Annotated in this window: 53 protein-coding genes and 3 tRNA genes (2 of these 56 running past the window's edge); 35 read left to right on the top strand and 21 right to left on the bottom strand. The window is 60.8% G+C overall.

Features of this window, described 5'->3' with window-relative positions:
- Positions 1–987, bottom strand: partial view of an ABC transporter ATP-binding protein gene (locus tag M1E04_RS18830; RefSeq protein WP_065986746.1) — the 5' portion only. The gene continues 873 nt to the left of window position 1, outside the view; only the first 987 of its 1,860 coding nucleotides appear in the window; it begins with the start codon at positions 985–987; its stop codon lies off the left edge, out of view.
- Between the two features lie 259 nt (positions 988–1,246).
- Here M1E04_RS18830 and nadA point away from each other — a divergent pair, with 259 nt between their 5' ends.
- Positions 1,247–2,305 (top strand): quinolinate synthase NadA, encoded by a 1,059-nt coding sequence (gene nadA / locus M1E04_RS18825; protein WP_456291862.1) that lies wholly within the window; start codon positions 1,247–1,249, stop codon positions 2,303–2,305.
- 88 nt (positions 2,306–2,393) lie between these two features.
- Here the strand turns inward: nadA and M1E04_RS18820 are convergent, their stop codons facing one another.
- On the bottom strand, positions 2,394–3,830 hold the full coding sequence (locus M1E04_RS18820; protein WP_065986750.1) for a M48 family metalloprotease: 1,437 nt from the start codon (positions 3,828–3,830) through the stop codon (positions 2,394–2,396).
- 146 nt (positions 3,831–3,976) lie between these two features.
- On the opposite strand from M1E04_RS18820, the gene M1E04_RS18815 reads away from it, so the two are divergent.
- Together M1E04_RS18815 and M1E04_RS18810 are read left to right on the top strand one after the other, a co-directional pair.
- Positions 3,977–4,228, top strand: a complete 252-nt coding sequence (locus M1E04_RS18815; protein ID WP_065986752.1) for a sulfurtransferase TusA family protein — start codon at positions 3,977–3,979, stop codon at positions 4,226–4,228.
- 37 nt (positions 4,229–4,265) lie between these two features.
- On the top strand, positions 4,266–5,336 hold the full coding sequence (locus tag M1E04_RS18810; protein WP_065986753.1) for an AI-2E family transporter: 1,071 nt from the start codon (positions 4,266–4,268) through the stop codon (positions 5,334–5,336).
- 113 nt (positions 5,337–5,449) lie between these two features.
- On the opposite strand, the gene M1E04_RS18805 is transcribed toward M1E04_RS18810, so the two are convergent.
- Together M1E04_RS18805 and M1E04_RS18800 are read right to left on the bottom strand one after the other, a co-directional pair.
- The gene (locus tag M1E04_RS18805; protein WP_192132097.1) at positions 5,450–5,923 is read right to left on the bottom strand and encodes a peroxiredoxin; all 474 of its coding nucleotides are present in this window, start codon (positions 5,921–5,923) and stop codon (positions 5,450–5,452) included.
- A 10-nt stretch (positions 5,924–5,933) separates the two neighbouring features.
- On the bottom strand, positions 5,934–6,497 hold the full coding sequence (locus M1E04_RS18800; protein ID WP_037014004.1) for a glycine cleavage system protein R: 564 nt from the start codon (positions 6,495–6,497) through the stop codon (positions 5,934–5,936).
- A gap of 313 nt (positions 6,498–6,810) precedes the next feature.
- Between M1E04_RS18800 and dapA the strand changes: the two genes are divergently transcribed.
- From dapA to M1E04_RS18770, 6 genes are all read left to right on the top strand, one after another.
- Positions 6,811–7,689 (top strand): 4-hydroxy-tetrahydrodipicolinate synthase, encoded by an 879-nt coding sequence (gene dapA / locus M1E04_RS18795; protein ID WP_192132095.1) that lies wholly within the window; start codon positions 6,811–6,813, stop codon positions 7,687–7,689.
- A gap of 17 nt (positions 7,690–7,706) precedes the next feature.
- Positions 7,707–8,822, top strand: coding sequence for an outer membrane protein assembly factor BamC (bamC, locus tag M1E04_RS18790; RefSeq protein ID WP_296311001.1), 1,116 nt, complete (start codon positions 7,707–7,709; stop codon positions 8,820–8,822).
- A complete protein-coding gene (locus M1E04_RS18785) occupies positions 8,823–9,581 on the top strand; it encodes an MBL fold metallo-hydrolase (RefSeq protein ID WP_065986758.1) in 759 nt (252 codons plus the stop codon).
- Positions 9,582–9,642: 61 nt separating this feature from the next.
- Entirely contained in the window at positions 9,643–10,356 is a 714-nt protein-coding gene (gene purC / locus M1E04_RS18780) for a phosphoribosylaminoimidazolesuccinocarboxamide synthase (RefSeq protein ID WP_065986760.1), read from the top strand.
- Between the two features lie 104 nt (positions 10,357–10,460).
- Positions 10,461–10,550 (top strand) — tRNA-Ser (locus M1E04_RS18775).
- 204 nt (positions 10,551–10,754) lie between these two features.
- On the top strand, positions 10,755–11,432 hold the full coding sequence (locus M1E04_RS18770) for a class I SAM-dependent methyltransferase (RefSeq protein ID WP_456291861.1): 678 nt from the start codon (positions 10,755–10,757) through the stop codon (positions 11,430–11,432).
- 45 nt (positions 11,433–11,477) lie between these two features.
- Here M1E04_RS18770 and M1E04_RS18765 read toward each other — a convergent pair whose 3' ends face one another.
- The gene (locus tag M1E04_RS18765) at positions 11,478–11,708 is read right to left on the bottom strand and encodes a DUF6555 family protein (protein ID WP_065986976.1); all 231 of its coding nucleotides are present in this window, start codon (positions 11,706–11,708) and stop codon (positions 11,478–11,480) included.
- Between the two features lie 396 nt (positions 11,709–12,104).
- Here M1E04_RS18765 and M1E04_RS18760 point away from each other — a divergent pair, with 396 nt between their 5' ends.
- Both M1E04_RS18760 and M1E04_RS18755 read left to right on the top strand, forming a co-directional pair.
- Positions 12,105–13,793, top strand: coding sequence for an NAD-dependent malic enzyme (locus tag M1E04_RS18760; RefSeq protein WP_456291860.1), 1,689 nt, complete (start codon positions 12,105–12,107; stop codon positions 13,791–13,793).
- Between the two features lie 130 nt (positions 13,794–13,923).
- Positions 13,924–15,600 (top strand): GMC family oxidoreductase, encoded by a 1,677-nt coding sequence (locus M1E04_RS18755; protein WP_456291859.1) that lies wholly within the window; start codon positions 13,924–13,926, stop codon positions 15,598–15,600.
- A gap of 25 nt (positions 15,601–15,625) precedes the next feature.
- Here the strand turns inward: M1E04_RS18755 and M1E04_RS18750 are convergent, their stop codons facing one another.
- Together M1E04_RS18750 and M1E04_RS18745 are read right to left on the bottom strand one after the other, a co-directional pair.
- Entirely contained in the window at positions 15,626–15,943 is a 318-nt protein-coding gene (locus M1E04_RS18750) for a helix-turn-helix domain-containing protein (protein WP_456291858.1), read from the bottom strand.
- A complete protein-coding gene (locus M1E04_RS18745; RefSeq protein WP_192132083.1) occupies positions 15,940–16,284 on the bottom strand; it encodes a toxin in 345 nt (114 codons plus the stop codon). Before M1E04_RS18745 ends, M1E04_RS18750 begins: the two co-directional genes overlap by 4 nt.
- Positions 16,285–16,542: 258 nt before the next feature.
- On the opposite strand from M1E04_RS18745, the gene M1E04_RS18740 reads away from it, so the two are divergent.
- From M1E04_RS18740 to M1E04_RS18715, 6 genes are all read left to right on the top strand, one after another.
- A complete protein-coding gene (locus tag M1E04_RS18740) occupies positions 16,543–18,192 on the top strand; it encodes a phosphoethanolamine transferase (RefSeq protein WP_456293214.1) in 1,650 nt (549 codons plus the stop codon).
- Positions 18,185–18,844 carry a class I SAM-dependent methyltransferase gene (locus M1E04_RS18735; protein ID WP_456291857.1) on the top strand — a complete coding sequence of 220 codons (660 nt, stop codon included), beginning with the start codon at positions 18,185–18,187 and terminating at the stop codon, positions 18,842–18,844. The genes M1E04_RS18740 and M1E04_RS18735 overlap by 8 nt, the downstream gene beginning before the upstream one ends.
- Positions 18,845–18,984: 140 nt before the next feature.
- On the top strand, positions 18,985–20,118 hold the full coding sequence (gene rnd, locus M1E04_RS18730) for a ribonuclease D (protein ID WP_456291856.1): 1,134 nt from the start codon (positions 18,985–18,987) through the stop codon (positions 20,116–20,118).
- Positions 20,115–20,408 (top strand): YcgL domain-containing protein, encoded by a 294-nt coding sequence (locus M1E04_RS18725; RefSeq protein ID WP_065986773.1) that lies wholly within the window; start codon positions 20,115–20,117, stop codon positions 20,406–20,408. The genes rnd and M1E04_RS18725 overlap by 4 nt, the downstream gene beginning before the upstream one ends.
- 131 nt (positions 20,409–20,539) lie before the next feature.
- Entirely contained in the window at positions 20,540–21,472 is a 933-nt protein-coding gene (locus tag M1E04_RS18720; protein ID WP_065986775.1) for a D-2-hydroxyacid dehydrogenase, read from the top strand.
- 353 nt (positions 21,473–21,825) lie between these two features.
- A complete protein-coding gene (locus M1E04_RS18715; protein ID WP_065986776.1) occupies positions 21,826–22,275 on the top strand; it encodes a YcgN family cysteine cluster protein in 450 nt (149 codons plus the stop codon).
- Between the two features lie 62 nt (positions 22,276–22,337).
- Here the strand turns inward: M1E04_RS18715 and M1E04_RS18710 are convergent, their stop codons facing one another.
- The 4 genes from M1E04_RS18710 to M1E04_RS18695 all read right to left on the bottom strand — a co-directional run bounded on the left by M1E04_RS18710 (position 22,338) and on the right by M1E04_RS18695 (position 24,568).
- The gene (locus M1E04_RS18710) at positions 22,338–22,709 is read right to left on the bottom strand and encodes a YgaP family membrane protein (protein ID WP_065986777.1); all 372 of its coding nucleotides are present in this window, start codon (positions 22,707–22,709) and stop codon (positions 22,338–22,340) included.
- An 85-nt stretch (positions 22,710–22,794) separates the two neighbouring features.
- The gene (locus tag M1E04_RS18705) at positions 22,795–23,283 is read right to left on the bottom strand and encodes an RNA methyltransferase (RefSeq protein WP_065986778.1); all 489 of its coding nucleotides are present in this window, start codon (positions 23,281–23,283) and stop codon (positions 22,795–22,797) included.
- Between the two features lie 156 nt (positions 23,284–23,439).
- On the bottom strand, positions 23,440–23,811 hold the full coding sequence (locus tag M1E04_RS18700) for a YajD family HNH nuclease (RefSeq protein WP_065986779.1): 372 nt from the start codon (positions 23,809–23,811) through the stop codon (positions 23,440–23,442).
- 70 nt (positions 23,812–23,881) lie between these two features.
- Complete coding sequence (locus tag M1E04_RS18695) at positions 23,882–24,568, bottom strand: spermidine synthase (protein ID WP_192132076.1); 687 nt, start codon at positions 24,566–24,568, stop codon at positions 23,882–23,884.
- Positions 24,569–24,679: 111 nt separating this feature from the next.
- Here M1E04_RS18695 and M1E04_RS18690 point away from each other — a divergent pair, with 111 nt between their 5' ends.
- On the top strand, positions 24,680–24,967 hold the full coding sequence (locus M1E04_RS18690; RefSeq protein ID WP_065986782.1) for a hypothetical protein: 288 nt from the start codon (positions 24,680–24,682) through the stop codon (positions 24,965–24,967).
- A 16-nt stretch (positions 24,968–24,983) separates the two neighbouring features.
- Here M1E04_RS18690 and M1E04_RS18685 read toward each other — a convergent pair whose 3' ends face one another.
- Positions 24,984–25,451: a Crp/Fnr family transcriptional regulator gene (locus M1E04_RS18685; protein WP_369319715.1), complete on the bottom strand. Its 468-nt coding sequence runs from the start codon at positions 25,449–25,451 to the stop codon at positions 24,984–24,986.
- A gap of 118 nt (positions 25,452–25,569) precedes the next feature.
- Complete coding sequence (locus M1E04_RS18680; RefSeq protein WP_456291855.1) at positions 25,570–27,627, bottom strand: S9 family peptidase; 2,058 nt, start codon at positions 27,625–27,627, stop codon at positions 25,570–25,572.
- Positions 27,628–27,778: 151 nt separating this feature from the next.
- On the opposite strand from M1E04_RS18680, the gene M1E04_RS18675 reads away from it, so the two are divergent.
- The 7 genes from M1E04_RS18675 (at position 27,779) to M1E04_RS18645 (ending at position 33,037) form a co-directional block, all read left to right on the top strand.
- Positions 27,779–28,282 (top strand): MFS transporter, encoded by a 504-nt coding sequence (locus M1E04_RS18675; protein WP_410928044.1) that lies wholly within the window; start codon positions 27,779–27,781, stop codon positions 28,280–28,282.
- Positions 28,283–28,333: 51 nt separating this feature from the next.
- Positions 28,334–29,107 (top strand): class II glutamine amidotransferase, encoded by a 774-nt coding sequence (locus M1E04_RS18670; protein WP_065986787.1) that lies wholly within the window; start codon positions 28,334–28,336, stop codon positions 29,105–29,107.
- Positions 29,108–29,120: 13 nt separating this feature from the next.
- On the top strand, positions 29,121–29,645 hold the full coding sequence (locus M1E04_RS18665; protein WP_192132068.1) for a DUF2937 family protein: 525 nt from the start codon (positions 29,121–29,123) through the stop codon (positions 29,643–29,645).
- A 319-nt stretch (positions 29,646–29,964) separates the two neighbouring features.
- Positions 29,965–30,729, top strand: a complete 765-nt coding sequence (locus M1E04_RS18660; protein ID WP_456291854.1) for a 5-oxoprolinase subunit PxpA — start codon at positions 29,965–29,967, stop codon at positions 30,727–30,729.
- On the top strand, positions 30,726–31,430 hold the full coding sequence (locus M1E04_RS18655; RefSeq protein WP_192132064.1) for a 5-oxoprolinase subunit B family protein: 705 nt from the start codon (positions 30,726–30,728) through the stop codon (positions 31,428–31,430). Before M1E04_RS18660 ends, M1E04_RS18655 begins: the two co-directional genes overlap by 4 nt.
- Positions 31,427–32,341 carry a 5-oxoprolinase subunit C family protein gene (locus M1E04_RS18650; RefSeq protein ID WP_456291853.1) on the top strand — a complete coding sequence of 305 codons (915 nt, stop codon included), beginning with the start codon at positions 31,427–31,429 and terminating at the stop codon, positions 32,339–32,341. Before M1E04_RS18655 ends, M1E04_RS18650 begins: the two co-directional genes overlap by 4 nt.
- Positions 32,342–32,461: 120 nt before the next feature.
- Positions 32,462–33,037, top strand: a complete 576-nt coding sequence (locus tag M1E04_RS18645; RefSeq protein ID WP_456291852.1) for a hypothetical protein — start codon at positions 32,462–32,464, stop codon at positions 33,035–33,037.
- A 351-nt stretch (positions 33,038–33,388) separates the two neighbouring features.
- Here M1E04_RS18645 and M1E04_RS18640 read toward each other — a convergent pair whose 3' ends face one another.
- The gene (locus tag M1E04_RS18640; RefSeq protein WP_122537461.1) at positions 33,389–34,567 is read right to left on the bottom strand and encodes a vWA domain-containing protein; all 1,179 of its coding nucleotides are present in this window, start codon (positions 34,565–34,567) and stop codon (positions 33,389–33,391) included.
- Positions 34,568–34,613: 46 nt separating this feature from the next.
- Positions 34,614–35,459, bottom strand: coding sequence for an AAA family ATPase (locus M1E04_RS18635; RefSeq protein ID WP_074890636.1), 846 nt, complete (start codon positions 35,457–35,459; stop codon positions 34,614–34,616).
- A 207-nt stretch (positions 35,460–35,666) separates the two neighbouring features.
- Here M1E04_RS18635 and M1E04_RS18630 point away from each other — a divergent pair, with 207 nt between their 5' ends.
- Together M1E04_RS18630 and M1E04_RS18625 are read left to right on the top strand one after the other, a co-directional pair.
- Complete coding sequence (locus M1E04_RS18630) at positions 35,667–35,897, top strand: DUF4160 domain-containing protein (protein WP_172611112.1); 231 nt, start codon at positions 35,667–35,669, stop codon at positions 35,895–35,897.
- Complete coding sequence (locus tag M1E04_RS18625; protein WP_456291851.1) at positions 35,894–36,424, top strand: hypothetical protein; 531 nt, start codon at positions 35,894–35,896, stop codon at positions 36,422–36,424. The genes M1E04_RS18630 and M1E04_RS18625 overlap by 4 nt, the downstream gene beginning before the upstream one ends.
- Before the next feature lie 103 nt (positions 36,425–36,527).
- On the opposite strand, the gene M1E04_RS18620 is transcribed toward M1E04_RS18625, so the two are convergent.
- Positions 36,528–37,601, bottom strand: coding sequence for a DUF748 domain-containing protein (locus M1E04_RS18620; protein ID WP_456291850.1), 1,074 nt, complete (start codon positions 37,599–37,601; stop codon positions 36,528–36,530).
- A gap of 126 nt (positions 37,602–37,727) precedes the next feature.
- Here M1E04_RS18620 and cysK point away from each other — a divergent pair, with 126 nt between their 5' ends.
- The 3 genes from cysK to M1E04_RS18605 all read left to right on the top strand — a co-directional run bounded on the left by cysK (position 37,728) and on the right by M1E04_RS18605 (position 41,114).
- Entirely contained in the window at positions 37,728–38,702 is a 975-nt protein-coding gene (gene cysK / locus M1E04_RS18615) for a cysteine synthase A (RefSeq protein ID WP_065986807.1), read from the top strand.
- A gap of 158 nt (positions 38,703–38,860) precedes the next feature.
- Complete coding sequence (locus tag M1E04_RS18610) at positions 38,861–39,799, top strand: aspartyl/asparaginyl beta-hydroxylase domain-containing protein (protein WP_369319721.1); 939 nt, start codon at positions 38,861–38,863, stop codon at positions 39,797–39,799.
- 460 nt (positions 39,800–40,259) lie between these two features.
- Positions 40,260–41,114 (top strand): DMT family transporter, encoded by an 855-nt coding sequence (locus tag M1E04_RS18605; RefSeq protein ID WP_065986811.1) that lies wholly within the window; start codon positions 40,260–40,262, stop codon positions 41,112–41,114.
- Between the two features lie 29 nt (positions 41,115–41,143).
- Here the strand turns inward: M1E04_RS18605 and M1E04_RS18600 are convergent, their stop codons facing one another.
- The gene (locus tag M1E04_RS18600) at positions 41,144–44,617 is read right to left on the bottom strand and encodes a hybrid sensor histidine kinase/response regulator (RefSeq protein WP_192132055.1); all 3,474 of its coding nucleotides are present in this window, start codon (positions 44,615–44,617) and stop codon (positions 41,144–41,146) included.
- A gap of 245 nt (positions 44,618–44,862) precedes the next feature.
- Between M1E04_RS18600 and M1E04_RS18595 the strand changes: the two genes are divergently transcribed.
- On the top strand, positions 44,863–46,005 hold the full coding sequence (locus M1E04_RS18595; protein WP_296307024.1) for a TDT family transporter: 1,143 nt from the start codon (positions 44,863–44,865) through the stop codon (positions 46,003–46,005).
- Between the two features lie 142 nt (positions 46,006–46,147).
- The gene (locus M1E04_RS18590; RefSeq protein WP_456291849.1) at positions 46,148–48,019 is read left to right on the top strand and encodes an MFS transporter; all 1,872 of its coding nucleotides are present in this window, start codon (positions 46,148–46,150) and stop codon (positions 48,017–48,019) included.
- Positions 48,020–48,090: 71 nt separating this feature from the next.
- Here the strand turns inward: M1E04_RS18590 and M1E04_RS18585 are convergent, their stop codons facing one another.
- Together M1E04_RS18585 and rdgC are read right to left on the bottom strand one after the other, a co-directional pair.
- Entirely contained in the window at positions 48,091–49,053 is a 963-nt protein-coding gene (locus tag M1E04_RS18585; protein ID WP_456291848.1) for a bile acid:sodium symporter family protein, read from the bottom strand.
- Between the two features lie 81 nt (positions 49,054–49,134).
- On the bottom strand, positions 49,135–50,055 hold the full coding sequence (rdgC, locus tag M1E04_RS18580; protein WP_065986824.1) for a recombination-associated protein RdgC: 921 nt from the start codon (positions 50,053–50,055) through the stop codon (positions 49,135–49,137).
- Between the two features lie 159 nt (positions 50,056–50,214).
- On the opposite strand from rdgC, the gene M1E04_RS18575 reads away from it, so the two are divergent.
- Both M1E04_RS18575 and M1E04_RS18570 read left to right on the top strand, forming a co-directional pair.
- Positions 50,215–50,290: transfer RNA gene (locus tag M1E04_RS18575), tRNA-Val, on the top strand.
- 19 nt (positions 50,291–50,309) lie between these two features.
- Positions 50,310–50,386 (top strand) — tRNA-Asp (locus M1E04_RS18570).
- 665 nt (positions 50,387–51,051) lie between these two features.
- Here M1E04_RS18570 and nirD read toward each other — a convergent pair.
- Together nirD and nirB are read right to left on the bottom strand one after the other, a co-directional pair.
- A complete protein-coding gene (gene nirD / locus M1E04_RS18565; RefSeq protein WP_296307017.1) occupies positions 51,052–51,432 on the bottom strand; it encodes a nitrite reductase small subunit NirD in 381 nt (126 codons plus the stop codon).
- Positions 51,429–53,990, bottom strand: coding sequence for a nitrite reductase large subunit NirB (gene nirB / locus M1E04_RS18560; protein WP_456291847.1), 2,562 nt, complete (start codon positions 53,988–53,990; stop codon positions 51,429–51,431). Before nirB ends, nirD begins: the two co-directional genes overlap by 4 nt.
- Before the next feature lie 592 nt (positions 53,991–54,582).
- On the opposite strand from nirB, the gene M1E04_RS18555 reads away from it, so the two are divergent.
- A protein-coding gene (locus tag M1E04_RS18555) for a molybdopterin-dependent oxidoreductase (RefSeq protein ID WP_456291846.1) crosses the window boundary here: on the top strand, positions 54,583–56,344 show its 5' end (the start). The gene runs 2,045 nt beyond the window's last position; the window shows 1,762 of its 3,807 coding nt (coding positions 1–1,762); the start codon lies at positions 54,583–54,585; the stop codon falls past the right edge of the window.

The following is a 56,344-nucleotide window of genomic DNA, read 5'->3' as shown; positions in this document are numbered from 1 at the left end:
GATGTTCTCGAACAGCGAGGTCATCTGCCACATGATCCAGTGGGACATGCCGTTGATGCGCAGCGCCATCGCGGTAATCGCCGCCACCGCGCCAGTGCCGACGTCACCCTGATGCCACAGCCACAGGGCGTAACCGCCTGCGCCCAGAATCAACGCGACGACCAGTGCCTGATTGACGATTTCGAACTGGCTCACCAGACGCATCTGGCGAAAGCCCGTGTGCTTGAAGTCCTCCATCGCCGCGCGGGCAAACTGCGCTTCACGTTTGGAGTGGGAGAACAGCTTCACGGTGGTGATGTTGGTGTAGGCGTCGGAAATTCGCCCGGTCATCGACGACCGCGCGTTGGCCTGCTCCTGACCGACTTTGCCCAGGCGCGGCACGAAGTACAGCATCGCCAGGCCGAACAGCACGATCCAGGCAAGGAACGGCAGCATCAGCTTCAAGGCGAAACCGCCTGCCAGCGCGATGATCGCAATGAAATAAACACCGATGCCGGGCGCTATTTCAATCAGGGTGAACAGCACGTCCCGCACCGCCAGCGCGGTCTGCATGACCTTGGTGGTGACCCGGCCGGAGAATTCATCGGAAAAGAACGACAGGCTCTGCCGCAGCATCAGCCGGTGAAAGTCCCAGCGCAGCCGCAACGGCAGGTTGATCGCCAGCACCTGATGCTGAACCATCGTGCGCATGGCCACCAGCCCGACGCTGATCACCAGCACAATGCCGATGCCCCACAGCGCTCGGCTTTCTTCGCCTGCGGTGGCGCCGCCGTCCTTCCAGGTCGACAGCAGATCGACCACTTGGCCGAGAAACGAGAAAAGCCAGGCTTCGTAAATCGATACACAGGCGCTGAGCACTGCCAGGGCGAGGATGTAGCCACGCGCACCCCGGGTGCAGGCCCACAGAAAACGTACCAGACCCACAGGTGGCGGCGGCGCTTCGTCGGGTGGGAAGGGGTCGAGGCGTCGTTCAAATACGCGCAGCATGAGGGTCTCCAAAACTGTCCAGTGACGCAGATTCTGCCATTGAATGGCGGGCTTGAGGGTTTCGGTGCTTTTTTGACTGACTCGTTCCAACCATTGCGGACGTGTTTTTACGATGCCCTCGCTTGAGGCGATGGCGATGGCGCTAACATTGAGGGCGGGGACTGCCGGTAAGTGATCGCTCAACAGAACCCGTGCTAACTTCCCGGGCGTTTTCTACCCTGCGGACTTTTGCTCCGTACGCGCATTCAGGTTCATCGACATGACACACATCTCCGAACGTCTTCTGGTCCAAGCGCACCTGGACGCCAAACAGCCCAAAACCCTGAGCCCTGACGAGGAAGCGGAATACCGCCGCTTGATCGCCGCCGAGCTCAAGGCCCAGGACGCCGTGCTGGTCGCTCATTACTACTGCGATCCGGTGATTCAGGCACTGGCGGAAGAAACCGGCGGTTGCGTCTCGGATTCTCTGGAGATGGCGCGATTCGGCAAAAACCATCCGGCGAAAACCGTGCTGGTGGCCGGGGTGCGTTTCATGGGCGAAACCGCAAAAATTCTGACCCCTGAAAAACGCATCTTGATGCCGACCCTCGAAGCGACCTGCTCACTGGACCTCGGTTGCCCGGTCGATGAGTTTGCTGGGTTCTGCGATCAGCATCCCGAGCGCACTGTGGTGGTTTACGCCAATACGTCGGCCGCCGTAAAAGCCCGTGCCGACTGGGTGGTGACGTCCAGTTGCGCGCTGGAGATCGTCGAAAGCCTGATGGACAACGGCGAGAAAATCATCTGGGCGCCCGACAAGCACCTGGGCCGTTACATCCAGCGCGAAACCGGGGCGGACATGCTGTTGTGGGACGGCGCCTGCATCGTGCACGAGGAGTTCAAATCCCGGCAGTTGGAGGACATGAAGGCCTTGTACCCGGACGCGGCCATTCTGGTGCATCCGGAGTCGCCCGAGTCAGTCATCGACCTGGCCGATGCTGTGGGCTCTACCAGCCAGTTGATCAAAGCGGCGCAAACGCTGCCGAACAAAACCTTCATCGTCGCCACCGACCGCGGCATCTTCTACAAGATGCAGCAGCTGTGTCCGGACAAGGTATTCATTGAGGCACCGACCGCAGGTAACGGCGCCGCCTGCCGCAGTTGTGCTCATTGCCCGTGGATGGCGATGAACACCTTGGCACGCACGCTTCAATGCCTGCGTGAAGGCACTAACGAGATCTTCGTTGACCCGGCGGTCATCCCTCACGCCGTCCGGCCGTTGCAGCGCATGCTCGACTTCACCCAGGCGGCACGCATGAAAGCTTCGGGGAATGCTTGAATAAAAGCGGTTAGCTTCAAGCTTCAAGCGGAAAGCCGATTGGCTGCGTTTCAGCTTGCAGCTTATGGCTTGCCGCTTGTAGCTGACCTCAATTCATCATGTCCTTGACTGCCCGCTCCTGAGCGATGATTTCCTGCTGCCGCGCGTCGATGCGTGAGGCCAGCTGGAAGTTGTTGTTCGCCCGTCGCTTGGCAAATTCGAGCTGTTGAATCGCCTGCTTGAAATCGCCCATCAGCGCAAAATATTCCGCACGGGCCTGATGCAGGCCGATGGTGTTGCCGGACAGGCCGCGGGTGTCGGCCACCTGATTCCAGATGTCTGGATCGTCGGGGCGGCTCTTCAACAGAATCTCCAGAGACTTCAACGCCTCGGGCGCCTTGGACTGCTTGAGCAAGACGTCGACTTTCGCCTGATTGAGCGGGTAGTTGTCGGGATACAGATTCAGCATTCGGTCCACCCGCTGTTGAGCGTCAGGCAGGCGATTGTTGGAGATGTCCAGGTTCACGGCGGCGAGGTTGTAGGGAATATTGTCCGGCGCCTTGTCGAGCAAAGGCTTCAGCGTCTCACGGCCTTCGTTGAGCTGACCCGCCTTGGTCTGGGCAAGCGCCAGACCGTAGCGAGCCGCGTCGTTTTTCGGGTTCTCGGCCAGTTGTGCACGGAAACGCTTGGCGGCCATGCCGGGGGTTTCTTCGTAAATCAGCACGGTGCGTGCGCGCATCAATTGATACGCCGGGCTGTCTTCCTTGCCGCCGGGCTTGGCTTGTTCGGCGCGGTTGCGCGTGTCGGCGATACGGGATTCGGTCACCGGGTGGCTCATCAGGAATTCCGGCGGCTTGGCGTCATAGCGATACTGGCGTGCCAACCGCTCGAACATGGTGGGCATGTTGCGCGGGTCGTAGCCGGCCTTTTCCAGATTGAGGATGCCGATGCGGTCGGCTTCTGCTTCGTTCTGCCGGGAGAATCGCGCCTGCTCCTGAATCGCGGCAGCCTGGGTGCCGGCGATCGCGGCAATCCCCGCATCGCCCGCGCCCGCAGCGGCCATGACGATGCCGGCAAGCATCGCCGCCATTACCGGCACTTGCATGCGCTGTTGCGCCTGTACGCCCCTGGCAAAGTGCCGCTGCGACAAGTGAGCCAGTTCGTGGGCGAGGACCGCAGCGTATTCGCCTTCGGTTTCAGCGTGGAGGAACAACCCGCCGTTGACCCCGATGATCCCGCCGGGCGCTGCAAAGGCGTTGATCTCCGGGGTGTTGATCAGGATGAACTCGAGACGGCGGTCCTGCACCTGGCTGGTTTCGGCGAGCCGGTAAACCGACGATTCGACGAAGTCCTTGAGCAGCGGGTCGGACAGCTGTGCCACTTCAGAGCGCAGCAGCCCGAGCCAGGCACGCCCCAGGTCGTGTTCCTGCTGCGGAGAAACGATGGATGAACTCGCGTCGCCGAGGGAGGGCAGGTCGTCTTCTGCGAAACTCGGCGCTGCCAGCAGGCAGGCGAGGGTCAGCAGCGTGGGGCGCAAAAAATTCATGCACGAAACTCTGGGGCAGAAAGGCGTCACTGTAGCTGGCTCAATGGCTTGCTGACCAGAGTGGGGTATTCTGGAAAACTTGTAAGAATGTTCTTCCGCCCGTTGGCTTTTATGCGGGGGCGGATGTGTCTATCCGGAGAGAAACGATGTCTGACGCTGTAGGACACCCCGCGGCCTGCGATGCAGAGCTGGACGCCAGCGGCCTCAATTGCCCGCTACCCTTGCTCAAAGCCAAGATGGAACTCAACCGTCTGGCCAGCGGCGCGGTGCTCAAAGTGACGGCTACCGACGCCGGCTCGCAGCGTGACTTCCGTACTTTCGCAAAACTGGCCGGGCACGCGCTGCTCCACGAAGAAAACGCTGACGGCATTTATCGGTATTGGCTACGCAAGGCCTGAGCGTTTCTGACCCGTCGCAACCCCCTTAGGATTCTTGATGTTCAAAGTGCTTCGCGACTGGATACAGCGCTACTTTTCCGACGAGGAAGCGGTAGTGCTGGCGGTGTTGTTGGTTCTGGGATTTACCGTTGTCCTCACCCTCGGCGGCATGCTCGCGCCGGTGCTCGCCGGGTTGGTGCTCGCCTTTCTGATGCAGGGGCTGGTCAACCTGCTCGAGCGTTTGCGGGTGCCCGAAGGCGGCGCCGTCGGGCTGGTCTTCGCTTTATTCATGGGGGCGCTGGCGCTGTTTCTGCTGGTGCTCGTGCCTTTGCTGTGGCGCCAGCTCATTACCTTGTTCAACGAATTGCCCGGCATGCTCGCCAAATGGCAGTCGCTGCTGTTGCTGCTGCCGGAGCGTTATCCGCACCTGGTGTCGGACGAGCAGGTCTTGCAGGCGATAGAAGTGGCTCGCGGCGAGGTCGGAAAGTTCGGGCAATGGGCGTTGACGTTTTCCCTGTCCAGCTTGCCGCTGCTGGTCAACATGATGATCTACCTGGTGCTGGTGCCGATCCTGGTGTTCTTCTTCCTTAAAGATCGTCGGATGATCAGCCGCTGGGCGAGGGGCTATCTGCCACGCGAACGTACGCTGATTACCCATGTGGCCGAGGAAATGAATCGGCAGATCGCCAACTACATTCGCGGCAAGGTTATCGAGATTTTCATCTGCGGCGGGGTGACCTACATCGCCTTCGTGACCATGGGCCTGAATTACTCGGCGTTGCTGGCGATGCTGGTGGGGATTTCGGTGGTGGTGCCCTATGTGGGCGCGGTGGTGGTGACGGTGCCCGTGGCGTTCATCGCGCTGTTCCAGTGGGGCTGGAGCGATCAGTTCATCTATCTGATGGCGGTCTACGGCATCATCCAGACCCTGGACGGCAACGTGCTCGTGCCACTGCTGTTCTCCCAGACCGTGAGCCTGCACCCGGTGGCAATCATCTGCGCCGTGCTGTTGTTCGGCGGGCTGTGGGGGTTCTGGGGGATTTTCTTTGCGATCCCGCTGGCGACCCTGTTCAAGGCCGTGCTGGATGCGTGGCCACGAAACGAACCGACGGTGGCGCCGTTGCTGTAAATGTTGCCGTGCTTTTGTAGGAGTGGGCTTGCTCGCGATCGGCGTCGTCATGGTCAACCTACGATGACTAAACGAACCCGATCGCGAGCAAGCTCACTCCTACATCATGGCGATCAAGCCTGGTTAAGCGCCTGAGCCGCTTCAAGCACCGCCGCCACATGCCCCGGCACCTTCACGCCGCGCCATTCCTTGCGTAGCACACCGTCCTTGTCGATCAGGAAAGTGCTGCGGTCGACGCCCAGGTATTCCTTGCCATACAGCTTTTTCAGCTTGATGACATCGAACAGCTGGCACAGCGATTCGTCCTTGTCCGAAATCAGCTCGAACGGGAATTCCTGCTTGGCCTTGAAGTTCTCGTGGGATTTCAGGCTGTCCCGCGACACACCGAACACCACCGTGTTGGCTGCCTTGAAGTCGGCGTGATGATCGCGAAAGCCCTGGCCCTGGGTGGTGCAGCCAGGGGTGCTGTCCTTCGGGTAGAAATAAAGGACGACCTGCTGACCCTTGAGCGCCGACAGGCTGACCGCCTGTTCGCTCGTGGCCTGCACTTGAAAGTCGGCAACGGGTTGGTCGAGTTCTACAGCCATTCGGGATTCCTTACATCGGTGCTTGAGGGCGCCATGGTTCGATCAGCGCATCAAGGTTGAGGGCGTCGGCGAAGTCCAGGAACTGGTCACGCAGCCAACTGATCTGGGTGCCGGCCGGTAATGTCACGGTGAACGTCGCGTTGAGCATGGTGCCGCCGGTCTGCGGTGCCTGATAGGTGTCGCAGATTAGGTTTTCCAGCTCGACGTTGTGATCGATGAAGAACTGGCACAGCTCGTTAATGATGTCCGGGCGATACGCCGAACTGACGTAGGCCACGTAGGGCAGGGCTTCCGGGCGGTTTTCCAGCGAAGCGCTGCGCACCACATTGACGGTGAAGGCGTGTTTCTTGGCCAGATTGGGCAGACCCGTTTCCAGACGCGCCAGGGCGTCCCAGCTGCCGGAGATCTGCAGGATCAGCGCGCTGCACTCACCGTGGCGAGTGAGGCGTGAGCTGACGACCGAGCAACGGCTTTCGTTACTGGCGCGGCACAGGACGTTGGTCAGCTCCATTGGGTTGGCGCCAAGGGCACTGATGACAAGGAATTGTTCGCGAACTGTGGGGATGGATGACATGCAGCATTCCTAAACGATGAGCGGTCGGTACGCAGCAGGCCTTTGCCGGCGGGCTCGACGGACGAAGGCATCGTGACGTCGCCCCGACCCACAGCCGGCAATCGCTGCCATGAGCCTGTCATGGCGCGCGATAACGACGCAGGGCGGGGTAATTGACGTCAAAATCGAGCAGTCGAACGAGCCGGGCAGATGACCCGTACCGATCAAAGACCGAAGGGTAGCGAAAACCGGCGCCGAGGGGAATGCTCGCCTTGTGCAAGGATCATGGCGCCAGTACCATTACCGCTCTCTTTTTCCGGCAGGAGCGGTTTGCATGATTGCGGGCAGTATGGTGGCACTGGTCACACCCATGGATGCACAAGGTCGTCTCGATTGGGACAGCCTGAGCAAACTGGTGGACTTTCACCTGCAAGAGGGCACCAACGCCATTGTTGCCGTCGGCACCACCGGTGAATCCGCGACGCTCGACGTCAACGAGCACATCGAAGTCATCCGCCGCGTGGTTCAGCAGGTCGCTGGCCGCATTCCGGTCATCGCCGGCACCGGCGCCAACTCCACCCGCGAGGCGGTCGAACTGACCACCAACGCCAAGAACGCCGGTGCCGATGCCTGCCTGCTGGTCACCCCGTACTACAACAAGCCGACCCAGGAAGGCTTGTACCAGCACTTCAAGCACATCGCCGAAACCGTCGACATCCCGCAGATTCTGTATAACGTGCCGGGTCGTACTGCCTGCGACATGTCGGCCGAGACCGTCATCCGCCTGTCGAAAGTCAAAAACATCATCGCCATCAAGGAAGCCACCGGAGACCTGCAGCGCGCCAAGGATATTCTTGCCGGCGTGAGCAGCGACTTTCTGGTCTATTCCGGCGACGACGCGACTGCTGTCGAGCTGATGTTGCTCGGTGGCAAAGGCAATATTTCGGTCACCGCCAACGTCGCACCGCGCGCCATGGCCGACCTGTGCAAGGCCGCGATGGACGGTGACGCCGACACCGCCCGCGCCATCCACGAAAAACTGATGCCGCTGAACAAGACTCTGTTCATCGAATCGAACCCTATTCCCGTGAAATGGGCCCTGCATGAGATGGGTTTGATGCCAGACGGTATTCGTCTGCCACTCACCTGGCTCAGCGAGTCCTGCCACGAGCCGCTGCGTCAGGCCCTGCGCCAGTCCGGTGTATTGGTCTAATGAGGAAGCATTACGCAATGAAGCGACTGGCCGGACTTTCCGCACTAGCCTTGATTATCTCCAGCACCAGCGGTTGCAGCTGGCTTTTTGGCCAGGACGGTTATTTCCGCGATCGCAGCAGCGATTACCTGGAAGCGACCCAGAAGCCGCCGATGCAAATGCCCGAAGGCGTTCAGGAAGTCAAACGACTGGACCCCTTGCTGCCGATTCCGCGCAACGTTGCCGACGACACCCAGAAGGGTGAATTCACCGTGCCGCGTCCGCAACCGCTGACCACCGCTCAGGACTCCGGCGACTACACGCTGCAGAAGAGCGGCGACAACCGCTGGATTCTTGCCCAGCGCGCACCGGCTGAAGTCTGGCCTGTGGCGCATCAGTATTTCGAAGACAACGGTTTCCGCATCGCCGAAGATCGTCCGCAAACCGGTGAATTCAACACCACCTGGCAGCGCATGGATGAACTGTCCGCATCGGTGGCCAAGCGCATGGGTTCGAGTGGTGATGCCGCCAGCACCGAGACCCGCGTGCGCGTTCGTATCGAGCCGGGCGTGCAGCGCAACACCAGTGAAATCTATGTGGTCAGCGTGCAACGTCCGGCCGGCAGCCGTGATGATCCTGCATTCCCGTCGCGCAGCACTAACGTCGGCCTCGACTCCGTGCTGACCGATGACATGCTGGCAAGCCTGACCCGTACGGCCGAGAAGGGCGGTTCAGTGTCCCTGCTGGCGGCGCGTGATTTCGACACCCCAAGCCGTGTCTCTCTCAGTGAAGACGGCAGCGGCAACCCGGTGCTGAACCTGGGCGCAGACCTGGATCGGGCGTGGTCGAGCGTCGGCCGTGCGCTTAACCAGGGCGACTGGCGCGTTGAAGACATCAACCGCAGCCTGGGCCTGTACTACATCAACCTGGCGGAAAAAGCCGACAAGCCTGAAAACAAGCCTGGCTTCCTCAGCCGTGTGTTCGGCAGCGAAGAGTCCAAGGAAGAGAAAGAAGCCCGCGCCGAGCGTTATCAGGTTCGCCTGAGCAAGGTCGGCGAGAACGTTCAGGTAACGGTCGAGAAGAACATCAACACCGTGGCGCCGACGGAAGTCGCTCGTCGTGTGTTGAGCGTCATTCAGGACAACCTGGGTTAAGTGCGCTTCGCGGTTCTCGGCAGCGGCAGCCGTGGCAATGCCACGCTGGTTGCGAGCAACGACACGTATGTGCTGGTCGATTGCGGTTTCTCCTTGCGGGAAACCGAACGGCGGCTCGACAGGCTGGGCGTCAGCGGTAAACAGCTCAGCGCCATTCTAGTGACCCACGAACATGCCGATCATGTGCATGGCGTGGGTTTGCTGTCTCGGCGCTACGATGTGCCGGTGTACCTCAGCGACGGTACGCTGCGCGGCATGCGCAAACCGGTCGAAGCCGGTCTTCGGCTGGTGGGCGGGCAGGGGCTGCGCATTGGCGGTCTGGACATTGACGTGGTGTCGGTGGCTCACGATGCGCTGGAGCCCACGCAGTTCGTGTTCAATGACGGGCGCCGTCGCTTCGGCCTGTTGACCGACCTTGGCTCGTATTGCCCGATGGTGCTCGACAGCTACCGCGGCCTCGACGCGCTCATGGTCGAGTCCAATCACTGCCGCGATCTGCTCGCCCGGGGTCAGTACCCGTACTTTCTCAAGCAGCGGGTGGGTGGTGATCACGGTCATTTGAACAATCATCAGGCTGCCAGTCTGGTGAACGAGTTGGGATGGCAGGATCTTCAGCACCTGGTGCTGGCCCATCTGAGCAGCAAGAACAACCTGCCGCATCTGGCCCGGCAATGTTTCGTCGACACCCTTGGGTGCGACGAGGACTGGCTACAATTGGCCGATCAGGATTCAGGGCTCGACTGGCGCGAAATCGCCTAGCGTCCCAAACGGGCGACTCGCCCCCCCATTATTCAGCCAGATTCAGCAAGCGGAGCCCATCATGGAAAAACGTGAAGAACTCTACCGCGGCAAAGCCAAGTCGGTTTACAAGACCGATGACGCTGACCGCTTGATCCTTGTGTTCCGCAACGACACCTCGGCGTTTGACGGCAAGCGCATCGAACAGCTCGACCGTAAAGGCATGGTGAACAACAAGTTCAACGCCTTCATCATGCAGAAGCTGGAAGCCGCTGGCATTCCGACCCAGTTCGATAAACTGCTGGCCGACAACGAAGTGCTGGTCAAGAAGCTCGACATGATCCCGGTCGAATGCGTCGTGCGTAACTACGCCGCCGGCAGCCTGGTCAAGCGCCTGGGCGTGGAGGAGGGCGTGAAGCTCAACCCTTACACCTTCGAGCTGTTCCTGAAGGACGACGCCAAGGGCGACCCATTCATCAACGACTCCCACGTCGTCGCGTTCGGTTGGGGCACCGCCGAGCAACTGGTTCGCATGAAAGAGCTGTCCCTGAAGGTCAACGAAGTCCTGTCCAAGCTGTTCGACGACGCCGGCCTGCTGCTGGTCGACTTCAAGCTTGAGTTCGGCGTGTTCAGCGACGGCTCGATCGTCCTGGGCGACGAGTTCAGCCCGGACGGCTGCCGCCTGTGGGACAAAGAAACCCGCAAGAAAATGGACAAGGACCGCTTCCGTCAGGGCCTCGGCGATGTCATCGAAGCCTACGAAGAAGTCGCCCAGCGTCTTGGCGTACCGCTCTGATCCAACGCTTCACGCGTAAAACGCTGCAAGCATCTGAAAGAACGCGAAAAAATCCGTAAAAAGGGTTCGCGTTCTTCGGACGAACTGTTATGATGCGCGCCGTTGGAGAGATGCCGGAGTGGCCGAACGGGACGGATTCGAAATCCGTTGTACTGGCGACAGTACCTAGGGTTCAAATCCCTATCTCTCCGCCATTATTTGAAAAGCCCCAGAAGTTATGCTTCTGGGGCTTTTTTGTTTCCGCGATTTAAAAAAAACCCTCCAAAATCCGAGCTGCGCCCTGCGCACTTTACTTTTTCCAACCCCCGCCTACTCTCGATCTCACGCCCCTTCACGGTACGAGATCGCTCCACGCTCCATCCCCAATCCCTCAGCCCTTCCGGCGAGTCAGAGAAGCCATGACTACCATCCAACAGCTCAACGATTTCATCAGCAACCCGGAGCTCAACGATTCGATCGCGCAGATCTGGACATTCATCGGCGAGCATTTCGAGCAGGCGCAGAGCACGTTGCCGGCAGAGCGGGCGATGCCGCGCAAGGAGTTGTCGTTTCATGATCATGTGCGGCTGCTGGGGTATCTGGCGCTTCTGGTCGAAGGCATCCCCGGTGATGTGGTGGAGATTGGCGTTTGGAAGGGCAAGTCGCTGGTGCTGATGAATGAGGTCTGCAACCGCGAGCGCCGCATCATCGGGATTGACCCCTTTGAGCTGCCCAACCAGTTTGAGGAGTTCAGTTATTACCAGGAGAAGCTGTTCTCGAACGCTCTGGTGCTGAGGGGCTATTCAGAGTTATGCGCCGAGCGTTTCTACAACCTGTCGCCGAAGGTGGCGCTGTTACACGTCGATGGCGGCCATGCCGGGCGCAATGTGCTGTTGGATTTCCTGCTGTATTCGCCCAGCGTCGTACCGGGTGGCTTTATTGTGTTCGACGATTACGGCGACTTCCAGCATTCACCTGAAGTCGGTCCGGTTGTGGACCTGCTTCGCGCGACGGGCTATTTCAAGGGATTCAACGTGATTGGGTGTGTGCATGGCTTTGAGGCGAGCTATGTGATTCAGCGCGTTGGACAGGCCTGACCACGGCGTCAAAAAAGTGGGTAGATCGGCTTGGAGGGCAATCAATCAGACCCACTCCCCCCAGCGCACGTCCGTCAAACCGTAGCGGCGACCATGGGCCATCAACGCTGTCAGCTCCTCCCGGGTCTTGGACAGGTTGTGCAGCACGCCTATGCCTGCGTGCAGACAGGCGTAATACCAGGCGTCTGATTCGTCCAGCACTGAGTCGGGTTGGAGAAATACTCGGTGCTCGCCCAGAAAGCGGTAGTGGATGCGAAAGATGCGCTGGCCTGACATTGATATCTCCGTTTTGATATCAATGTGACTGCAATGGCTCATCGCCAGTTCAATGTGTAAGTCATTTCGTCCATCGGTCGAGGGTGACCGTGGTCGAAAGAGCTTTGCTCGAAACGGTCGATTTCCCATAACGTCGTTTTTACTGTGACCCGCCACGGCCTGCTGGTTCCCAATGCACGGCCAGTTTCTGACCGTTTGGACGACTTGGCTCCATCATTTCGCAATCGTAGGGCGACAAAATGTCGCAATCGTTTTCAGGCGAGTAAGATAGGCACCCTGTTTTTACCCCCTATTTCTTCGGACGGATCCTGCGTTGAGCGTCGTGTACATCGACCTCCGGGGCCTCGTTTCTACGACGTATTGATAGAGCAAACAGAGAAAAGGCGATCACTGCAAATGACCAAGACCTCGCGACCTTTATATATTTCCTATGCCGGCCCTTCGTTGCTGGAAATGCCGCTGCTCAACAAGGGCAGTGCGTTCACACCGCAAGAGCGCATCGATTTCAACCTGGTCGGCCTGCTGCCCCAGAACGTCGAAACCATCGAAGAGCAGGTCACCCGCGTTTACAACCAGTACCAGCAATGTGCGAGCGACCTGGATAAACACATTTACTTGCGCTCGATCCAGGACAACAACGAAACCCTGTTCTTCCGCCTGCTGGATTCGCACCTCGACGAGATGCTGCCGATCATCTACACCCCGACCGTGGGTCAGGCGTGTCAGGAATTCTCGAAGATCTACCGCACCCACCGCGGGCTGTTCATTTCCTACCCTGAGCGCGACCGCATCGACGACATCCTGCGCAGCGCAACGAAAGATCGCATCAAAATCATCGTGGTGACGGACAGCGAGCGCATCCTCGGCCTGGGCGATCAGGGCATTGGCGGCATGGGCATCCCAATCGGCAAGCTTTCGCTGTACACCGCGTGCGGCGGCATCAGCCCGGCGTACACCTTGCCGATCGTGCTCGACGTGGGCACCAACAACAAAGAGCTGCTGGACGACCCGATGTACATGGGCTGGCGCCACGAGCGCGTCACTGGCAAGGAATACGACGACTTCATCGCCCTGTTCATCGAGGCCGTTCAGCGCCGCTGGCCGGACGTGCTGCTGCAGTTCGAAGACTTCGCCCAGACCAACGCCATGCCGTTGCTGGAGAAGTACCGCGATGAGTTGTGCTGCTTCAACGACGACATTCAGGGCACCGCGTCGGTTGCCGTGGGTACGTTGCTGGCGGCGTGCAAGGCCAAGCACGAGACCCTGGGCCAGCAGCGGGTGGTGTTCCTGGGCGCGGGTTCGGCGGGTTGCGGGATTGCCGAGCACATCATTGCGGCCATGGTGATCGAAGGCCTGGGCGAAGCCGAAGCGCGCAAGCGCGTGATGATGGTCGACCGCTTCGGGTTGTTGACCGACAGCATGGACAACTTGCTGGACTTCCAGAAGAACCTCGCGCAAAAGTCCGCCGACGTGGCTGGCTGGTCGAGCGGCGAGGGTTCGCCCGAGTTGCTGGACGTGGTCGCCAATGGCAAGCCGACTGTGTTGATCGGCGTCTCCGGCCAACGCGGCCTGTTCACCGAGCAAGTCATCCGCGAGATGCACAAGCACTGCGCCAAGCCGCTGGTGATGCCGCTGTCCAACCCCACCTCGAAGGTCGAAGTCACGCCGCAGGAAGTGCTGACCTGGACCAACGGCGACGCGCTGGTGGCGACTGGCAGTCCGTTTGCCCCGGTCACCGTAGGTGATCGCACCTTCCACATCGCGCAGTGCAACAACTCCTACATCTTCCCGGGCATCGGCCTGGGTGTTGTGGCGTCGAAAGCCACGCGCATCACCGACAAAATGCTGATGGCGGCGTCCAATGCGCTGGCTGAATGCTCGCCGATGGTGACGGGCAAAGGTGATGCTGTGCTGCCGCCACTGAAAGAGATTCAACAGGTGAGCAAGAAGATTGCCTTGGCCGTGGCCAAGCAGGCTCAAGCTGAAGGCATGGCGCTGGAGACCACCGAAGAAATGCTCGTCGAAGCCATCGAGCGTCACTTCTGGATGCCGAGCTACCGCAGCTACCGCCGCAGCGCGGTGTAAGCATCCCCGTCACTGACGGCAGACGCTTCAACCGGACCGCCCCATGGAAACATGCGGCGGTCTTTTGTTTTGTGGCGAAAAACTTCAGGATGGGGCCTGCATAAAAACAAAAAATATCAGCGAGGGACGCATGCAAACGGACGTCGGTCTTCATGACTACATCATCGTCGGCGCAGGCCCGGCGGGCTGCCTGCTGGCCAATCGGCTGTCGCAGAATCCTGCTCATCGGGTCCTGCTGCTTGAAGCCGGCGGCCAGGACGATTACGCCTGGATTCATGTGCCGGTGGGTTACCTCTACTGCATCGGCAATCCGCGCACCGACTGGTGCTTCAAAACCGAGGCTGAGCCCGGCCTCGGCGGACGCGCGCTCAACTATCCCCGCGGCAAAGTACTGGGCGGCTGCTCGTCCATCAACGGCATGATCTACATGCGCGGGCAGGCCCGGGACTACGACGGGTGGGCGGAGCAGGGCAACACGGGCTGGGGCTGGAGTGACGTCCTGCCAATCTTCAAACGCTCGGAAAACCATTACGCCGGCGACTCGGACCTTCACAGCGCGAAAGGTGAGTGGCGTGTCGAGCAGCAGCGTCTTTCATGGACGTTGCTGGATGCGTTCCGTGAAGCGGCGGCTCAAACCGGCATCCCGTCGATCCCCGACTTCAATGGCGGCGACAACGAAGGGTGCAGCTATTTTCAGGTGAATCAACGGCGCGGTGTGCGCTGGAACGCGTCCAAGGCATTTCTCCGTCCGGCATTGAAGCGGCCGAACCTGACGGTAATCACAGGCGCGGAAGTGTCGCGCGTCGTGTTCGAAAACAGTCGAGCCAGCGGGGTGATTGCTCGCGTCAACGGGCAGGAACAGACGCTTCGCGCGCGACGGGAAATCATCCTTTGCTGCGGCGCCATCGGATCGCCCATGGTCCTGCAACGCTCCGGCATCGGGCCGCGGCCATTGCTGGAAAAGCTCGGCATTGGCGTGCGGCATGAGCTCCCCGGGGTTGGCGCGAATCTGCAGGATCACCTGCAGTTGCGCCTGATCTACAAGGTCACCAATGGCCAGACGTTGAACCAGATGGCCGGCAGTCTGTGGGGCAAGATGAACATGGGCCTGCGCTACGCCTTCAATCGCAGTGGGCCGTTGGCAATGGCGCCGAGTCAGCTGGGTGCTTTTGCGCGCTCGGGGCCGGAGCAGGCGAGCGCCAATCTCGAATACCACGTGCAGCCCTTGTCCCTTGAGCGCTTCGGCGAACCGCTTCACGGCTTCCCTGCATTCACGGCGTCAGTGTGCGACTTGCGCCCGCAGAGCCGTGGCACGGTGGAGATCCGTTCGGCGCTGGCCGATGCCGCGCCGGTCATTCGGCCGAATTATTTGAGTCACGAGACCGACCTCAAAGTGGCGGCCGACGCCATTCGCCTGACCCGTCGCATCGCCGCCGCGCCTGCGCTTGCTCGCTTCGAGCCGGTGGAGTACCTGCCCGGCGCGGGCCTGCAAACCGAGGAAGAACTGCGCGAGGCCGCCAGCGTCATCGGCACGACGATCTTTCACCCGGTCGGCACCTGCAAGATGGGGCAGGGCCGCGACGCCGTGGTCGACGAACGCCTGCGCGTGCACGGCATCACCGGCTTGCGCGTGGTGGATGCGTCGATCATGCCTAACATCATCTCCGGCAACACCTGCTCGCCGACCGTGATGATCGCCGAGAAGGCGGCGCAGATGATTATTGAGGATGAATTGAGGAACGGAATGCCAGAAATAACGAGCCTGACGACCTCTCTTGAAACCGAGGTTGATTTGGGCGAGCGCTGAACTCTATTGCTCTACAGGCAAACGCCTAAACCGCGCTCAGGCGGTCAACCATGTCAGGGAATTTTTCGACCAGTTTGATCAGCAAAGCGGCCTGTGCATTGGGTTTGGACTTCTCCTGCTCCCAGTTGCGCAGGGTGCTCGTGCTGGTCCGGATCCGCCGCGCAAAAACGTTCTGAGACATGTGCAGCCTTTGCCTCAAGGCCACTATTTCCTGAGCAGAAATCTCAGGCGCAGGCCTGTCTTCAAGGGTATCGCCGCGAAGGGTGAGCTTTCCTTCTCGGTGTGCAGACATTTCCTCGACGCCCTCCATCATTTCTGCGAACAGGTCGCGCTTCTTGCTCATCGTTTGCCTCTCTTGCGCAGCTCTGCGTCGATAGCGGCCTTCAATTGACGCTGCTGATCAGCGGTCAAGTTCGAGACCTCATCCTTGTCATAGATCGAAAACATCCAGATCTGGCGATCATTGATTAGCCAATAATAGATAACCCGCAGGCCGCCACGCTTGCCTTTGCCTCGACGTTCATCGTGCCAGCGCAGCTTTCTGAATCCGCCCGTTCCTGGCATGAGATCCCCTGACTCGGGGCCTGCCAAGATATGAATCTGAAGTGCGCGATAGCCATCATCGTCGAGGTAGCCCGGCCTAAGCCGGCTGAAAGTTGTTGTTTCGAAAAATACAGCATCCATAAAAGGGTAGGCAACCTGATTATGTTTGGTCTGACCTCTAAGCTATCGGTCAGAGCGAAACGCTTCACCTCGTTTTCTGCGACCAACTGTTGCATCGATTCGATGCGTCCAATGGAATGCCGCGGCAACACACCAATCCCACCCCACCATTCGTTCTCATCCTTTTCACAAAAAATTGATGGCCAGATGCCTAAAGTTCGCGGCATCGGCGGGGTTTCCTCCGCGTTTATATTCTCATTTCCACCCAAGCAGACTTTTATGCTGAACGTCAAAGCAGTTCGTTCCGAGCTTGTGACAGTGCTTGCCAGTGCCTTTTTATTGATCGGGTTTAACCTGACCCTCTGGCAGCATCTATTTGCAGTTACTGACTCTGATGGTAAGGGCCTGTTGTTGCGTTGTGCTTTTGCGCTGATGGTGTTTTGTGCGTTTAATATTTTCTTCACGCTGTTGGCGTTCAAACGCGTATTAAAACCGGTGTTGATCGTTATCTTTTTCGTCAGCGCCGGCGTGGCTTACTTCATGAGCCAATACGGCGTGATGATTGATTCGGGGATGTTTAGAAACTTCGCTGAAACCAATGTCACGGAAGTGCGCGATTTGCTCTCGTTGAAGTTGCTCGCTTATTTGTTTTTTCTGGGTGTGGTGCCGTCGTTCATTCTTTTTAAAACACCGATTGCCTATCGCCGCTGGCCCCGTGAGTTGCTCAGCAAGGCGCTGGTGTCCGTGGTGTGCGCGGTCGCCATTGGCGGTGTTGCGTTGATGAATTACCAGGGGCTGTCGTCGCTGTTTCGCAATCACCACGAGTTGCGCCTGATGGTAGTGCCGAGCAACTACCTGGCAGCGTCCGTGGGTTATTTGAGCGAGCAGGTCAAGTCGGCGCAGCGGCCGTTCGTGAGCATCGGGCAGGACGCCAAACTTGCCAGCGACTGGCAGCAGCACAAGCGCAAGTCGCTGACCGTGCTGGTGGTGGGTGAAAGCGCGCGGGCGGAGAACTTCGGCATCCTGGGTTACAACCGCGATACCACGCCCCAGCTGAGCAAGGAGCGCGGCCTGCTCACCTTTACGGATGTGCATTCCTGCGGCACGGAGACGGCGGTGTCGGTGCCGTGCATGTTTTCCAACATGGGCCGCAAGGATTACAACGCAACCACCGCGCGCAATGAAGAAGGCATGCTTGATGTATTGAAACGCGCCGGGCTGGATGTGATCTGGCGGGACAACCAGTCGGGCTGCAAGGGTACCTGCGACCGGGTGACGTTGCAGGATGTCAGCAATCTCAAGGACCCGGCGCTGTGCGCCAACAACGAGTGTCGCGATGAGATCCTGTTGCAGGGCCTGCAGAAGTTCATCGACACACTGGACAAGGACACCGTGCTGGTCCTTCATCAGATGGGCAGTCATGGCCCTGAGTACTTCAAGCGTTATCCAAAAGAATTCGAGAAGTTCACCCCGGTGTGCGAAAGCAATGCGCTGAATAACTGTTCCCGGGAAAGTATCGTCAACGGTTATGACAATACATTGCTCTACACCGACCATGTACTGGCGTCGCTGATTGATATTCTTCGCAGCAATCAGGGCAAAGTGGACACGGCCATGGTGTATTTGTCCGACCACGGTGAGTCACTGGGTGAATACAACCTGTTCCTGCATGGCACGCCTTATGTGCTGGCGCCCGATCAACAGAAACATGTCCCGATGATTGCCTGGTTCTCCGAGAACTATCAGCAGTCATTCGCAGTGGATACCCATTGCCTGCAAAAAGAGCGCAATGCCCCTCTCAGTCAGGACAACCTGTTCCATTCGATGTTGGGTCTGCTGCAAGTGCAGACAAAGGTCTATAACCCGGCGCTGGACATGTTCGCGGGTTGTCGGGGGATTTATACGGACGGGGTACTGGCCAATGAGTGAGCCCCTCGGCAAAAAAATACACGTCGACGCATACGTGGGCGGGCACGAACACACCCTCAGTCGACGTCTGAGTCTGTGGCGCGATGCGCAACTGGCACGGAGGGCGTTGCGTGATGCGGGCGAGCCTGGACTGGTGCTGGACGTGCCGTCGGGTTCGGGGCGTTTCTGGCCGGTGCTGGCCGAACACGCCAATCGGGTGATACTCGCGGCCGATCCGTCTACCGACAGGCTGGCGCTCGCCGAGGCGCAGTCATCCAACGAAGTGCGCAAGCGCATCCGCACATTCCAGAGCTCGGCGTTTTCCATCGGCCTGTCCGGCAACGCGGTGGACTGCATTTTCTGCATGCGATTGTTCCATCACCTGGCCGACAGCGAAAAACGCGGCGCGATTCTCGACGAGTTCCACAGGGTAACCCGCGACACGGCCATCGTCGGGCTGTGGGTGGACGGTAACGTCAAAGCCTGGCGTCGCAAACGGCAGCAGGGTCGACTGGACGCCGGCATGTCTGCGCCCCGCAATCGATTTGTGGTGTGCCGTAGCGACATTGGATCCGAGTTCGCGCGGGCGGGTTTTAGGATCGTCGCTCACCACGACTTTCTGCCCGGCTACGCCATGTGGCGTGTGTACGTGCTGCGCAAGGCGGGCCAGTGATCAGTGATCGGATGGACGGTCGTCGCCGCGGCGGCTATTTGCGCGCTCCAAAGATGAAGTTGTTCGAGACTTGCAGGACGGATGCCCGGTAACCGCTTGTAGCGATATATACTGCGCGCCATTCTTCGAGGGAGAGCCGTGTGGCCATCGATATTCACTGGATTCGCGACGACCATAGCCTCGCCGAACATTGCGCACAGTGGCAGACACTGTCCTACGTCGCGCTCGACACCGAATTCATGCGGGTCGACACCTTTTATCCCATCGCCGCGCTGTTGCAGATCGGCGACGGTTCACGCGCTTACCTGATCGACCCGTTGCTGATAAGCGACTGGAAACCTCTGGCCGCGCTGCTGGAAAACCCTGACGTCATCAAAGTCGTTCACGCCTGCAGCGAGGACCTTGAGGTGCTGTTGCGCCTGACCGGCAGTCTGCCGGCGCCGCTGTTCGACACGCAACTGGCTGCGGCCTACCTGAACCTCGGGTTCTCGATGGGTTATTCGCGTCTGGTCCAGGAAGTACTGAACATCGACCTTCCGAAAGGCGAGACCCGTTCTGACTGGCTGCAGCGCCCGCTTTCGGAAACCCAGATCAGCTACGCCGCCGAAGACGCCGTGCATCTGGCAGAGGTGTACAACCTGCTGCGTCCGCGTCTGTCCGATGAAAAGTACGCTTGGTTGCTGGAGGACGGTGCCGAGCTGGTCGCCAATCTGCGCCGCGAAACCGATCCGTATGACGCTTACCGCGACGCCAAGCTGGCGTGGAAGCTGTCCCGGGCGCAACTCGCCGTGCTGCGTGAGCTCTGTGCCTGGCGCGAGCAGCAGGCGCGCCTGCGCAATCAGCCACGCAACCGCGTGTTGCGCGAGCACTCGCTGTGGCCGCTGGCAAAATCCCAGCCGGATAACCTCGCCGCGCTGGCGAAAATCGATGATATGCACCCCAAGACCGTGCGTCAGGACGGCGAGTTTCTGCTCGACCTGATCAAAAAAGCCGGCAGCGTGTCGCCGGATCTGTGGCCGCCCGCCTTGCCGGAGCCGTTGCCGATCGAGGCTTCAAGCGTGCTGAAGAGCTTGCGCGTCATTGGCCAGCAGCAAGCCGAGCGCCTCGACATGGCCCCGGAATTGATGCTGCGCAAAAAGACCCTCGAAGCCCTGCTCAAGACCGGTTACCCAGACGGTCCCTATAAATTGCCCGACTCGCTGCGTGGCTGGCGCCGCGAATTGATGGGCCAGATGCTGCTCGACAGCCTGGCCAATGCCGGAGAACAGCCTTGAAACATATTTGCTCCATCTACCGCAGCCCGCGCAGGAACGAAATGTACCTGTATGTCCTCAAGAGCGACGCTCTGGAACGTGTGCCTGAAGAATTGCTGACTGCGTTCGGCAAGCCGCAGCACGCTTTCAACCTGGTCCTGTCGCCAGAACGCGCTCTGGCCCGTGAAGACATACATGCGGTGCTCGCCAATCTGGAAAAGCAGGGTTACCACCTGCAGATGCCACCGGCCGAAGACGATTACATCGAGCACCTGCCCGAAGAGCTGCTGCGCCGCAACGATCCGATGTGATCGATTTCTGACCCTGCAATCCACCGCAGGGGTACACCGGACCGTTGCATGCGTCAGACCTGACCGGCTTAATCGAGCGCGGTCCGGAACGCTGCGCGGTCGCATGCCCCGTTTATTCGAGTTTTGAAGCCATGCGCGTTCTGATCGCCGAACACGATTATCCCGTTTACACCGAACTCCTCCGCCAGGCGGCCCCCGAAATCGAAGTGTTGAGCAGCGGTCACTCCGCTGAACTGTCGAAAATGGCCGCCGAGGCGCCGATCTGGCTCGGTCAGCCTGACCTGCTGGCGAATCTGCTGCGCCAGGGCCACAAACCGAAATGGCTGCAATCGACCTGGGCCGGCATCACGCCGCTGCTGGCAGACGGGCTGTACCGCGACTATCAACTGACCCGCGCCGTCGGCATCTTCGGTCAGGTGATGGCTGAGTTCGTGCTGACCTACATGCTGGTGCATGAGCGTGAGGTGCTGGCGCGGTTGGTCAGTCAGGTCGAGCGCAAGTGGGACAACCGCATGGGCCGCAGCCTGTCCGGACGCAAGGCGTTGATCGTGGGGACGGGCGACATTGGCCGCTGCGTGGCGCAGTTCCTCGTGCCGTTCGGCGTTGAGCTGTATGGCGTTGCGTCGAGTGCGCGGACCGAAGCGCCGTTCGTTGAGGTGGCTGCGCTGGAGGACCTGCCGCGTCTGGTGGCCGAGGTCGATTTCGTCATCAACCTGCTGCCCAACACGCCGCAGACCCAGGACCTCTACAACGCCAAACTGTTTGCCGGCTTCAAGCCCTCGGCGTTGTTCATCAACGTCGGGCGGGGCACGGCGGTGGTGGATGCGGATCTGGTCGAAGCGCTGAAAGAAGGGCATCTGGCGGGGGCGGTCATTGACGTCTGCCGGCAGGAGCCATTGCCCCAGCGTCACCCGTTCTGGACGGCATGGGGCCTGTTGCTCACCGGTCACAGCTCGGCGCCGACCTCGCCGCCGGCGATGACTCAGCTGTTCGTGGACAACCTCAAGGCCTATACCGCCGGCGAGGCATTGCGCGGCGAAGTGGATTTCGCCAAGGGGTATTGAGCACTTCCCGGCTGAAACCGGTCCTGCTGACACAGCGATGAGTGGGACCGGCTTCAGCCGGGAAGAGGCCCGTGTGTACGCCATCCATTTTGTGGAGTGGCCCCCGACGCCTTCCCGGCTAAAGCCGGTCCCACTAAAACCCAGCGTCCAGTCCTTACAAACTGAAATACCCCTCAGCCGCCAGCTCAGCCAGCGGCCGACGCGGGCTCGGCGTTTCGCGGACCGCATTACCCCGCCAAAGCAGGTCCAGCCGGAGGAACGCGTTTACCGACAGTCGCCAATGCTTGGCCCAAATGACTTGTGCCTCTAGACTGGCGGCCTTTCATTGCCCCACAGCTGTTTGCGCGAGAACCATGGCCGCCATCGTAGAACCCTTCTGGATACGCAAAACCCTTGAACAGCTCGATGCAGTCGAGTGGGAGTCGCTGTGTGACGGCTGCGGTTTGTGCTGTCTGCAAAAGCTCGAGGACGAGGACGACGGCAGCGTTTATTACACGCGCATTGCCTGCAAGCTGCTGGATCTGAAGACCTGCGCCTGCACTGACTACCCGAATCGTCGCGCCCAGGTCCCGGACTGCATTCAGCTGACGCCGGGAAAGGCTGATGAATTCAAGTGGTTGCCGCCCACCTGCGGCTATCGGCTGGTCAGCGAGGGCAAGGACTTGCCGCTCTGGCACCACCTGGTGTGCGGGGACCGGGAACAGGTGCACAAGCAGCGTATTTCTCAGTCCGGCCGCATGCTCAGTGAAGGCAGCGTGCCGGAGGATGACTGGGAGGATTATCTGATTTTTCGTGCGGGCTAAAGCAAAAAGCTCGTGGGGCTGTCGGTTCAGCCGTCACGAGCTTGCGTGCGATGCAGCGTGGATCAGACGCCTTTCGGACCTTTCAACGCGTCGGCGCCGGTGTCGACAGCATCTTCTACAGCCACTTCAGCCTTGGTTTTCAGCTTGCTCAGCTCGGCGCCGGCTTCTTCGATGCGCGAACGGGCCACGTCCATCTCGCTGCGGCTTTTGTCGATCAGCGCTTTGGCCGAGCAGTGGCCGGTAATACCACGGGCCAGAACGGCACCGCCGATTGCCAGTTGCACCAGACCAAAGATCCCGCCGCGGCGCAGACCCTTGCCCATCATCAGGACACCACCTGCCAGCGAGCCAATACGCTCCCAGCCCTGTACGTTCTGCTCCGGGTAGTCGTGCAAAGGTCGTTCGATGCGTTCAATGATCGGGGTGTCGCTCATGATGCGTTCTCCGTGAAAGGTAGGGTCCTTAAAGCTGACTGTCAGCAGCGCAAACTGTTCAATGCGTTTTGTCAGCGCGCGGACGTCAGGTCCGATCGGTTTCCCGTCCGAACTGAGGGCCGGAGCGGGTGTTGATGCCTTTGGCCATGCGGTCGTAAAGCACGACGTTGACCGTCGCGGCGAGGTTCATGCAGCCCGTCGTGGGGATGTACACCACGTCTTCGCACCAATCGCGGATTTCCTTATCCAGTGAACCGTCTTCCGGGCCGAAGATGTAAATCGCGCGATCCGGGTGCGTGTACTCGGGCAGCGCCCGTGCGCCTTCGACCAATTCCACGGCCACCGGCACGCAGCCCAGCGGGATGATCTTTCTCAGGTCATCGATGCCGATCAGCGGAATGTCCTGATGAATCTTCTTGGTGTCGGTGACGAAATCACGCGCACGCTCATAGCGCTTGCCGGTATAGAACACCGACGCCACGCCATAGCAGCCTGCTGCGCGCATCACCGAACCGACGTTTTCCGGGGATTTGGGATTGAACAAGCCGATGCAGGCATAGCGTTTGTTGGCCACGGGGGAGGGTGCTCATCAGAGGAAGCGCAAGATTATAGGGGAAAGAAGCAGCGGCAAGTTTCAAGCTTAAAGCTGCAAGAGGCGGTGAACGGTGGCCCGACAGACGCCGCTGTGCTTTTACTTGCCGCTTGCCGCTCAAAACGTGCAGCTCATTCCTCAGTCTTTCTTCATCAACCCAGCCAGCGCGGCGAACGGGTTGTGGGTGGCCTTGGCGGCTTTCGGGCTGCTGGTCGAGCTTTCCGAGAAGTACTGCTGATCGGTGTAGCGCGAATGTTCGTTGTCGTGGCAGTACAGGCACAGCAGCTCCCAATTGGAGCCGTCCTGGGGATTGTTGTCATGGTTGTGGTCGCGGTGGTGAACGGTCAACTCGCTGAGGCGTTTACCGGCAAATTCCCGGGCGCAGCGGCCGCAGACGTGGGGGTACATACGCAGGGCTTTGTCGCGGTAACCCATTTCGCGATCACGCTGGGCATCGGCGAGGATGCGGTCCAGTTTGGAAGTATTGGTTGGCGTGTTGGCCGAACTCATGGCGTCACCTGTTTCGTGTTCTGTTGGCGATGGAGAGCAATGCAGGCAAGTCTAGCGCTTTGCCCGTCGATCAGCCCTTCAGTTTTTCAGCGATCCAGATGGTATGCCGTGTGCCCTTGTTGCCGTGGGCGTAGACCTTGACCTCTTCAGCCTTGAAACCGGCCTTGCGCAGTTTGTCGCTGAAGGCCGCATCGGCGCTGGCGGACCACACGGCCAGCACGCCTTTTGGGCGTAGCGCGCTGGCACAGGCCGCAAGACCGCCGGCCGAATACAGCCAGCTGTTGGACTTTTGCGTCAGGCCTTCGGGGCCGTTGTCGACGTCCAGCATGATCGCGTCAAAGCCCTGGGGTTCGGCTTTCAGCACTTGAGCGACGTCCTGTACCACGACCTTGGCGCGCGGGTCCTGCAACGGATTGCCCGATTTCTCGCCCAGCGCGCCGCGGTTCCACTCCACCACGCCGGGCACCAACTCGGCGACTACTACTTCGCCGTTCTTGCCCAGGTGCTTGAGTGCCGACGCCAGGGTGAAGCCCATGCCCAATCCGCCGATCAGCACCCGCGGGTTAAGGCGGGCAGCGACCTTCTTGCACGGTATTTCGGCCAGGGCGTCTTCGGAGCCGTGCATGCGCGTGTTCATCAACTGGCCGCCGTCGCCGCCCTGGATCTTGATGACAAAATCTTCGCCGTACTCGAACAGGCACAAGGCGCCGCCGTCATCAGGGATCGGAGTGGTGTCGAGCAGAACAAAACGTTTCATGGATAACTCGTCAAAAGGGTAGGGCCGCATGCAGCGCAATTTGTCAGAGCGCGATGGGTTGCGCAGGAGTAGCCTGAGCGGTAAGCGAAAGATTGGCAGGGGAGGCCAACGATGAAGTGCTCCATTCTACTGACGATTGTCATCACTGTGCTCGGCGCGTCGCAAGCGTCTGCCGAGAGCCTGCAGCCTGTTCTGAATACACCCGAGCCCATCGCGGCTTCCGAGGGTTCGCCCGGCACCGCGACGCCAACGCCGTACCCGCAAGTGGCACCGCCGGGCGTTCCCCATGCAGGCGGGCAAGGCAACCCGCCGTTATTGCCGAAGATTCCCCAGCCAGGTCCGCCAAAGGACGATGAGCCATTGCCCGGCTTGCAGCCGTCGGCCAAGCCCAGTCCCTGACTCACGCTCGACGCTCTCAATCGTGCTGCGTCACCACCTGGCCGTCCATCATGCGCAGCCGCTTCGACATGGCCACCGCGATCGCGCGGATGATCTTCGCCGCCACTTTCGGTGCCTCGTTGAGCATCTTTTCCAGCGAATCCTTGCCAAGGTTCAGCAGGTAGCACGAGGATGCGGCGATGCATGTGGCCGAGCGGCGTTCGCCGTCCAGCACCGCCATTTCGCCAAACGCTCTGCCGCTGCGCAGTACGGCGGTCTCCACCGGCTGGCCGTCGCTGTTGAGCTTCTGCACCGACACCGTGCCCGAATGAATGATGCACATGAACGTGCCCGCGTCGCCCTCGTTGAAGATCGCGTCGCCTTTTTCAATGCTGCTGATGCTGAAGTACCCCGCAGCGGCGGCGAATTCTGCAGGCGTCAGGGCTATGAACAGACCGCAGTCCATCAGCATGTCGCGGATTTCTTTGTTGAGTAATGTAGACATGGCGAGTTCTTGTTGAGTGTTCAGGGAGACTGCGTGAAGCACTGGCTGGCGTGAGAGCAGCCCCGGACTTTACAGCGTCCGGGGCTTGCCATGTGACACACCACTCGCGCAGATTTCGTCAGGCCATATTCAGCACTTTTAGAATAAATCCGTATTCGAGTGCTACGTCACGCAATCCCTGATAGCGCCCGCTCATGCCACCGTGGCCTGCACCCAGTTCGGTCTTGAGCAACAGCAGGTTATCGTCGGTTTTTAGATCACGCATTTTTGCCACCCACTTGGCCGCTTCCCAATACTGCACGCGACTGTCGTTATAACCCGCGATCACCAGCATGGCCGGATAACCCTGCGCTGTGACATTTTCATAAGGCGCGTAGGCCTTGATCCGCGCGTGAACATCCGGCTCTTGCGGATTACCCCATTCGTCATATTCAGTGACGGTCAGCGGCAGATCGGGGTCGAGCATGGTGTTCAGCACATCGACGAACGGAACTTCAGCAATGGCCGCCTTGAACAGCTCCGGACGCTGGTTCACTACCGCGCCAATCAACAGGCCGCCAGCACTGCCGCCGCTGATCACCAATTGCTCGGCAGTGGTGATGTTCTCCACGATCAAGTGTTCGGCGCAGGTGATGAAGTCGCTGAAGGTGTTCTGCTTGTGCTCCTGCTTGCCGTTGCGGTACCAGGCTTCGCCCAGCTCACCGCCGCCGCGCACATGGGCGATGGCGAAAGCAATGCCTCGATCAAGCAGGCTCAGCCGCGCGTGGGAAAACCAAGGGTCCAGGCTTTCGCCGTACGCGCCATAGCCGTACAGATACAGCGGAACGGTCTGACCGGCCAATTCGCGCTTGACCACCAGGCTGATCGGCACTTGCGTACCGTCGGCGGCCGTCGCCCACAACCGCTGGCTGACGTAGGCATCGGCGTCGAACACACCCAGTACGGGCGTTTCCTTGAGTACGACCTGTTCCCCGGTGGCCAGCGACAATTGCCAGACCTGCGGCGGACGATTCAGCGATTGATAGCGCAGACGAATTTTGTCGCTCTCAAATTCAAGGGTGTCCTGCACATACAGGTTGTACGCTGCATCCGGCAGTTGCACGCGATACGCCGGCAGGCCTTGGGGATGTACTTCGACAATCGGCAGGCCGCCTTCGCGCAGGCTCAAGGTCAGGCCTTTGGCGTTGAGGCTGAAGCCGTCGAGCATGACCGTCTCGCTGTGGGCAATCAGGTTCTGCCAGTCGCCACGCTCAGGTGCGCCATCGGCCTTTTCAGCCGCGTGATACAGCGCAAAGTTGATGCCGTCCTGATTGCTGCGAATCACCCAGCTCCATTCGCCCTCGATCAACCCGTGGTCCACCGAATACTCATGGCCCTCGCTGCGCGGCGCCATGCACACGAACGCCTGCTCAGGCGTGGCGGCGTCCAGCACCCAGGCCTCGCTGGTGGTTTTACTGTCCAGCCCCACGATCAACTGCCGCTCCGAACTGCTGCGATAGCAATGCAGGAAGAAGCGCCCGTCGGGCTCGCTGAACACCAGTTCGGCGGATTGTTCGCCCAGCTTGTGGCGATACAGCTTGTGTGGGCGATGGGTGTCGTCCAGTTCGCCGAAGAACAGCGTCCGGCTGTCGTTGGCCCAGGTCATGCTGCCGTCGCAGTCTTCGAACGGCAGGCTGCTGACCGCGCCACTGCTCAGCTCCTTGACGTACAGCTGATAAACCTCCTCGCCGCTGGTGTCGAGGCTGTAAGCCAAGCGCCGATGGTCGGGGCTGATGCTGAACGCGCCGAGGGAGAAGAAGCCACCGCCGGCCAGTTCGTTTGGGTCGAGCAGCAATTCTTCAGCGCTTTCGTCGAGGGTCTGGGAGTCATCGGCCGGACGCGGGCAGCGGTAGTGACGGGCGTATTCGTCGCCTTCGGTGGTCCGGGTGTAATAAAGATACGGGCCCCAAGGGGAGGGCAGGGACAGATCGGTTTCAAGGATGCGGCCCTTGATCTCCTGGAACAAGGTGTCGCGCAACGGCTGCAGGTCGGCGAGCTGCTGTTCCTGCCAAGCGTTCTCGGCCTTGAGGTAATCGAGCACTTCCTCGGTGTCGCGGTTTTGCAGCCAGGCGTACGGGTCGGCGCCGTCAGCCTTGCGGGCGACGGGGGCGGTGGAGGTGTGTGGGGCGGAAGGCATGCTGGGCTCTCTCACGTGGGCTCATTTAAAAGGGATCGGTCGCGCTGCCCGGTGCTGGACACGCGGCGGACCGATAACTGAAGCCGGGGAAGCCGGGCTGGTGAAAAGTCGTTATCATAAGCGCCTCTTTACCTGCCTTACCACGGACGTCATGACCGACAACGACTATCTGATTGCCTGGGGCCTTTACGCGTTCGCCGCGTTGGGCTGTCTGTTGGTGTGGTTCAAGCTGACCGGCTGGATGTGGCGCTACCTGCGCGAACCCCTGCGCGTGATCGGCGCCGTGCTGTTGTTCTGCCCGACCATCGTCGATCCGGCCAAGGATCAATACGCCCCGGCGCTGGCGATCAGCGTGCTGGATCTGGCGCTGAAAGTCGGCAACAACGTCTGGCGCGCCGTGCTCGACCTGGCCACTTACGGCGCCGTCGCGCTGGGCCTCTACTTGGTTTACGCCTTGATCCGCTTGCCGTTCCTGCGCAAGAAAAAAGCCCGTCTGGCCCACGCCGAAGCTGCCGCTGCACAGGCTGCCGCCGAGCAGAAGGAACACGACGAGCCTTACGCGGACCAGCCTGCAGGACGCTTCGCCAGCCCGTCGCCGGCGGCATCGCCAGCACCTGCGCCGAGCGGCCGCTATCGCGTCGAACCCAAACTGTGATGATCACCGGCATCCTCCCAGACGCGTGCTTCAACGCACCGAGACCCGAGCATGTGTGAACTTCTGGGCATGAGTGCCAACATACCGACGGACATCGTGTTCAGCTTCACCGGGCTGATGCAGCGCGGTGGCCGTACCGGTCCGCACCGCGACGGCTGGGGCATCGGTTTCTACGAAGGCCGTGGCCTGCGCCTGTTTCAGGACCCTGCCGCGAGCAGCGAGTCGGAAGTTGCGCAACTGGTCCAGCGTTACCCCATCAAGAGCGAAGTGGTCATCGGCCACATTCGTCAGGCCAACGTGGGCAAGGTCTGCCTGTCCAACACCCATCCTTTTGTGCGCGAACTGTGGGGGCGCAACTGGTGTTTCGCCCATAACGGTCAGCTCGCGGATTTTCACCCCGGTGCCACGTTTTATCGGCCAGTGGGCGATACCGACAGTGAAGCGGCGTTCTGCGACCTGCTCAACCGGGTGCGTGAGGCGTTTCCCGAGCCCGTCGAGATCGAGCAGTTGCTGCCGACTCTGGTCGAGGCCTGCAACGAATACCGCAGCAAAGGCGTATTCAACGCACTGCTCAGTGATGGCGACTGGCTGTTTTGCTACTGTTCGACCAAGCTGGTGCACATCACCCGCCGCGCCCCGTTTGGCCCGGCGCGCCTGAAAGACGTCGACGTCATCGTCGATTTCCAGGCGGAAACCACGCCCAACGATGTGGTGACGGTGATTGCCACCGAGCCGCTTACCGAAAACGAGACCTGGAACCGCTACGAGCCGGGTCACTGGAGTCTTTGGCGCCGCGGCGAATGCGTTGCCGAAGGCTCGGCCTGAAAGAGAGGGATCTATGCTGCGCAGCTATATACGACTGGTGTTGTTCACGGCAGGCCTGTTGATAGGCGTGCAGATTCCAGGCTTCATCAGCGATTACAGCAAGCGCGTCGAAGCGCACATGCTGGAAGCGCAACAAAGCCTGCGCGGTTATACCGAAACCGCCCAGCGGTTCTTCAATGGCGACGTGCAGGCCCTGATCCAGCATTACCGCAGCAGCGATGATCCGGTGTTCCGCACCGACGCTGACAACATCAGCAACCTGCTCACCCGCAATCAGACCCTTGACCGTGAATGGCTGGCGCTGCAAGGCCCGTGGTACTCCCGCGCCTGGCATGTGCTGACCGCCGCCGACACCGGCATCCGCGACGAAACCTGGAATGGCTACACCTGGCAGGTGCTGTTGTCGCCGGAAGTCATCGGCTGGGGCCTGCTGTGCGCGTTGCTGTTTTCGCTGGTCATCGAAAGTATTGTGGTGTTCATTGACTGGGTGTTTGTGGGTCGGCATCACGTGCGACCGGTGGGGCGCGACTGGCGTTGATGCTCATTGCCGGCACCCGCTTGATTGGGCAGTGATGCTACTGACGCCTTCCCGGCTGAAGCCGGTCCTACAGTGGTGGGTACTTCGTAGGACCTTGTGGGACCGGCTTTAGCCGGGAAGGGGCCCTCACAGTCAGTGAAGATCCTCGCACCGTTCACTTTTTCTTATCCTCCCCCCGCGCTTTAATTAGTTGGACGCTTGGGCCATCCGCGCCAAAGAATGCCCCCAACGCACAGCCCCGTGTCCCGCGCTGCCAACCTGACAACCCCGCGCGTACACTCGAGCTTCTCCCCGTTTCGTTCGCACAGGAGTCACGCCTTTGAGCCGCCTGTTATTGAATTGTGATATCGGCGAAAGCTATGGCGCATGGACCATGGGTCTGGACGCCGATGTCATGCCCTACATCGATTGCGCCAACATCGCCTGCGGCTTCCACGCCGGCGACCCGAGTGTCATGCGCAAGACCGTCGCGCTGGCCCTGGCCAGCAACGTCACCATCGGCGCGCACCCGGCTTATCAGGATCTGGTGGGTTTCGGTCGTCGCTCGATGGCCTGTTCGCCGCAGGAGATCCAAGACCTGCTGCATTACCAGATCGGCGCGCTCGACGGCGTTTGCCAGGCTCAAGGCAGCCACGTCAGCTACGTCAAACCCCACGGCGCGATGTACAACGACATGATGGCCAACCCGACGCAACTGCGCGCCGTTATCGAGGCCATCGCCCGTTACAACCCCGAACTGCCGCTGATGCTGCTGGCCATGCGCGACAATTCCGCGGCGCAAGCCATCGCCGATGAATTCGGCATCACGCTGTGGTTCGAGGCCTTTGCCGATAGGGCCTACGACAATGTGGGGCGTCTGGTCTCGCGCAACATTCCCGGCGCGGTGCATCACGATGCCGAGGTCATCATCGCTCAGGCCATGACCTTGTCCCGAGGCGAAGCCTTGATCGCCAGCGATGGCAGCGAGCTGCGGCTGCAACCACACACCTTGTGCGTGCACGGCGACAACGCCAGCTCCATCGACGCAGTCCAGCGCATTCGTCAGGCATTGAACGGCACTGACGCCGGACCGTCGGCCCCGTGAACCTGCGCATCGAAGTCGTCGCCATCGATTGCCTGATGGTCCGCCTGTTCGACGCCATCGACGAGGCCAACATGCCGTGGATGCTCGCCGCGACGTTGCGTCTGCGCGAGGGCTTTGCTGCGCAATTGATTGATCTGGTGCCGTCCTACACCACGTTGATGGTGCATTACGATCTGTTGGCGTTGAGTCCGACACAGGCTCGGGCGATCATTACCGATGCGCTGAAAGACCTCACACCCGACGCCGCCCAAGGCGGTCGGCAGCATGTGTTGCCGGTCTGGTACGACCTCAGCGTCGGGCCCGAGTTGAGCCTGTTGTCCAGGCGCAGCGGGCTGTCGGTGGAAGAAGTGATTAGCCGCCACAGCCAGCGCGAGTATCAGGTCTTCGCCCTGGGCTTCGCGCCGGGGTTCGGGTTCATGGGGCTGGTGGAAGAAATCCTCGCCGCGCCGCGCATCAAGACACCCCGCAAGCGCGTTGCCGCGGGAAGTGTCGGCATCGCCGAACGGCAAACGGCGGCCTATCCACTGGAGTCGCCCGGCGGCTGGAACATCCTCGGGCGCACCCCGGCCAAACTGTTTGATCGCGAAATCGACGGCTACAGCCTGATGCAGCCTGGCGACACCGTGCGTTTTGCCGCCGTTGATCACGCCGAGTTCATGCGTCTGGGCGGCGACGACACGCCGCTGGAGGGCCTGGCATGAGCGCGTTGACGGTTAAAAGCAGCACGCCGCTGTGCCTGTTGCAGGACGCGGGACGGTTTGGCGTAAGACACCTCGGCGTCACCCAGGGTGGGGCGCTGGACTGGGTGTCGATGTCGTGGGCCAACAAGCTACTGAATAACGCGCTGGACGCTGCCGTCGTCGAAGTGACATTGGGCGGCCTGACGCTGGTAGCCGAGGCCGACTGCTGTCTGGCCCTGGCGGGTGCGGATCTGGGCGCGATGCTCGACGATCGTCCGATGGCGCCGTGGCGCAGCTTCTTTGTGCGCAAAGGCCAGCAGCTACGTTTTACCCGGCCCATCAACGGTGCCCGCGCCTACCTCGCGGCGCCCGGCGGATTTGCGGCGCTCGATGTGCTCGGCAGCTGCTCCACCGTCACACGCGAAGGGCTGGGCGGGCTCGAAGGAAGCGGCAAAGCGCTGGCTGAAGGCGATCAACTGACTTATGCAGGGGCGTCATTTGAGCTTCACGCGCTGCCCGATCACCTCATTCCCGACTTTTCCGAACAGCGTCCGCTGGATGTCGTTCTCGGTGCACAGATCGGCCAGTTCAGCGGCTTGAGCCTGTTCGATGCGTTCAATAGCGACTGGACCCTCGACAGCCGCGCCGACCGCATGGGCATGCGCCTGCTGGGGCCGGAGCTGGTTTATCAGGGCAAACCGATGATCTCCGAAGGCATCCCGCTCGGCGCCATCCAGGTCCCGCCGGATGGTCAGCCGATCGTCCTGCTCAACGACCGTCAGACCATCGGCGGCTATCCAAGGCTCGGCGCGCTGACGCCGTTGTCACTGGCGCGGCTGGCGCAGAAACTGCCGGGGAGTGTGGTGCGGATGAGGGCAGTGGTGCAGGACGTGGCGCATCGGGAGCAGGTGGAATATACGAAGCGGTTTTGAAGTTGACCCTGTGTGGTCTGTTTCGTACAGGCTCATCGGAATCGTCATTCAGTATTCTCAGGTCGGTCATTTTTTATGCTGGCCGTTACGTACCTCATACCCCCGCTATGAGGAGCGACAATGAACCTTGACCTAATCGTCGACCAGAACCATTCCTATCGACAAGCAGTAGCGATCGCGTACGAGAAGGCTAGAAGAAACGGCGACGTTGATGCGGCTACCGCCCAGGAGTGCGAGATGGTCCTAAGTGAACCCGAACCTGATTATGTCTATCACGAGGCCATGTTGGATCATGATCTCCAGTCGTACGAGGACGGGTCTGTATCCTTCCGCACATTGAGCCCGCGCGACTTCTACGAGCGGGTAAAGTTGAATGCACGGATAACCGCTGCGGAGGGTCTCGCGGATCAAATGGATAATATATGGCAGGACGTGAAAGCTACGGTGGTCGGAGTTGAAACAGAGTTGTTAAGCCAATTGAAATTTTCAGTTGATGAGAAAGGCACGATTAAGCCGCTGATGGTTTCAGGTTTATTGGGTGTGAATGATGAGAAAAAACTTTTCGATCTATTGAATAATCATTCGGGATTCAAGAACGCAGCCAAAGGGTATGTGTGGCTCCTGGCGGGAGTTGTGGGTCAGACGGTAGAAGGATTATCAGCTAGATACGCACGGCATTTCGCCAGTTCCAAGTGAGGGAGCGGCTAACCGCGTGGGTCGTGCGGTTAGCCTTTTATTCACTAGTTGACGATATTTATATCGCAGATTTGAGTAATTGAAACCGGACTGATGCCAGTGTCAGGGTTACCCCTGACGGAGACGTGCCAGTGCCCCGAGTTGTAGTTGACCCTCCATTTGTAGCGATCGGATCCTACAAATGGAGGGGTCGCATGACGGCCAACACAGCGTGGCATGTCTATGTACTCCACTATGCGGGCGCTTATAACGCGCGTGGAATGCCTAGCTTCATGAGGGCCGACCTATCGCGTAAAGGTCGGCCCTCGACTGCTACGCTTCAGGACTGATGGGCCAGGTCAGCCCACAACATCACTTCGCCAAATACCGCATCCCTTCTTCCAACCCCCGCAGCGTCAGCGGGTACATCTGGTCTTCGATCAAGTCCCGCACGATGTTGGTGGAGGTGGTGTAGGCCCAGGCATCTTTGGGGTACGGATTGATCCAGATGATCTTCTTGAACTTGGCCATGAACCGCTGCATCCAGACGTAGCCCGCTTCCTCGTTCCAGTGCTCGACGCTGCCGCCCGGCTGGGTGATTTCGTAGGGCGCCATGGCGGCGTCGCCGATGAAGATCACTTTGTAGTCGGCGCCGTATTTATGCAGCAGGTCCTGAGTAGCGGTGCGCTCGGAGGTGCGGCGCTGGTTGTTCTTCCACACCGACTCGTAAACGAAGTTATGGAAGTAGAAATACTCCATGTGCTTGAACTCGGTCTTGCAGGCCGAGAACAGTTCCTCGCAGATCTTCACGTGGGCGTCCATCGAGCCGCCGATGTCGAACAGCAGCAACAGCTTGATGGTGTTGCGACGTTCCGGGCGCATCTGGATGTTCAGCAGGCCGGCGTCACGGGCGGTGTGATCGATGGTGCCGTCGATGTCCAGTTCGTCCGCCGCACCCTGGCGCGCGAATTTGCGCAGACGCCGCAGCGCCACTTTGATGTTGCGCGTGCCCAGTTCAACCCCGTCGTCGAGGTTCTTGTACTCGCGTTGATCCCAAACCTTCGCGGCCTTGCCCTGACGCTGGCCGGCGTCGCCCACCCGAATCCCCTCGGGGTTGTAACCGCCTGAGCCGAACGGGCTGGTGCCGCCGGTGCCGATCCATTTATTGCCGCCGGCGTGGCGCTCCTTTTGCTCTTCCAGACGCTTCTTGAATTCTTCGATCAGCTTGTCCAAGCCACCCAGCGACTGGATCTGCGCGCGCTCTTCAGCGGTCAGCGAACGCTCGAACTCCTTGCGCAGCCAGTCCTCGGGGATCAGCGCCTGCAAGTGATCGTCGAGCTTTTCCAGGCCATTGAAATACGCGCCAAACGCCCGGTCGAACTTGTCGAAATGGCGCTCGTCCTTCACCAGAATCGTGCGCGACAGGTAGTAGAACTCGTCCATGTCAGCGAACGTCACGCGCTGCTTCAGCGCGTTGATGAGGTCGAGCAGTTCACGCAACGAAACCGGCACTTTGGCCGCACGCATTTCGTTGAACAGGTTGAGCAACATAGTCGGCGTCCCGCCCTTGATCTAAATAAGCTTGACCAGAAAAGGCTCAGCGATTGCCGCGACGGCTCATGAACGCCAGGCGTTCAAGCAAATGCACGTCCTGCTCGTTCTTGACCAGGGCACCGGCCAGCGGCGGAATGGCTTTGGTGGGGTCGCGCTCGCGCAGCACGGCTTCGCCGATGTTGTCGGCCATCAGCAGTTTGAGCCAGTCCACCAGTTCGGATGTCGAAGGTTTTTTCTTCAGGCCCGGGACTTTGCGCACGTCGAAAAACACGTCCAGGGCTTCGCTGACCAGGTCCTTCTTGATGTTCGGGTAATGCACGTCGACGATCTTTTGCAGCGTGCTGCGGTCGGGGAACGCGATGTAGTGGAAGAAGCAGCGGCGCAGGAAGGCGTCCGGCAGTTCTTTTTCGTTGTTGGACGTAATGATGATGATCGGGCGCTTTTTGGCCTTGATCGTCTCGTCGATCTCGTAAACGTAGAACTCCATTTTGTCGAGTTCTTGCAGCAAGTCGTTGGGGAATTCGATGTCCGCCTTGTCAATCTCGTCGATCAGCAGAATGACCCGCTCTTCGGATTCAAAGGCTTCCCAGAGCTTGCCCTTCTTCAGGTAATTGCGCACGTCGTGGACTTTGTCGACGCCCAGCTGCGAGTCGCGCAGGCGGCTGACCGCGTCGTACTCATAGAGGCCCTGATGGGCCTTGGTGGTCGACTTGATGTGCCAGGTGATCAGCCGGGCGCCGAAGGATTCGGCCAGTTGCTCGGCGAGCATGGTCTTGCCGGTCCCGGGCTCGCCCTTGACCAGCAGCGGGCGCTCCAGGGTGATGGCTGCGTTGACCGCAAGCTTCAGATCGTCGGTGGCGACGTAGGCGTGGGTGCCTTCGAATTTCATCGGGAAAATCCTCGAACAAGGCGGACAGACCCGTGGCCTGAATCGCGCAAGATAGGGCGCAAAGAATGCAGCGACTATACCGCGCGCCCCGCGCGACTGTGAACGCAGACGGTTTATTCAGTATCTGAATGGGGCGTCACGGTCTGACCGGGCAGAAAATTGTAACTTTCATTGAGGTATCGCCAAAATAGCTATACCTTGCAGGCCATGTCGACCAAATACAGATTCAGGGACAAATACAGAATTCAACTGCGGGAAAAGGACCACCTGCCGCCTCACGTGCACCTCACCGGTGGCGGGCTGGATGTGTTGATCTGTCTGCAGTTGGTTGAACCCATGCTCGGCCACGCCCCGGCCGCCGTACTCAGGGAGGCGCTCGAATGGGTAAGGGCCCACCAAACAGAATTACTGGAGGAATGGAAACGATGGCATCCATGAAACGCCCACGCCTCAAAACCGCAGAGGCGCTGGCTCATCAAAAATTGGCGCTGACATTCATCAACGACGTGACGTACGTCCTCGACCTGAGCGGCGACATCGCGGCAATCGGGGGGCTGCAACCGCTCAAGGATCCGAGCGTGTTCAAGCAGGCGCAGATCGGCGACGACGGCTGGACCGTGGAGTGGGCCGGGCCCGACATCCAGATCGGCGCCGACACTCTTTACCTGGACGCCAAGGCGCAGGCTGCCACCGACGAGAACACACGGATCTTCATCGGCTGGCGCGCGCGCACCGGGTTGCCGCTGGCCTTGGCGGCCGAGGCACTGGGCGTCAGCACGCGAAGCATCACCCGCTACACCAACGGCAGCGAGGCCGCACCGCGCACGTTGGCGCTGGCGTGTCTGGGGTGGGATGCATTGCAGAATCAGGCGGAGAACGGTGTGTTGCTGGCCGAGAAGCGTGCGGCCTATGGAGTTGCCAAAGAGAACCGCGTTGACAAGGGGGCAGCCGAAAGTGGCGAGTGAGCTGACTCGCGAGGGAGGCGTGTCAGCGATCAAGGTCATCGCTGACTAAACGCTTCGCGAGCAAGCTCACTCCTACAGGGATGCGCCAGTCAAAACGCTGCGTTTATTTCGCCTCGCTCTTGCCACTGTCGTAGCGGGTATTGAACGCCTTCACGAAGGCATTGCGCAGGATCTGTAAAAACGCTTCAAACGCGCTGATGTCCTGTTTGTGGACACTGCCGCTGAGTTCGACGCGGGTGGCGAACTGGTTCTTCACTTGGTTCTTGAGCACCGTTTCGCTGCCGCCGACCACCGCTTCCCAGATCGAGCGAAAGAAGCCTTTGTTCTGGTTCTCGACGTCCTGCTGCCAGTCAAATACATCGACATTACGCAGCAGGGGCTTGATGTAGCCACTGAGCTGGCCATTGGTAGCCTGGGCTTCGATGACCACATCGCCGTCGCCCGCGTTGAAGTCGAATTTGCCATACGCCGACGCGAAGTCGTTCAGGCGCTTGAGCTGGATACCGGTCGCGCGCAGCTTGAAGTCGAAATCTTCCAGGCTGAACGGGTCGAAGGTCGCGGTGGTTTCCAGTGGCGCATGGCCCAGCAGCATGGCCTTGCCCTCGAAGCGGGCATCGCGCTTGCCGGCTTTGTCTTCGACGTTGGTCAGGTTGTAGATGCTGGCGTTGATGTTGTCGGCATCGATTTTCACTTTCGGCGTCGAATTGAAGTTGCTGAACGTGATCTTGCCGTCCTGAATGCGCAGCTCGTTGAGGGTGATCGGCAGCAGCTTGTTCAACTGAGCACGCCAGTCAGTGCCGGCACCGGTCTGGGACTGGCGCTTGTCCGGACCACCGTCGACGAAGTTGAGTTCAGGGCTGACAAACGCGACCTCGGCGACCACCGCATGGTCGTACCAGAGCGAGTGCCAGCTGACGGCGAGGTCGATGACCGGCGCATCCAGCAGAGGCACGGGCACCTTGCCATCGACCTTGACGATTTTCAGGCCGTTGATGCGGTACGCCCCGCGCCACAGGGCCAGGTCCACGTCGGTGACCTGACCGCGGTAGTCGCCCATGTCGGCGAGTTTTTCATTGAGGTAATTGCGCACCACGTAGGGCAGTGCGATGTGGACTGCGATCAGCAACACCACCAAGCCAACAATTGTCCATAACGGCCAGCTGTAACGACGTTTCATGTCTCCACCCTCCAGTAACGTAGCTTTGTTGACTGCTGGCGATGTGATCGGTTCGCTTCGACTGGACGTTGCACCGGCTCAAGGCATAGGCTTTGAGCTTTTCCAAACCTGCACAAGGACCCGGTCATGAGCCGTATTTACGCAGATAACGCCCATTCCATCGGCAACACGCCACTGGTGCAGATCAACCGCATCGCGCCGCGCGGGGTCACCATTCTGGCCAAGATCGAGGGGCGTAATCCGGGGTATTCCGTGAAGTGCCGGATCGGCGCGAACATGATCTGGGACGCCGAAAGCAGCGGTAAACTCAAGCCCGGCATGACCATCGTCGAACCCACCTCCGGCAATACCGGCATCGGCCTTGCGTTCGTCGCCGCAGCCCGTGGCTACAAGCTGACCCTGACCATGCCGGCCTCGATGAGTATAGAGCGGCGCAAGGTGCTCAAGGCCCTGGGCGCCGAACTGGTGCTGACCGAGCCGGCGCTGGGCATGAAAGGCTCCATCGCCAAGGCCGAAGAGTTGCTCGCCAGTGACCCTGCCACATACTTCATGCCGGCGCAGTTCGAGAACCCGGCCAACCCGGCCATTCACGAGAAGACCACCGGACCGGAAATCTGGAACGACACCGACGGCGCCATCGACGTGCTGGTCGCAGGCGTCGGCACGGGCGGCACGATCACCGGCGTCTCGCGCTACATCAAAAACGCCATGGGCAAGCCGATTATCTCGGTGGCCGTCGAACCCATGGGCTCGCCGATCATCACCCAGGCGATGGCCGGTGAAGAGATCAAACCCAGCCCCCACAAGATTCAGGGTATTGGCGCGGGTTTCATCCCGAAGAACCTCGACCTCTCGATTGTCGACCGCGTCGAGCTGGTCAGTGATGAAGAAGCCAAGGCCATGGCCCTGCGGCTGATGCAGGAGGAGGGGATTCTCTGCGGTATCTCCTGCGGCGCGGCCATGCACGCAGCGGTGCGAATGGCCGAGAAACCGGAAATGCAGGGCAAGACGATCGTGGTGGTGCTGCCGGATTCTGGTGAGCGTTACTTGTCGAGCATGCTCTTCAGCGACCTGTTTACTGAACGCGAGCTGACGCAATAATCGTGTGCGCCGCGGCTTCGGCTTTTTACCCGGCGGACTAAAGCTTATGATGGCCGCCATTCGAAACCCGCCGGAAGATTGTCCCAGATCATCCGGCGGCGGTTTCAGCGGCGTAAGCTTCGGGCCGCGCGGTTCGGCCCTGTTTCAAGGAGAGTTTCATGACCCTTTCTTTTGCTGTCAAAGCGGCGATTCTGCTGCTGTTTGTCGGCAGCACGCTGTACGTGCATTTGCGCGGCAAGGCGCGTTTGCCGGTATTGCGCCAGTTCGTGAATCACTCCGCACTGTTCGCCCCCTATAACGCCTTGATGTATTTGTTCTCCAGCGTGCCCTCAAAGCCGTACCTGGACCGCAGCAAGTTTCCTGAGCTGGACGTGCTGCGCGACAACTGGGAAACCATCCGCGACGAAGCCATGCACCTGTTCGACGAGGGCTATATCCGTGCCGCCGCCAAGGACAACGACGCGGGTTTCGGCTCGTTCTTCAAGAAGGGCTGGAAGCGTTTTTACCTCAAGTGGTACGACAAGCCGCTGCCGTCCGCCGAGGCGCTGTGCCCGAAGACGGTTGAACTGGTCAGCCGTATTCCCAACGTAAAAGGCGCAATGTTTGCTCTATTGCCCGGCGGCAGCCACCTGAATCCGCACCGTGACCCGTTCGCCGGCTCCCTGCGTTATCACCTGGGCCTGTCGACGCCGAACTCTGACGATTGCCGCATCTTTGTCGACGGTCAGGTGTATGCCTGGCGCGATGGTGATGACGTGATGTTCGACGAAACCTACGTGCACTGGGTCAAGAACGAAACCGACGTCACCCGCGTGATTCTGTTCTGCGACATCGAGCGACCGCTGAGCAATCGCTTCATGACCGCTGTCAACCGCCGCGTCAGCGCGTTTCTGGGCCGTGCCACTGCGCCGCAGAACACCGATGACGAACGCGTCGGCGGGATCAATCAGGCGTATGCCTTCAGCAAACGCTTCAGCAACAGCTTCAGCGGCAAGGTCAAGCAGTTCAAACGCGCCAACCCCAAGGCGTATCGCATCCTTCGTCCGGTGCTGGCGGTGGTCGTACTGACGCTGCTGGGCTGCTGGCTGTTCGGCTGAACAAACGGTTTTGTCGAGCGCTGTCGCACCCTGCGCGGCGGCGCTTTTTGCTGTCCTGGCAGTTCCGCGTTGGAGCTGTCAACGACGTCGACTTATGACATTGCACAAGGCACCGGTCGCTGGTTATAGTCGGCCTCGTTGCCGCCCCACTTGGCGTCATCCAGTCCTTCCCTTTCAGAAGATAAGCACGATGCCTGCATCCAGCACCCGGTTTGCTTTATCCGCCACGGCTCGCGCTGTTGCGGAACCGCGCGACTGCCTGCAACTCGTCTTCATCACGCGTTACCCGCCACCCCCACCTGTGAATAGTCCTGTCGTGTGCGCTGTTGCACCGCCAGGGGTCGTTGTGCTCGGCTGATCGACCGCCTAAACGCTGTCGGTCCAGGCCTGCAAACGCCCGCAAAACTTCCGTGAATCCGGTACGTGCCGGGTCCGATTCTGTCTGAATCACAGGTGACTCATGTTTGCTCATAAAGCCCTGGCCTCGATGGCCACGACGACGCTTTTCGTCCTGCTCTGGAGCAGCGGCGCGATTGTTTCCAAGTGGGGCCTGACCCACGCTTCACCGTTTGCATTTCTACTGTTCCGTTTCCTGCTGGCGCTTGTGGCGTTGGCGATTCTGATCCCCGCGTTGGGTTACAAGCTTCCCGCTACACGAGCTTCGATGGGCTTCGCGTTGCTGACGGGCGCTGTGCTGCTGGGGGCTTATCAGATCTGCTACCTGCTGGCGCTGGACCTGAAAGTCGCGCCCGGCGTCATGGCCACGATCATGGGCGTGCAACCGATTCTCACGGCCGTGCTGGTCGAGCGCAGCCGTTCGACGTCCCGCATGTTTGGCCTTGGTCTGGGGCTGGCGGGTCTGGTGCTGGTGGTCTGGAAAGGTATCGGCGACGGCGGATCGCTCGCCGGCATGGCGTTCGGCGTGCTCGGCATGTTGAGCATGACCGGAGGTTCGATCATGCAGAAACGCATCACCGACAACCCCCTCGGCACGCTGCCTGTGCAATACCTCGCGGGGACGGTGGTATGTGCGGTGTTCGTGCCGTTTCAGCCCTTTCATTTCGAGCACAGCATCGGCTTCTACGTGCCGGTGCTCTACATGGGGCTGGTGGTGTCGGTGCTCGCGACGTTCCTGCTCTACCGATTGATCGCCCAGGGCAATCTGGTCAACGTCACCAGCCTGTTTTACCTGGTGCCCGGCGTCACCGCGATCATGGATTACCTGATCTACGGCAACCGCCTCGCGCTGGTGAGTTTGCTGGGGATGGTGCTGATTGTGGTGGGGTTGGTGTTTGTGTTCAGGAAGGTTGAATAGCGTCAACCGTCCCGAGGCTGCGGTCAGGGTCAACCCAGCCGCACGTGCCGACTCAACAATGCCCGCAGCGCTGCGGGTTTCACCGGTTTGGCGAGGTATTCCAGGCCGGCGGCGTGTACCTGGGCGATCAGCTCCGGGCGGCCGTCGGCGCTGATGACGACGCCGGGGACCGGCTCACCCAATTGCGTGCGTAGCCACGCCATCAGTTCGGTGCCGATCTCGCCGTGGTCCAGGTGGTAATCCACCAAGGCCAGGTGCGGGCGAACGCCGTCGCTGAGCAGCGTCTGGCATTCCTCGCGATTGCGCGCCGTCCAGACCTGACACCCCCAGCGGCTCAGCAGGCTGTTCATGCCGATCAGGATGCTGTCTTCGTTGTCGACGCACAGAATTTGTGTGCCGTTCAGCGCGGCGCGCACAGGTTCAGTCGGCGCAGCGGCCGGCGTCGGCAACGCAGGCGCCAGCGGCACCGTAACGCTGAACAGGCTGCCCTGACCCGGCCACGAACGCACTTCCAGCGAGTGACCGAGCACGCGGCACAAGCCGTCGGCAATCGCCAGTCCCAAACCCAGGCCCTTCTCGGCGCGGGTCTGATGGCTGTCAAGCCGCTTGAACTCCTCGAAAATCACCTGCCGCTTGTCCTCGGGAATACCCGGCCCCCGGTCCCACACTTCCAGGCTCAGTTGCCCGTTACGGCGCCGCACCCCCAGCAGAATCGGCCCCTTGGCGTAACGAAACGCATTGGTCAGGAAGTTCTGCAGCACCCGCCGCAGCAGTTTGGCGTCGCTGGCCACACGCAATGTGCTGCCGCGCACGCGGAAGTCCAGGCCCTGCTCCTGAGCGAGGGCCTTGAATTCGGCACCGAGGGTTTCAAACAGATTATTCAGCGCAAACGGCGTGATGGTCGGCGTGAACTTGCCGTTCTCCAGACGCGAAATATCCAGCAGGTCGCTGATCAGGTCTTCGGCCGAACGCAGCGAGCTGTCCAGATGATGGATCAGCTGTTTCGCTTCCGCCGGCACATTGTCATCGTTGTGCAGCAGGGCAGCGGAGAACAAACGCGCGGCATTCATGGGCTGCATCAAGTCATGGCTGACGGCGGCGAGAAAGCGCGTTTTCGACTGATTGGCCGCTTCCGCATGGGCCTTGGCTTCGGTCAACGCCGTGTTCAACTGCGACAGCTCCCGCGTCCGTTCGGCCACGCGCTGCTCAAGGCTTTCGTTGGCGCCCTTGAGCGCCTGCTCGGCCTCGCGGAAGGCGGTGATGTCAGTGAAGCTCATCACGAAGCCGCCGCCGGGCATCGGATTGCCGATCAGCTCGATCACCTGGCCATTGGGAAACAACCGCTCGGACGTATGTGCGCGGCCTTGGCGCATCCAGTGCAGCCGCCGGGCGACGTGCACCTCCGCTTCACCAGGCCCGAGCAAACCGCGCTCGGCGTTGTAGCGGATGATGTCGGCGATGGGCCGTCCCACGCTGATCAGGCCTTCCGGGTAATTGAACAGCTCCAGATAGCGCGCGTTCCAGGCCACCAGTCGCAGGGATTGATCCACCACGCTGATGCCCTGGGTGATGTTTTCGATGGCGCCTTGCAGCAGGGCGCGGTTGAACTGCAGCACTTCGGAGGCTTCGTCGGCGATGCGCACCACGTCTTCGAGTTGCATGTCGCGGCCTTCAATCGCCGCCTTGACCACCGCCCGTGTCGACGACGTGCCCAGCACCCCCGCCAGCAAGCGTTCGGTGTGGGCGATCCAGTCGCCGTTGGCGTTCTGGTTGGGGTTGAAGCCTTTGCCCTGGCGGTAGGCGAAGCGGATGAAGCTCTGCTGCGCGCGCTCTTCGCCGACAAAACGCGCCGAGAGCTTGAGCAAGTCTTCGATCTGCACCGCCAGCAGCGAGCGGTTGTTGGGCCGCGCCTGCAATTCCTGACCGATAAAACGGCCCGCCTGCCAGTGTTCCGACACGCGGGTTCGCGACAGCAGCGAGACCCACACAAACAACGCGAAGTTGCCGATCATCGACAGGACCACGCCCTGGGTCAGCGGACTGATCGGCAGATTGAACGGGTTGCTGTGCAGCCATGCCAACAGCGGAAAACTGCTCAGCGACCACCCCATGCTGTGGGCGATGATCGGCAGCACCAGCGTGTAAAACCAGATGAACACCCCGGCAGCGAGCCCGGCGAACACACCGCGTCGATTGGCCGGCTTCCAGTACAGCGCGCCGATCATCGCCGGCATCAATTGCGTGATGGCGGCGAAGGCGATCTGGCCGATGGTCGCTAGGCTCGCAGTCGATCCCAGCAGTCGATAGCTGACGTACGCGAGCAGCAGGATGACCACAATGCTGACCCGGCGCACCGAGAGCATCCAGTGGCGGAACGCCTCGAACGGACGCTCGGCGGTTTTGCGCCGCAGCAGCCACGGCAGCAGCATGTCGTTGGAGACCATGGTCGACAGCGCGACGCTGGCGACGATGACCATCCCCGTGGCGGCCGATGCGCCGCCAATGAACGCCAGCATCGCCAGCGCCGGGTGTGCATGGGCCAGCGGCACGCTGATCACGAATGAGTCCGGCAGCACCGAGGCGGGCAGCAGCATCTGCCCGGCGAGCGCAATCGGCACCACGAAAACGGCTGCCAGCAGCAGGTAGGCAGGGAACACCCATTTGGCCAGGCGCAAATCTTCGGGCTCGATGTTCTCCACCACGGTGACGTGAAACTGCCGGGGCAGGCAGATGATCGCCATCATGGCGACGCCGGTCTGCACCACCATCGACGGCCAGTTGACCGTTTCTTTCCAGTACTCCTCCAGGCGCGGCGCGAGCATGGCCTGGTTGAACAGGTCATCCACGCCGTCGTACAGGCCAAACGTCACGAACGCGCCGACGGCCATAAACGCGAACAGCTTGACCAGCGACTCGAAGGCGATCGCCAGGACCATGCCGCGGTGGTGCTCGGTGGCGTCGAGATTGCGCGTGCCGAAGACGATGGTGAAGAGCGCCAGTACCAGCGACACGATCAGCGCGGTGTCCTGGGCGCGAGTGCCGGTGGCGTCGGCGCCGGCACCGATCAGAATGTTCACCCCCAGCACGATGCCTTTGAGTTGCAGCGCGATGTAGGGCAGCACGCCGATCAGGCAGATCAGCGCGACGACGACGGCGAGGGTTTGCGACTTGCCGTAGCGGGCGGCGATGAAGTCGGCGATGGACGTGATGTTTTCCTGCTTGCTGATCAGCACCATTTTCTGCAGCACCCAGGGCGCCAGCAGCAACAGCAGGATCGGCCCGAGGTAGATCGGCAGAAACGACCAGAGTTGTTCGGCCGCCTGGCCGACCGAGCCGAAAAACGTCCAGCTGGTGCAGTAAACCGCCAGCGACAGGCTGTACACCCAGGCGCGCAGGCGCGGCGGCAGCGGGGTGCTGCGACGGTCACCGTAAAAGGCGATGGCGAACATGATGGCCATATAGGCCAGGGCGACGGCAGCGATCAGCCCGCTGGACAGCGACATGGGAACTCCGGAGGCAAGCGGCTAGCGGTTTCGGTGGCGATCCCTCGCCGGCCGGACAGTCTCGCACGCCGCGTGGGGTTCGTCTGTTACGACCAAGGTCTGAGCGGCGCGGTGTCGCAGGGGCGCAGAACGGTTGTGGCCTCCATATCGGGGAAATCTATGAGGTATAGCTAAATTACCCGCTTATTCGATATCAGCTGCCGTCCTACTATGGGTACCACCTCACACGAGGACAGGAGCCCGCCATGACCCACGCCATGTTCATCCCGCAAAGACCCTTCAGCCAACTGAGTCACCCTCGGGAAGTCATCCGCCAATTCACCCCCAACTGGTTCGCCGTGACCATGGGCACTGGCATTCTCTCGGCGGTGCTGGTGCAGCTTCCGGTGACCATCCCCGGTCTGTTCCAGCTGGCCGAAGCCTTGTGGATGCTGAACATCGTCCTGTTCCTGACCTTCAGTGCGCTCTATATCGCCCGCTGGGTGATGTTTTTCGACGAGGCGCGGCGGGTGTTCGGGCATTCCACGGTGTCGATGTTTTTCGGCACGATTCCCATGGGCCTGGCGACCCTTATTAACGGGTTGCTCACCTTCGGCCTGCCGCATTGGGGCGATGCCGTGCTGCCGTTCGCCGAGCTGTTGTGGTGGCTGGACGTGGCGATGTCTCTGGCCTGCGGCGTGCTCATCCCGTTTCTGATGTTCACCCGCCAGGAACACCGCATCGATCAGATGACCGCCGTCTGGCTTCTGCCCCTTGTCGCCTGCGAAGTGGCGGCGGTGAGCGGCGGGCTGCTGGCGCCGCATCTGGCCGACAGTCACAGCCAATTCAGCGTGCTCATCACCAGCTACGTGCTGTGGGCGATGTCGGTGCCGGTGGCGTTCAGCATCCTGACCATCCTGTTGCTGCGCATGGCCCTGCACAAATTGCCCCACGAAAGCATGGCCGCGTCGAGCTGGCTGGCCCTCGGGCCGATCAGCACTGGTGCGTTCGGGCTGATCGTGCTGGGCGCCGATTCGCCGCTGATCTTCGAGGCCAACGGCTTGCCCGGCGTCGGCGAAATCGCCTCGGGCCTTGGCCTGATTGGCGGCGTGATTTTATGGGGTGTCGGCGTGTGGTGGTGCCTGATGGCGCTGCTGATCACCGCGCGCTACCTGCGCAACGGCATCCCGTTCAACCTGGGCTGGTGGGGGTTTACCTTTCCGCTGGGTGTGTTCGCGCTGACCACCCTCAAACTGGGCGCTGTACTTCATCTGGGATTCTTTTCAGCCCTCGGCAGCCTGCTCGTCGCTGCATTGGCAGCCCTGTGGCTGATGATCATGAAGCGCACCCTGAGCGGCGCCTATAACGGCAAGCTGTTCGTTTCGCCGTGCATCGCTGCCTCACGGTAAACAACGCTCGCGCGCTCTAACGGGCTATCCGTTGGAGCGCATGCTCGACTTTGCCGCCGGTGTCGTCTTCAATGTGGCCCGGAACTGCCGTTCGGCGTTCCCATCCGTAAGCCGGCACCGGCGCCACTCAGGACCAGGGAAGATGAGTCAGTCGCAGTTCAGTTTGTTGGGTAAGCGGCGCTTTCTGCCGTTTTTCGTGACCCAGTCCCTCGGGGCGTTCAACGACAATATCTTCAAGCAGTCGCTGATCCTCGCCATTCTCTACAAGCTGAGCATCGACGGCGACCGCTCCATCTACGTCAACCTCTGTGCCTTGCTGTTCATCCTGCCGTTCTTCTTGTTCTCGGCGCTGGCCGGGCAGTTTGGCGAGAAATACCCCAAGGACAAACTGATCCGCATGATCAAGGTCCTGGAGATCGTGATCATGGTGGTGGGGGCCACCGGTTTTCTCTTCAATCACCTGTCGCTTATGCTGGCGGCACTGTTCGCCATGGGCACCCACTCGGCGCTGTTCGGGCCGGTGAAGTACTCGATTCTGCCGCAGCACCTGCATGAAAACGAACTGGTGGGCGGCAACGGCCTGGTGGAAATGGGCACGTTTCTGGCGATCCTGGCCGGCACCATCGGCGCCGGGGTCATGATGTCGGCGACCCATTACGCGCCCATCGTGGCGGCAGCGATGGTCTCGGTGGCCTGCCTGGGTTATCTCGCCAGCCGGGGCATTCCGCCGGCAGCGGCCGCTTCGCCGGACATGCGCCTGAACTGGAACATCTTCAGCGAATCCTGGGCCACCCTGAAACTCGGCCTGGGGCAGACCAAAGCGGTGTCGCGCTCCATCGTCGGCAACTCGTGGTTCTGGTTCGTCGGCGCGATTTATCTGACGCAGATCCCGGCCTACGCCAAGGACTTTCTGTACGGCGATGAAACCGTCGTCACCCTGATTCTGACCGTATTCTCCATCGGCATCGCCGCAGGTTCCATGCTCTGCGAGCGACTGTCCGGGCGCAAAGTGGAGATCGGCCTTGTGCCGTTCGGCTCCATGGGCCTCACCGTGTTCGGCCTGCTGTTGTGGTGGCATTCCGGTGATTTCCCGCAGAACGTGCAGGCCAACAACTGGCTGGCGATTCTGGGTTACGGGCAAGCGTGGTGGGTGTTGCTGGACATCCTCGGCATCGGCGTCTTCGGCGGGTTTTACATCGTGCCGCTGTACGCGCTGATCCAGTCAAGGACGCCGGAGAAGGAACGCTCGCGGGTCATTGCGTCCAACAACATCCTCAACGCGCTGTTCATGGTGGTCTCGGCGATCGTTTCGATCATCCTGCTGAGCGTGGCGAAACTGTCGATTCCGCAGCTGTTCCTCGTCGTGTCGCTGATGAACATCGCGGTCAACGCCTACATCTTCAAAATCGTGCCCGAGTTCACCATGCGCTTCATGATCTGGCTGCTCAGCCACTCCATGTACCGCGTGGAGCATCGCGACCTCGACCTGATTCCGGATGAGGGCGCGGCATTGCTGGTCTGCAACCATGTCTCGTTCGTCGACGCGCTGTTGATCGCCGGCTCGGTGCGCCGGCCGATCCGCTTCGTCATGTACTACAAGATCTTCAATCTGCCGGTGCTGAATTTCGTGTTCCGCACGGCGGGCGCGATCCCGATTGCCGGCATCAAGGAGGACAAGACGGTGTTCGACACAGCGTTCGAACGCATCGCCCATTACCTCAAGGAAGGCGAGCTGGTGTGCATCTTCCCGGAAGGCAAGCTGACCACCGACGGCGAGATCGACACCTTCAAAAGCGGCATGACCCGGGTCTTGCAGGAGACCGACGTGCCGGTGATTCCAATGGCTTTGCAGGGGTTGTGGGGCAGCTTCTTCAGCCGCGACCCGAACAAGGGCGTATTCCGCCGGCTGTGGTCGCGCGTGACGTTGGTGGCCGGGCCGGCATTGACGGGTGAAGAGTCGCAACCGGCGCTGGTGCGCGAGCGGGTGGCGGAGTTACGGGGGGCGGTGCGTTAGCCGGAAGCCGGATGTTTCGAGCTGTCCGAATAGGTGTGGGAGACTGCAGGTTGAGCCAGCTCCCCGGCTGATTAACCCACCACTGGCTTCTCTTCCGCAACCACCGCATCCGGGGTCATCTTGCGGAAGTACGTCGAAAGCAACGCACCGGAAATGTTGTGCCAGACGCTGAACAGCGCGCTTGGCACCGCCGCCAGTGGCGAAAAGTGCGCGGCGGCCAGCGCGGCACCGAGGCCTGAGTTCTGCATGCCGACTTCCAGAGACAGCGATTTGCGCTGGGCCAGCGGCAGCTTGAACAGCTTGCCGGTGAAGTAGCCCAGCAAAAAGCCGAAGCTGTTGTGCAGGATCACCACGGCCATGATCAGCAGTCCCGATTCGGCAATCTTCGCCTGACTCGCTGCCACCACCGCGCAGACGATCATCACGATACTCACCACCGACACCAGCGGCAGCACGTCGACGGCAAAGCTCACCTTGGCGCCCAGCAGGCGTTGAGCGATGACGCCCAGCACGATCGGCAGCATCACCAATTGCAGGATCGACCAGAACATCTCCATGAAGGACACCGGGAGCCACGCCGAGGCCAGCAGCCAGATCAGCGCCGGGGTCAGCAGCGGGGCGAGGAGGGTGGTGACGGCGGCGATGGCCACCGACAGCGCCAGGTCACCTTTCGCCAGCCAGGTCATGACGTTGGACGATGTGCCGCTCGGGCAGCAGCCGACCAGAATCACGCCTACGGCGATTTCCGGTGGCAGGTGAAACAGCTGGCAAAGCAGCCAGGCCACGCCGGGCATGATCACGAAATGCGCGACCACCCCCAGAGCCACGCGCCAGGGGTGGCGCACGACTTCAGAAAAATCATCGAGCTTGAGGGTCAGGCCCATGCCGAACATCACCAGCCCCAACAACGGCACGATGTACGACTTGAGGCCAATGAACCAGGACGGGAACAGGAACGCCAGCACGGCAAACAGCAGCACCCAGTACGCGAAGGTATTACCGACAAAACGACTCAACGCAGACAGGGCGCGCATGGCCTGCTCCTTTCTTATGGGTATGAAGGGGATGCAGACGCTAAGGAGCCAGCAAGCCGGCCCCTGCGTCAGTGGGCGAAATCAGATCCCCTGGGGAATCTCTTCGCCGCCCAGTGCTTCCATCAATTGCGGCAGGAACTCACCGAACGTCAGCATCATCAAGGTGAAGCTGGCGTCCTGCTGACCCAGCGCATCGTCGCCGCCGTTCTGCTCGGCTTCATCCTGCAGCAGGTCTTCGAACTTCAGGCGTTTGATACCCAGCTTGTCGTCCAGCACGAACGACAGCTTGTCCTGCCACGCCAGCGACAGCTGAGTGACGACCTTGCCGGTGCTCAGGTGCAGCTGGATCTCGTCGCTGGTCAGGTCCTGACGCTTGCACTTCACAACGCCGCCGTCTTCGTGGGTGTCGCGCAGTTCGCATTCGTCCAGCACGAAGAAGTGCTCGGCGGTCTCGCCAGTCTTGACCCACTCGGTCATGACAGCGGTTGGCGCTGTTTTGACAGTCACGGGGCGGACGGGCAACGAGCCGACCACTTCACGCAGGGTCGACAGCAGGTCTTCGGCGCGCTTCGGGCTGGAAGCGTTGACCAGAATCACGCCCTGCTTGGGGGCGATGGCGGCGAACGTGGCTGAGCGACGGATAAAGGCGCGGGGCAGAAAGGCCTGGATGATTTCATCCTTGAGCTGATCGCGTTCCTTCTTATAGACCTTGCGCATCTGCTCGGTCTCGATCTCTTCGACTTTCTCTTTCAATGCATCGTTGACCACGCTGCCGGGCAGGATGCGTTCTTCCTTGCGCGCCGAGATCAGCATGAAATCACCGCTGACGTGCACCAGTGGCGCGTCTTCGCCCTTGCCGAACGGGGCGATGAAACCGTAAGTGGTCAACTCCTGGCTGGCACAGGCACGTGCAGGCTTGGTCGCCAACGCGGTTTCCAGCGCCTCGGCGTCAAATGGCAGGTCCTGGGTCAGGCGATAGACAAGCAGGTTTTTGAACCACATGGGGTACATCTCTCCTTTATACAAAGGGGGGCATTATTCGCTGCTGCGACCCTGCGGCCAACCCTGATGTAAGCCTTTGGAAGGATTATAAAATTTATTTCAAAAAGTGCTTGCCAGCTTTTTGATCGCTCCGTAGAATGCGCGCCACACCGAAGCGAAGGGTGATTAGCTCAGCTGGGAGAGCGTCTGCCTTACAAGCAGAATGTCGGCGGTTCGATCCCGTCATCACCCACCATTCGTTTCAAGTGTTACGCGCAGCGGTAGTTCAGTCGGTTAGAATACCGGCCTGTCACGCCGGGGGTCGCGGGTTCGAGTCCCGTCCGCTGCGCCATATTGAGTTACGAGGCCCTTGAACTCCTCGTAACGACAAAGAGAGCGACCTTAGGGTCGCTTTTTTTGTGCCTGCGATTTGGTGGGCGCGGCTGATCTGAGGTGACCAGTGTCCACACTGGCCTCTTCCCGGCTAAAGCCGGTCCTACGAAAAGCAGCGCGTGCATCCAATGCAACGATTCATAGCCCGCAAGCCTGATGGTGCTCACACCGGCCTCTTCCCGGCTGAGGCCGGTCCCACTAAAAGCAGCGCGTAGTTCCGTAGGACCGGCTTTAGCCGGGAAGCCTTCGATCTGCTTTTTAGCTCTGTCTTTGATCTTCAAACGCAAAAAGTCCAGACACCGCCAATCGCGACTTGGGTGCAGGCTGAACGCAGGTCTCGCGCAGTGGGCCGAGCGGCATGGATGCCGCGAGAGCGCCGTCAGGACATGGATGTCCCTTCGGCGCGGGCCCACGGAGCGAGACCGGAGTGAGGGAACCCCGACGGAGGAGGGGCCCAACCAGGAGCAGGTACCCTTGGTTACTTGGGGATGGTGCGACTTTCGACTTTTCCAAGTAACTCGCCGAAGGCGAAATGTCTGCCGTTAGGCAGACGCTCTTGACCTTCTCTCAGCCGCACCGCGCACTCGGGGACAGATTAATTTACGGTGAAGCGCTGTAAATAAATCAGTCCCCTAGACCCACCTCCACCACATCCCCCACCAGCCGAACCGGCCAGGTCCGCAGCCGTAGCGCTGCGTCTTCAAGGCACGTGCCATCCACCAGCCGGTAACGCTGCTTATATAGAGGCGAAGCGATCACAAGGTCCCCGCCCAAACTGCCGACCAACCCCCGACCCATCACATTCACCCCCGTCACCGGATCGCGATTGTCCACCGCAAACAACTGCGGCGCGCCGCCAATCGAGGCCACAAAAAACAGCGCCACCTGCGCATTGCCCACCAGCGCCACCACCCCGGAATTCAGCACCAGATCCTCGCGCGCACACACCGCGCGCCACACCTGAGCTTTTGGCATCTCCCTCACAGCCGCATTGGCCTGGCTCATCGTGAAACCTCCACAGCAGCAATCAGATTCAACTCTTCAGCGCGAGCGGGACGACGCTGGCTGCGCTCCTTGACGAAATGAATGTCCGGGTCAGCGCCCTTGTCATTGACGAACGTGCGGAAACGCTTGAGTTTCTCCGGGCTCTTCAGCGCATTCGCCCACTCGCATTCATAACGGTCGACCACCAACTGCATCTGCGCCTCCAGTTCAGCTGCCAGCCCCAGGCTGTCATCGATCACCACGGCCTTCAGAAAATCCAGCCCGCCTTCGAGGGACTCGCGCCACACCGACGTCCGCTGCAACTTGTCAGCGGTGCGGATGTAAAACATCAGCACGCGGTCGATGTAGCGAATCAGCGTCTCGTCGTCCAGATCGGTGGCGAACAGCTCGGCGTGGCGCGGGCGCATGCCGCCGTTGCCGCACACGTAGAGATTCCAGCCGTTCTCCGTGGCGATCACGCCGATGTCCTTGCTCTGGGCTTCGGCGCATTCGCGGGTGCAGCCGGACACTGCGAACTTCAGCTTGTGGGGTGAACGCAGGCCTTTGTAGCGGTCCTCGATAGTCAACGCCATTTGCACGCTGTCCTGCACGCCGTAACGGCACCAGGTGCTGCCGACGCAGGACTTCACCGTCCGCGTCGATTTGCCGTAGGCATGGCCGGTCTCGAACCCGGCGGCGATCAGCTCGGCCCAGATGTCCGGCAGCTCGTGCAACTGCGCGCCGAACAGGTCGATGCGCTGGCCGCCGGTGATCTTGGTGTACAGGTCGTATTTCTTTGCGACCGCGCCGATGGCGATCAAACCGTCCGCAGTGATTTCCCCCGCAGGAATGCGCGGCACCACTGAGTACGTGCCGTTCTTCTGCATGTTGGCCATGAACGTGTCGTTGGTGTCCTGCAACGGCACCAGCGACGGTTCCATGATCGGCCGATTCCAGCACGAGGCGAGGATCGAGCCGACGGTGGGCTTGCAGATGTCGCAACCCAGATGGCCTTTGCCGTGGCGGGCCAGCATCTCGTCGAAGCTTTCAATGTTTTCCACCCGGGCGAAGGCGTACAGCTCCTGACGCGTGAAGGGGAAGTGCTCGCACAGGCTTTTATCGACGGTGACGCCGCGGGCGATCAGCTCGTGCTCGAACACGCTCTTCAGCAGCGCTGCACAACCGCCGCAACCGGTGGCGGCCTTTGTGCAGGCCTTGAGCCCGGCGAGGTCCGTGCAGCCGCCGTCGATGGCCGAGCAGATCGAGGCCTTGCTGACGTTGTGGCACGAGCAAATGGTTGCCGTGGCGGGCAGGGCATCGGCGCCAAGCGTCGGCGCGCCGTCGCTGTGGGGGAGGATCAGGCTGGACGGATCGGCCGGCAGCTTGATGCCGTTCTGCACGTATTGCAGCAAGGTGTCGTAATAGCTGTTGTCGCCCACCAGCACGGCGCCGAGCACCTTTTTGCCATCGGCGGACACCACCAGGCGGCGATAACTGCCGGTGGCCTCGTCGATAAACCGGTAGCTGCGCGCGCCCGTCAACGCGCCGTGGGCATCGCCGATGGAGCCGACATCGACTCCGAGCAGTTTCAGTTTGGTGGACATGTCAGCGCCGAAGAATGGCTCGGCGGTCAGGTCGCACAATTGCGCGGCGACGTTGCGCGCCATTTGATAACCCGGCGCGACGAGGCCGAAAACGCTGCCGTTCCAGGCGGCGCACTCACCGATGGCGAAAATGTCGGCGTCGCTGGTGCGGCAATGTTCGTCGATGGCGATGCCGCCGCGCGGGCCCAGCGCCAGTTCACACTGGCGGGCGAGGGCGTCCTGGGGGCGTATGCCGGCAGAGAAGACGATCAGATCGGTTTCGAGGAATTCATCGCCGGCGAAATTCATCCGGTAGAGGTATTCCTCCCCCGCGCTGATGGATTGCGTCGCGCGGGACAGGTGCACGCCCACGCCCAGCGCTTCGATGCGCGCCTTCAGGGCGGCGCCGCCGTGGTCATCCAGCTGCACCGGCATCAGGCGCGGCGCGAATTCCACCACGTGGGCTTCCAGGCCCAGGGACTTCAGCGCGTTGGCCGCTTCCAGTCCCAACAGCCCCCCGCCAACCACCACGCCGCGTTTCGCCTGGCTGGCGGCGGCGCGGATGGTGTCGAGGTCGTCCAGGGTGCGGTAGACCAGCCGAGAATGGCCTTCAGCGCCTTCGATGGGCGGTACGAAAGGATAGGAACCCGTCGCCAGCACCAGCTTGTCGTACCCGAAGCTGCCCTTGGCGGTGATCACTTCGCGCCGCGCCCGGTCGATTTCCAGCACCGGCACACCCAGGTGCAGCGCAAGCCCGGTCTGCTCATATAAAGAAGCAGCGCTCATCGCCAGTGACTCGGCGTCGCGACCGCCAAAGTATTCGGACAGATGCACGCGGTCGTAGGCGCGCTGGCCTTCCTCACCGAACACATGAATGCGATAGCGCTCGAGGGCGCCGGCGGCGATCAGTTGCTCGACGCAGTGGTGACCCACCATGCCGTTGCCGATGACGATCAGGGTTTGGACGTCGTTGAGTGGGGCGACTGTGGTGTTCATATCGAGTCCCGGCCAAGGCCAATCAGGTTTTTCGAAAGCAAAAAAAAGGCGCCCGGAACCTCTCGGTTCCAGGCGCCTTTGCCTGTTCTTTTAGGGGTTGCCGCGCGACCACAGTGTCGACGCCAACCTGGTGAGCCCGACGCCGCGAACGGCTGGCGGTCCGCGTTGACCGGCCAGGGCTGCCAACCGCGTGTTCAGGCTGGACTTGATAAGGGACTTAGCAATGGCTGTGCCAGTGGGAATATCGACGCGCCGGCCCCGCTTCTTTCCGGCCAGACGCGCAGGTTTGACGGGCCGGAAGCGTGATCGTTATTCGATCTCATCGCCCTCCATAGCGAACGGTTCCGGCTCGAAAAGGGTGCGATTTAAGCTGATGCGCCCCACGGTGAAGCTCAACGCCCATTGATCGGGTGAGCAACTTTCGCTGAAACCGCCCGCTGCACGTTCCACGGCCAGGCTGGCCTGCTGTTTGCAATATCCCGTTCACAGGCAATCAACGCCGATTGCCATATTCACGACAAAGGCGCCGTGTGCTCTCCGTTTTCCAACGGATGAGAACAGGGCGTCTTTTTTTGCTTTCAGGAAACGGAATATGGCAAGCAGCAGCGTAAAGAGCGTGTGTCCTTATTGTGGCGTCGGTTGCGGCATCGTCATGCAGGTCGAGGACAACCGGGTCATCAAGGTCGTCGGCGACAAGACGCACCCGAGCAATTTCGGCCGACTGTGTACCAAAGGCACCACCTGCGGCCAGGCGATTGCCGAGTCGGGGCGGATGGAGTCCGCCTACATCCGCCATCAGCGCAGCCACGAGCCAGTGCGCGCGGAAATGGACGCCGCCATCAGCGAAACCGCCCGGCGCTTGCGTGGGATTCTGGATCGCGACGGTCCCGGCGCACTGGCGTTTTACGTCTCGGGGCAGATGTCTCTGGAGGCGCAATACCTGGCCAACAAGCTCGCCAAGGGCTTCGTGGGCACGGCGAATATCGAATCCAACTCTCGGCTGTGCATGGCCAGCGCGGGCAGCGGCTACAAGCTCTCGTTGGGCGCGGACGGCCCGCCCGGGTCCTACGATGACTTAGACAAGGCCGACCTGTTTTTTGTGATCGGCGCCAATATGGCCGACTGTCACCCCATCCTGTTCCTGCGCATGATGGACCGGGTCAAGGCCGGGGCGAAGCTGATCGTCGTCGACCCCCGGCGCAGTGCCACCGCCGACAAGGCCGGCCTGTTCCTGCAAATCAAACCGGGCACCGACCTCGCGCTGCTCAATGGGCTGTTGCACTTGCTGGTGAAGAACGGCGACACCGATGCCGACTTCATTGCCTCGTTCACCCAGGGCTGGGACGTTATGCCCGACTTCCTCGCCGAGTACGCGCCCGCATACGTCGCGCAGATCACCGGCCTGGCCGAAGCCGACATTCGTCAGGCTGCGCGGATGATCGGCGCGGCGCCCGAGTGGATGAGTTGCTGGACCATGGGCCTGAACCAGAGCACCCACGGCACCTGGAACACCAATGCGCTGTGCAATCTGCATTTGGCGACCGGGGCGATTTGCCGGCCCGGCAGCGGTCCGTTTTCCCTGACCGGGCAACCGAATGCCATGGGCGGAAGGGAAATGGGCTACATGGGCCCGGGACTTCCCGGACAGCGCTCGGTGTTGGTAGACGCCGACCGCCGCTTCATCGAAGACCTCTGGCGCATCCCGGAGGGCAGCATCCCGCACATGCCCGGCGGCGGCACCATCGACCTGTTCGAGCAGATGCGCGAGGGCGTGATCAAGGCCTGCTGGATCATCTGCACCAACCCGGTCGCCAGCGTTGCCAACCGCACCACGGTCATCGACGCCCTGAAGACCGCCGAACTGGTCATCACCCAGGACGCCTTCCTCGACACCGAGACCAATCGCTACGCCGACATCTTGTTGCCGGGCGCGCTCTGGGCTGAGGCGGAAGGGGTGATGATCAATTCCGAACGCAATCTAAACCTGACACAGAAAGCCGTCGATGCACCGGGCCAGGCGTTGCCGGACTGGCAGATCATCGCCAGGGTCGCCTGTGAAATGGGCTTCGCCGACGCCTTCAGTTACGCCTCGGCGGAGGAAGTGTTCGAGGAAATCAAACAGGCGTGGAACCCCGCCACGGGCTACGACATTCGCGGCGCCAGCTATGGGCGGCTTCGGGATCAACCGATGCAGTGGCCGTGCGCGCCCGATGACGAGCGCGTGCGCAATCCGATTCGCTACCTCAGCGAGATCAACGCGCGGCCCGTCGAGCGGGGCACACCAGCACGCCCGGCGATTGTCTTTCCCACCGCAAACGGCAAAGCGGTATTTTTCCCACGTCCGCACATGCCTC

The organism is Pseudomonas sp. AK106 (assembly GCF_053903055.1).
Note: the sequence above shows the minus strand (reverse complement) of the source record. Positions and strands in the feature narration are given on the sequence as shown.

Excerpts from the sequence above, each read along its gene's own strand:
- nadA (WP_456291862.1), top strand. The coding sequence starts at position 1,247 with ATGACACACATCTCCGAACGTCTTCTGGTCCAAGCGCACCTGGACGCC.
- M1E04_RS18820 (WP_065986750.1), bottom strand. The coding sequence starts at position 3,830 with ATGAATTTTTTGCGCCCCACGCTGCTGACCCTCGCCTGCCTGCTGGCA.
- M1E04_RS18815 (WP_065986752.1), top strand. The coding sequence starts at position 3,977 with ATGTCTGACGCTGTAGGACACCCCGCGGCCTGCGATGCAGAGCTGGAC.
- M1E04_RS18810 (WP_065986753.1), top strand. The coding sequence starts at position 4,266 with ATGTTCAAAGTGCTTCGCGACTGGATACAGCGCTACTTTTCCGACGAG.
- M1E04_RS18805 (WP_192132097.1), bottom strand. The coding sequence starts at position 5,923 with ATGGCTGTAGAACTCGACCAACCCGTTGCCGACTTTCAAGTGCAGGCC.
- M1E04_RS18800 (WP_037014004.1), bottom strand. The coding sequence starts at position 6,497 with ATGTCATCCATCCCCACAGTTCGCGAACAATTCCTTGTCATCAGTGCC.
- dapA (WP_192132095.1), top strand. The coding sequence starts at position 6,811 with ATGATTGCGGGCAGTATGGTGGCACTGGTCACACCCATGGATGCACAA.
- bamC (WP_296311001.1), top strand. The coding sequence starts at position 7,707 with ATGAAGCGACTGGCCGGACTTTCCGCACTAGCCTTGATTATCTCCAGC.
- purC (WP_065986760.1), top strand. The coding sequence starts at position 9,643 with ATGGAAAAACGTGAAGAACTCTACCGCGGCAAAGCCAAGTCGGTTTAC.
- M1E04_RS18770 (WP_456291861.1), top strand. The coding sequence starts at position 10,755 with ATGACTACCATCCAACAGCTCAACGATTTCATCAGCAACCCGGAGCTC.
- M1E04_RS18765 (WP_065986976.1), bottom strand. The coding sequence starts at position 11,708 with ATGTCAGGCCAGCGCATCTTTCGCATCCACTACCGCTTTCTGGGCGAG.
- M1E04_RS18760 (WP_456291860.1), top strand. The coding sequence starts at position 12,105 with ATGACCAAGACCTCGCGACCTTTATATATTTCCTATGCCGGCCCTTCG.
- M1E04_RS18755 (WP_456291859.1), top strand. The coding sequence starts at position 13,924 with ATGCAAACGGACGTCGGTCTTCATGACTACATCATCGTCGGCGCAGGC.
- M1E04_RS18750 (WP_456291858.1), bottom strand. The coding sequence starts at position 15,943 with ATGAGCAAGAAGCGCGACCTGTTCGCAGAAATGATGGAGGGCGTCGAG.
- M1E04_RS18745 (WP_192132083.1), bottom strand. The coding sequence starts at position 16,284 with ATGGATGCTGTATTTTTCGAAACAACAACTTTCAGCCGGCTTAGGCCG.
- M1E04_RS18740 (WP_456293214.1), top strand. The coding sequence starts at position 16,543 with ATGCTGAACGTCAAAGCAGTTCGTTCCGAGCTTGTGACAGTGCTTGCC.
- M1E04_RS18735 (WP_456291857.1), top strand. The coding sequence starts at position 18,185 with ATGAGTGAGCCCCTCGGCAAAAAAATACACGTCGACGCATACGTGGGC.
- M1E04_RS18720 (WP_065986775.1), top strand. The coding sequence starts at position 20,540 with ATGCGCGTTCTGATCGCCGAACACGATTATCCCGTTTACACCGAACTC.
- M1E04_RS18715 (WP_065986776.1), top strand. The coding sequence starts at position 21,826 with ATGGCCGCCATCGTAGAACCCTTCTGGATACGCAAAACCCTTGAACAG.
- M1E04_RS18710 (WP_065986777.1), bottom strand. The coding sequence starts at position 22,709 with ATGAGCGACACCCCGATCATTGAACGCATCGAACGACCTTTGCACGAC.
- M1E04_RS18700 (WP_065986779.1), bottom strand. The coding sequence starts at position 23,811 with ATGAGTTCGGCCAACACGCCAACCAATACTTCCAAACTGGACCGCATC.
- M1E04_RS18695 (WP_192132076.1), bottom strand. The coding sequence starts at position 24,568 with ATGAAACGTTTTGTTCTGCTCGACACCACTCCGATCCCTGATGACGGC.
- M1E04_RS18690 (WP_065986782.1), top strand. The coding sequence starts at position 24,680 with ATGAAGTGCTCCATTCTACTGACGATTGTCATCACTGTGCTCGGCGCG.
- M1E04_RS18685 (WP_369319715.1), bottom strand. The coding sequence starts at position 25,451 with ATGTCTACATTACTCAACAAAGAAATCCGCGACATGCTGATGGACTGC.
- M1E04_RS18680 (WP_456291855.1), bottom strand. The coding sequence starts at position 27,627 with ATGCCTTCCGCCCCACACACCTCCACCGCCCCCGTCGCCCGCAAGGCT.
- M1E04_RS18675 (WP_410928044.1), top strand. The coding sequence starts at position 27,779 with ATGACCGACAACGACTATCTGATTGCCTGGGGCCTTTACGCGTTCGCC.
- M1E04_RS18670 (WP_065986787.1), top strand. The coding sequence starts at position 28,334 with ATGTGTGAACTTCTGGGCATGAGTGCCAACATACCGACGGACATCGTG.
- M1E04_RS18665 (WP_192132068.1), top strand. The coding sequence starts at position 29,121 with ATGCTGCGCAGCTATATACGACTGGTGTTGTTCACGGCAGGCCTGTTG.
- M1E04_RS18650 (WP_456291853.1), top strand. The coding sequence starts at position 31,427 with ATGAGCGCGTTGACGGTTAAAAGCAGCACGCCGCTGTGCCTGTTGCAG.
- M1E04_RS18645 (WP_456291852.1), top strand. The coding sequence starts at position 32,462 with ATGAACCTTGACCTAATCGTCGACCAGAACCATTCCTATCGACAAGCA.
- M1E04_RS18640 (WP_122537461.1), bottom strand. The coding sequence starts at position 34,567 with ATGTTGCTCAACCTGTTCAACGAAATGCGTGCGGCCAAAGTGCCGGTT.
- M1E04_RS18635 (WP_074890636.1), bottom strand. The coding sequence starts at position 35,459 with ATGAAATTCGAAGGCACCCACGCCTACGTCGCCACCGACGATCTGAAG.
- M1E04_RS18630 (WP_172611112.1), top strand. The coding sequence starts at position 35,667 with ATGTCGACCAAATACAGATTCAGGGACAAATACAGAATTCAACTGCGG.
- M1E04_RS18625 (WP_456291851.1), top strand. The coding sequence starts at position 35,894 with ATGAAACGCCCACGCCTCAAAACCGCAGAGGCGCTGGCTCATCAAAAA.
- M1E04_RS18620 (WP_456291850.1), bottom strand. The coding sequence starts at position 37,601 with ATGAAACGTCGTTACAGCTGGCCGTTATGGACAATTGTTGGCTTGGTG.
- cysK (WP_065986807.1), top strand. The coding sequence starts at position 37,728 with ATGAGCCGTATTTACGCAGATAACGCCCATTCCATCGGCAACACGCCA.
- M1E04_RS18610 (WP_369319721.1), top strand. The coding sequence starts at position 38,861 with ATGACCCTTTCTTTTGCTGTCAAAGCGGCGATTCTGCTGCTGTTTGTC.
- M1E04_RS18605 (WP_065986811.1), top strand. The coding sequence starts at position 40,260 with ATGTTTGCTCATAAAGCCCTGGCCTCGATGGCCACGACGACGCTTTTC.
- M1E04_RS18600 (WP_192132055.1), bottom strand. The coding sequence starts at position 44,617 with ATGTCGCTGTCCAGCGGGCTGATCGCTGCCGTCGCCCTGGCCTATATG.
- M1E04_RS18595 (WP_296307024.1), top strand. The coding sequence starts at position 44,863 with ATGACCCACGCCATGTTCATCCCGCAAAGACCCTTCAGCCAACTGAGT.
- M1E04_RS18590 (WP_456291849.1), top strand. The coding sequence starts at position 46,148 with ATGAGTCAGTCGCAGTTCAGTTTGTTGGGTAAGCGGCGCTTTCTGCCG.
- M1E04_RS18585 (WP_456291848.1), bottom strand. The coding sequence starts at position 49,053 with ATGCGCGCCCTGTCTGCGTTGAGTCGTTTTGTCGGTAATACCTTCGCG.
- rdgC (WP_065986824.1), bottom strand. The coding sequence starts at position 50,055 with ATGTGGTTCAAAAACCTGCTTGTCTATCGCCTGACCCAGGACCTGCCA.
- nirD (WP_296307017.1), bottom strand. The coding sequence starts at position 51,432 with ATGAGCCAGGCCAATGCGGCTGTGAGGGAGATGCCAAAAGCTCAGGTG.
- nirB (WP_456291847.1), bottom strand. The coding sequence starts at position 53,990 with ATGAACACCACAGTCGCCCCACTCAACGACGTCCAAACCCTGATCGTC.